The organism is Streptomyces sp. SKN60 (genome assembly GCF_026236535.1).
Taxonomy (GTDB): domain Bacteria; phylum Actinomycetota; class Actinomycetes; order Streptomycetales; family Streptomycetaceae; genus Streptomyces.
In genome coordinates this window covers 1-55,537 of record NZ_JAHTMW010000003.1, presented here as the reverse complement: position 1 = coordinate 55,537, position 55,537 = coordinate 1, and the positions used below count along the sequence as shown (strand labels likewise).

Genomic DNA, 55,537 nt, shown 5'->3' with positions numbered 1-55,537 from the left:
GGCGTCGAGCAGCCCGCGGACGGCGGCGACCTCCTCCTCGGAGGCCGAGCTGGCGAGCACGACCCGCCATCCGCGTGCGGCCACCGCGCGCAGCAGCTCCGTCGCGCCCTCGAAGGGACGGAGATTCTCGTACCACACGGCGTACAACGTCCCGTGCGCGTCGGCGATCGCACTGTCCTCGGAGCGCTGGCGCCGCTCCCCGAGGACCGCGTCGAGGAGGCGGTCGGCGCCCATGCCGACAGCGCGGTGGATGCGGGACATCGGTATGTCATGACCGTGCCGGCGCAGTGCCTGCCACCAGGTGAGGGTGTGGAGGTAGTTGGTGTCCACCAGGGTCCCGTCGACGTCGAACAGGGCAGCGCCCCGGGACGCTCGTGCCGCACGCGAAGTCATGGTGTCCTCCTCACATCGAGCCCGCCGAGCGGAACCGGTTGATCGTGTGGTTCGGTCATGCCACTTCGCGGTCACGAGTGCCCTGTATCGCCGAGGGCATACGGACGGGGCTGCGGACCGCCCGGATCACCACCAACTCCTCGTCGGTGGTTCCGGGTGGCACAAGGCCCTGGCGCTCGAACCACGGGACCCGCGCCGTCATGACCGGTCCGAACGGCTGCATGCGCCGGGCGATGACCCGGGTCCACAGGCCCGACCGGCCCAGAGCGGCCAGGCTGGCGGCCACTCCGCTGAGCGAGGACTGCACGAGCAGCAGCACGCCGCGGGGCGCCAGCAGGACCGGAACGGCTCGGCAGATGCGGTCGAGCAGGAGACGCCCGTCCGGCCCGGCGTCCCAGGCGCGGCGCGACCCGGCTGCGGGCGCACCGGGCGCGGCGGCGGGCACATAGGGCGGATTGACCGTGACCAGGTCGAAGTGCTTGCCGAACACCGGTTCCGTGAGGTCGCCGTGCAGGACCCGGACCCGGCAGCGGTGGAGCACGGCGTTGAGGCGAGCTGCGGCGACGGCGATGCCGGAGATGTCGGCCGCGGTCGCCTCCGCCCCTCTGCGGGCCGCCGCGATCGCGAGGATCCCCGTCCCCGTACACAGGTCGAGCGTGCGGAGGCCGGGCTCCAGCCGTTCGCGGGCGAGGCTCTCCAGGAGCAGGGACGTGTCGCCCTGCGGGGCGTACACCCCGGGCGGTCTGAGCAGCCTCATCGTCGTGGTCGTAGCCGTGGCCGACTCGGAAGCCGTGGTCGTTCTGGTCGTCGTGGTCATTTTCCGCGAGTACCCGGGGCAGGCCCGGACACTCGTCGTGCCGGCCTTCCCCGCTGCGGTCACTCCGCGGCCGGGACGGGGTGCCGGCCTCGCGACTGCCCGGCCGTGGTCTTCCCACCCGCGCCAAGGCGCGCTGAGGCCGGCAGTCAGGAGCTTGATCATGATCCGGACGTCCGAGGCCCGTGCCTTCGGGGCGTGCTCGCGCTGTGGGGACAGCCGATGGGACGACTTGGGCGGCGTTCAGCGCGGGCTCCGGGCGAGCGGGAGGCCGGCCCGGGATCCGGCTATCAGGCGGGCGGCGGCCCGGTCCGAGAGGGCCATGATCGTGAGGGCCGGGTTGGCGGCGCCCTGGGTCGGCAGGACGCTGCCGTCGGTCACGAGCAGATTGGGTACGGCGAAGGTGCGCAGGTCGGCGTCGACGACCCCGTGTTCGGGCCGGTCGGCCATCCGGCAGCCGCCGACCAGATGGGCGTAGCGCTCGACGGCGACGAGTTCGCGGGCGCCGGCGGCGGTGAGGATGTCGGCCATGGTGCGGGTGGCGGCCTCGGTCACGAGCCGGTCGTTGGCGCAGCGGCCGTGGGTGAAGCGGGCGACGGGCAGTCCGTACGCATCGGTCTCGGCGTCCAGGGTGACCCGGTTGGCGGCCTGCGGCAGGTACTCGCACAGCGCGCCGAGGGTGGCCCAGTACGGGTAGCCGCGCATCCGTTCGCGCAGTTCGGCACCCCAGTGGCCGGCTTCGGCGAGGTGCCGGGCGAAGACGACCGGCAGCGGGGAGACGGTCTGCACCGAGAAGCCGCGCCGGTACGGGCGGGCCGGGTCCGTCTCGTAGAACTGCTCGCTCGTCACCTCGGGAGGCGGCGCCTTGTACATCCGGATCTCGTCGTCGAACCGGCCCGCGACCTGGGGCGCGCCCTGCACCATCACATAGCGGCCGACCTGGTCGTGTTCGTTGCACAGGCCGGAGTTGAGGAGGAGCCGCGGGGACTCGATCGCGTAGCAGGCGAGGGCCACGGCCCGGGCGCGCTGGAGGTGTTCGCGGCCGTCGCGCACGTACCGTATCCCGGTGGCCCGGCCGCGGTCGGTGACGACCTCGGTGGCCATGGCGTCGGCGCGGATCTCGGCGCCGTGCGCGAGGGCGTCGGGGACGTGGGTGTTGAGCGGGCTCGCCTTGGCGCCGACGGTGCAGCCCTGGAGGCAGAAGCCGCGGTAGACGCAGTGCGGGCGGGCGCCGAAGCGCCCGTTGACGATGCCGACGGGGCCGACTCGCGCCTCGATGCCGAGCGCGGCGCAGCCCTCCAGCATGACCTGGCCGTTGCCGCCGACCGGGTGCGGGGCGTGCGGGTAGGGGTGCGGGGCGCCCCAGGGCCAGTACTGGCCGGCGACGGGCAGTTCCTGTTCGAGGCGGGCGTACCCCGGGGCCAGGTCGGCGTAGTCGAGGGGCCAGTCGGCGCCGACCCCGTCGGCGGTGCGGGTACACAGGTCGGAGGGGTGCAGCCGAGGTGCGTAGCCGGCGAAGTGGACCATGGAACCGCCCACGCCCCGACCGGAGTTGTTGGCGCCGAGCGGCACCGGGTCGGGTCCGTCCACGACCCTCGGCCCGGTCCAGTGCAGCCCGCGGGAGCCCTCTTCATCGCTCACCCAGTCCCGCCCCGGGTCCCAGAACGGCCCGGCCTCCAGGCACACCACCCGCCAGCCGGCCCGCGCCAGGCGCTGAGTGAGCACGGCCCCGCCGGCGCCGCAGCCGACGACGACGAGGTCCACCTCGTCGGTGTCGGCGAACCGGCGCATCGCTGGCAGGAGTTCGTGCGCGGGCGGCAGCCAGGCGGAGGCGTTGCGGGCGCGCAGTGCGCCCTGGGGGCGCAGGGTCTCCCGGAGGGTGCCCGCGGCTGCGTCCCAGGCGGCGCGGAGACCGGTGGGGCGACCGACGGGGGCGCCGGGCCGCCGGATCACGGCGGGGACTCCGTCGGCGTGGTCGGCGCCGGGTGCGGCGCCTCCCAGACCTCGCGTGTGCCGCGGCCGAGGCGGACATAGCCGCGGGGGGAGGCGGGTCCGCCGAATCCGGTCTCGTCCCAGGCGAGCGGATGGGAGTAGTAGGCGGCGCAGGCGTGGCGCATCCACAGCTCCCAGACGTGGCGGAGGGGCAGGCCGTGCCAGGGCGGAGCGGGCAGGGTGCTGCGGGCCCGGGTGCACAGCACGTGCAACAGCCGGTAGCGGTCACCGGTCGTGAGGCCGGCGAACCCCGTGCCGCGGTGGCGGAGTCGCGCCTCGGCATCGAGGGCGCCCAGCGACAGCCGCCAGGCGAGGGCGTCCTCGGGGAGGTCGGCGTGGCGCCAGCCGTCGGCGGGGCCTTCGGCGAGCCGCCGGTCGAGGAGAGCGAGCAGGGGGACTCGGCCGGGGGTGTGTGCCTGCCCGGTGAGCAGGTCGAGGAGCGGCCCGGCGATGGCCTGTTCGGCCGGGGTGAGGAAGCGGCAGGACGGCGGGGCCAGCCGGGCCTGAACAACCGCCCGCGTGTGCGGGTCCCAGGCGTGCGCCTGCCGCATCGCGCGCGGTCGAGGGCGCCGGGGGTTCATCGCTCCCTCCGGGACACCGCGGCGAGCAGGCCGAGCGCGCCCACTCCGCTGACCATGAGCGGAGCGAAGAGCGGCGGGCCGAGCTCCAGGTTGTAGCGGGCCATGCGCCAGCCGCCGGGTTTGGCGGCGATCCCGCGGATGTGCAGCCAGGTGCCCTGCAGCCCGTTGAGGACGAGCGCGGCGGAGACGGCGGGCAGGACGGTACGGGCCGCCCGCGGGTCGGCCCAGCCGGCGATTCCGGCGGCGAGTCCGAGCGGGCCGAGCCAGACCGGCCACCACATGACGCGGTTGCCGAAGGAGGCCCGGTCGTGTTCCAGGAAGATCTCGGCGCCGCTGACCGCGGCGCCGAGGCCCGTGGCGAGGGAGAGGACACGCTGCACCCGCCCTTCGCGCACCGTTTCGAGCAGCTCGCGCACGACGTGTCACCGCCCGCCGGGACGATGCGGCAACAGCTCCTGCGCCTTGGCCTTGAGGCCCTGCAGCACCACGTGACCGCGGTGGCCGTCGCCGCGGGCCAGGGAGGCGAGGGTGGCCTCGATCTGCTCCCAGGTCGCGTGCGGCGGGATGGGCGGCACGGCCGGGTCGGTGCGGAAGTCCAGGACGGTGGGCCCGTCAGCCGTCAGGGCCTGCCGCCAGGCGTCCTCGACGTCGCCGGGATCGGTGATGCGGAGGCCCGTCATGCCGAGGGAGCGGGCGAAGGCGGCGTAGGGCACGTCGGGGATGGACTGGGAGGCCGCGAAGGGAGGCATTCCCTCCATGGCCCGCAGTTCCCAGCTGACCTGATTGAGGTCCTGGTTGTTCCAGACGGCCACCACGAGCCGGGGATCGGCCCACTCAAGTGCGTACTTGGCCGCCGTGATCAGCTCCGCCATCCCGTTCATCTGCATGGCGCCGTCGCCGACGAGAGCGATCGCCGGCCGGTCCGGGTGGGCGAACTTGGCACCGATCGCGTACGGGACGCCGCTGCCCATGGTGGCGAGGGTGCCCGACAGCGAGCCACGCATGCCCAGGCGCATCGTGACGTGGCGCGCGTACCAGTTGGCGACGGAGCCCGCGTCCGCGGTGATCATCGAGTCGTCCGGCAGGAGCGGGGCGAGCGCGTGGGCCACGTACTCGGGGTTGACCGGGTCCGCCGAGAGGGCGGCTCGGCGGTCCATGACCTTCTTCCAGCGGCGCACACCGGCGGTCACGGTCCGTTGCCAGCCGCGGTCGTCGTTGCGCAGGAGCAGGGGAAGCAGCCGGCGCAGGGTGGCTGCCGCGTCCCCGACCAGGTTGACCTCGTAGGGATAGCGCAGTCCGACCATGTGCGCGTCGATGTCGATCTGGACGGCGCGAGCCTGCCCGTACGGCGGCAGGAACTCCGAGTAGGGGAAGTTGGAGCCGATCGTGAGCAGGGTGTCGCAGTCCCGCATCAGCTTGTACGACGGGCGGGTGCCGAGCAGCCCGATCGCGCCCGTCACATACGGTAGTTCGTCGCTCAGGGCGTCCTTGCCGAGCAGGGCCTTCGCCACGCCCGCGCCGAGCAGCTCGGCGATCCCCTCGACCTCGCGGGCCGCGCCCGCCGCGCCCTGGCCGATCAGCACGGCCACCCGGGTGCCCGCGTTCAGGACGTCGGCGGCGCGAGCGAGAGCCGCATCGTCGGGAACGGGCGCCCAGCCGCTGGCGTCGAGGCTGGAGGGCACCATCTTGTGGGCGTGCTCCGGGGCGGAGTACGGCAGTTCCTGGACGTCCGCCGGAATGATCACGGCGGTCGGGGCGCGGCGGGCGTACGCGGTCCGGACGGCCCGGTCGAGGACGTTGGGGAGCTGTTCAGGGACGGTGACGGTCTCCAGATAGGCGCTCGCCACGTCCTTGAACAGCGTGTGCAGATCGACCTCCTGCTGGTACGAGCCGCCCATGGCACTGCGGTCGGTCTGGCCGACGAGGGCCACGACAGGAACGTGGTCGAGCTTCGCGTCGTACAGACCATTGAGGAGATGGACGGCACCAGGGCCGGAGGTCGCCGCACACACCCCGAGACGCCCGGAGAACTTGGCGTAGCCGACCGCTTCGAAAGCCGCCATCTCCTCGTGCCGGGCCTGGATGAACAAGGGGTCGTCACCGGCCTTCGCCCAGGCCATGAGCAGGCCGCTGATGCCGTCGCCGGGGTAGCCGAAGACATGGCTCACGTCCCAGGCGCGGAGCCTGTCGAGCAGCTGGTCTCCGACGGTCTGTTTCGTCACGGCTGCTCACCTCCGTCGGCGCCGTCGAGGTTCCAGTGTCCAGTGGTCCCAGTAGTTGGGCTCTTGTCGGCGCCGGCCAGCAGCGGGAGCACCTCTTTGCGGTAGAAGTCGAAGAACCCGCGCTGCTCGGGGCCGATCTGGCCGATGTGAACCCGGTCGAAGCCGGCGTCCACGTATTCCTGCAGGTGGCGAGCGTGTTCCTCCGGGTCGGGGCCGCAGGGTACGGCCGCGCCGACGGCCTGCTCGGTCACCAGTTCAGAGGCCTGCTCGAAGTGGCGTGGGGTGGGAAGGATCTGGCCCAGTTCCCCTGGGAGGTGTTCGATCGCCCAGAGCCGGTGAGCCGTGCGGACCGCTGTTTCACGGGTTTCGGCCCAGCACACCTTGGTCGACGCGTACGCGGGCCGCTCGGGGGCGCGTGCCCGGAACCGGGAGACCAGACCGGCGTCCGGCGCGGTGCTGACGAAGCCGTCGGCTATCCGGGAGGCGACGTCGGCCGCCTTCGGTCCGAAGGCGGAGACATCGATGGGGGGCGGAGTCGCGGGGAGCGTGTAGAGGCGGGCGTTCTCGACCGTGTAGTGCGGGCCGTGGTGGGCGACCTCCTCCCCGGTGAACAGCTGTCGGATCACCGCGACGGCCTCTTCCAGCATCTCCAGGCGCACATCCGCGGGCGGCCAGCGGTCCCCGAGGATGTGCTCGTTGAGCGCCTCACCACTGCCGAGCCCGAGCCGGAACCGCCCGTCGAGCATGATCTGTGAGGTCGCGGCCGCCTGAGCCACCAGCGCGGGGTGGATGCGTACGGTCGGGCAGGTCACGGCGGTCTCGACAGGCAGCCCGCTCACCTGGGAGAGCGCCCCGATCACCGACCAGACGAAGGGGCTCTCGCCCTGCTCGTCGTTCCACGGGTGGAAATGGTCCGAGATCCATAGCGAGCGGAAGCCCGCGTCCTCCGCCATTCGGGCCTGCTCGACGAGGTCGCCCGGCCCGAACTCCTCACAGGAGAGAAAGTAGCCGAACTCGGTCATGACGCCTCCATGAGTGCGGGTCGCCGCTCCATTCCCTGAGTTCCGTCGGTGCGGCTGCCCGGGTGACCGAGAGGGAAACCTGGGGCCGCGGTGTGGTTCAGGGCATGATCCGGACGCGGGCCTGGACGCGACGCCACCTGCATGAAGACCGGTGGAAGGGGCAGCAGCGAAAGGAAGACTTTGCCGCCCGGACAGGGCCTGTCGGGAAGGAGCAGGACATGCCTCGTGGATCAAGCGCCAAGCGGGAACGGCAGTACGAGCACATCAAGCAGAGCGCCCTGGACCGGGGCGAGAGCGAGAAGCGCGCGAAGGAGATCGCCTCCCGCACCGTGAACAAGGAACGCGCCCGCTCGGGTGAGTCCAAGACTGCGAGCAAGAGCTCCACACAGGACATGTCGTCCTCGCGCCGTGGTGGCAAGCGCTCCCACAGCGGCTCCGAGGGACCCACCTACGACCAGCTGTACTCGGAGGCCCAGCGGCGCAATCTGCACGGACGGTCCCAGATGAACAAGGCGGAACTCAAGCGGAAGCTCGGCCATTAGGGGCCAGACATGGATGATCGCGAGCCTCGGAACGGCCTGCGGAGGACGACGAACAGGACAGCGCGTGAGCGACGCGACGGGGAGAGACAGAGCACGGCGGACAACGGTGAGTCCCATGGCGACGGCGGCCACGCGCTCAAACGCCAGCGACCAGGTATCGGACGCGAGGAGCAGTTCCGCCGACACCCGCCGCCGGACGACCGTCCTGGAGAACCGTCCTGAGCGGTGCCCGGGACGAGCTGGAGGGACAGCACGGTGAAGGCACGTCGTGCGGCCTGCGGGCCGGGTGTCTTCATGGCTGAAGGGCATGCATGGGCGTGGCGCGGGAAGTTGCGCGGTGGGCGACCCGGCATAGCGGGGGACACGACACGGGCGGGGACCCGAGGAGGTTTCGTCATGATTCCGCTTCTGCTCGTACTGCTTCTCATTCTGGTGCTCTTCGGAGCCGGCTTCGCCGTCGACGTGCTGTGGTACATCGCCCTCGCCGTGCTGGTGCTCTGGGTGCTGGGCTTCTTCGTCCATGGTGCGCAGGGCCGCTGGTATCGCTGGTGACGCGCAACCCACACCGCCTGGGTCCCGGCACGCGCCTTCCTGCGCGTGCCGGGACGCCTTGGCGTCGTATGGGTGGCGAAGCCCTCCACACCGAGGGGGTCCGAGCCGTCGAGGAGCGGCAGGATGTCGTCCACCCAGGGCCGGACGTTGGCCTGGCCCGTACGGAGTTGGATCTGCTTGTCGAACATCGTGAGCAGGGGCATGGGGTCGATCGCCCCGCCGTAGACACCCGAGACGGATACGGTGCCGCCCCGGCGGACGATGTCGATCGCGCGTGCAGGGCGTCGAGGCGGTCGATGCCCGCGTGGCCGACGGGGCCGAGGACGGTGGCGGAGCCGCCAGGCGGTATGTCGGCGTCCTTCACCGCCTGCCAGGCCGTGGGCAGCACGTCGGAGAGGTGGACGTGACGCTCGTCGGGCGGGCCTTGGGGACCTTCACGGGCAGCGTGTCGCCGAACGGCCCCCGCAGGTACTCGGCCTGCCCGTCGGCACCTGGCCGTAGAGCTTGGTGTAGCCGAGGGCCACGAAGCGCCTGCCCCTGCCCTGACCGCCTCGTCGCGTTCGCCGAGCGCTCTCAGTTCCGGGCGCGCCGGGGAGCGGAGCGGTCTGCCTCGGCCTGAGGTTCGACGAGGCGCCGCAGGAGGCCGGCGATCTCATGGCCGGCTTCGGCAGGGTGGCGGAAGGGAGAGCCGGAAGCGATCGTGTAGCGGTTCCGGCGCGCGTCCTCGGCCCGGCTGCGCGTGAGGGTTGCCTGTAGCGATGCGCACCTGCAGGCATCGGTCTCCGCCTTGAGGTCACGTCCCTTCGTCGAGGCGGAACGGTGGGCGGAGCGTCTGATCCGCGTACGCGCGAGACATTCGCGAGGTATCGGTATCACCGATCTGGAACGGGAGTCCCGTCTCACCTCCGCCCAGGTGGAGGAGGCCGCGCTGTGGGCAGGGCGACGCCGTGTGCCCGCCCGGGGGAAGGGTGTTGACACCTCCGAGCCGACACCGACCGGCCCGCATGGGATCTCGGAGGCAGGGCAGTCGCCGTAGTGAGCAGGAGGTGCGTCATGACATCCGGCGAGGAGCGGACCGCATACCCCGAAACCGAGAGCCGTGTCCCTCACTCATTCGTCGTGTGGGTGAGCGGAGACTTGGACCTCGACCACTCGGCCGAGCTGCGGCCCTTGCTTCTCGACGGTGTCGCGCTGGCCCCCCGGGGCACTGAAATCGTCGTCGACCTCCAGAACTCGTCGTTCTGTGATTCGACTGGTCTCAATCTGCTGTTGGCCGCCAGGGAATCGGCACTCGAATCGGGGAGCCGTGTCACCCTGGCCGCTCCCAGCCACCAGATGGTGCGGCTGCTCGAAATGACGGGTTCCGTCGATCTCTTCGACCTCGGCCCGGCCGAGCAGAGGTGGCCTCGGTGATCGCCAGGGGCGCGCACGTCGGAGAGCGTCAGGAGACCTGCGACGAACGAGCCGACCGGTTGGGGCAGACCGATCGGCTCGTTTATGTCGGCTGTGTCGTCCTGGGAGCGGCAGCGACCGGCACGCTGAGCGCTCCTGTGTGTCTGCACCGGCTCGTCACCGGCCTCGGCGTGAAGCCGGAAGCCGTCGTCCGGCCCTCGAGGTTGACGTCCACGGGCTTGATGCTGTTCCTCGGGACTATTGCGCTCGCCCTGCTCGTCGTCCTGCGCACGGTCGTCAGCCCGCCCGCGGCCTTGATCATCGATGCCGCCCTGCTGATCTGGTTCGCCATCTGCTGGCTGATTCCCGCCTTGGTCCTGCGCCGGGCCGTCTCGTCCCGGCCTCAGATACTGTGCGGCGGAGCAGAGCTCACGGTGTCGGCCGGTCGGCGGGCGACGCCCGTCCGGCCGATTCGGGCGGAGTCGTGGCCGAAGACCTGCAACTCGTAGAACGCGAACGCCCGGTAGATGACCGGCTGGGCGACATTGTGCACGCGGACCCCGCCGGCCGTCATGCCGTGCTCTGTCCCGAGGTGGGTGCGCGTGGCCGTGGACAGCGAGGTCCGCGCCCACGGAGTCGATCGCCTCGGCGAGCAGGTAGCTGCCGAGGAACGGATAGATCTCGACGGGCTCACCGGCCAGCGTGTCGGGGACAGGCGCGAAGTGGGTCAGTGCGATGCGGACATCACAATGATCCGAGGCCAACTCCTTGAGCGCCGAGGCCAGTCGCTCGGCGCCGATGTGCGCCACTCGAACCCAGGCTCTCATCTCCGGTCGCCGAAAGCTCCCGCGCTGCGGCCTGCGAACCCGCCGCAGAACCCCTTCGTGCAGGCCACGCCGACCACGTGGCCTGCGACGGTGAAGACGGTCGACTCTCCCTCCAGGACGCCGACACCCGCGGAGACGAGCGTACGCGTGGCCTCGCCCTCTTCGTCTGAGGGGTAGTCGTGGTTGCCCGGTACGGCGACGACCGGGACACCGATGTCCCGGACCTCCTCGGTCACCACCAGCGCTTCGTGGACGGTGCCGTGGCGGGTCAGATCACCGGCGAGCAGGAGCACATCGGCGCACTCGGGGAGTGTCAGGAATGCGGGACGCAGCAGTCCCGCGCATTCCGAACCCAGGTGGATGTCACCGACCGCCGCCACTCGAACGACGAAGTCGCTGCCTCGCGCGGCCGCCGACGATGCCTGCGTCATGGCAGCCGCTCCACGTGGTCGGGGGCGTCAGCGGAGGGGGTGGTGAGGTCCGTGCGTACGACGAGCCCGGCCAACTCCTCCCGCGCCAGCCGCAGGATCTCCTCTCGCCGGCCGGCCGTAGGCAGCGCGCCGGTCAACAGGACTGTGTCGCCGCGTAGTTCGATCCGGACGCCGAGCTCGGCGACTTCGTCGCCGGCGAGGCGTTCGCGCAGCCGCGCGATCCGGTACTCGACTTCCTCGGAATCGTGTTCCGTCATCGGTCTCGCTCCTCCTGGAACAAGACGGCTACGTGACCAGGCCTGCGGAGGCACCCGTCGGGAAGGTGCTTCCCACGCGGCTCACGCCTCGCGGCCGACGAAGCCTCGAGAAGGCGAGCGCAGCCGTCCGGTCCGTCGAGGCCAGAATGCTGGCCGACCTGACCGAGACCGAGCAGTCAGACGCGTTCCGGATCCTGCAGAGCATGATCCATTCCCTGCGCGGTGGCAACGAGGGTGCATAGCCCGTTCCGCGGCGCACGTCTCGTCGCGCTCGGACAGAAGTGCAGCCGAGCCTGAAATCCGTGTCGGCGACCTCGAAACCGACAGACCCCGACCACACCCTCTACTGCGATGAGCCCCACATCACCCTCGGCCGAGGCAGGAACGGTTCGACGGGCCAGCGGACGGGGCCGAGGCCATGGGCGAGGGGGACGTCGGTTTGGCCGGCACGGGATTCACTGTTGGGTGGCCGCGCCGATGCGAGCGATCCTGCGGCAACGGGCCCACATACACATGGGGAGAGGGATCGATGCCGCATCGTCGGGGTGACGGTGGTCACGAGGGATCTTGCAGCCAGAGCCCGCGAGGTGCGCAGCACTGTAGGGAGGTGCTGCGGGCCGTACCTGTATAGCCCGGACAGACAGGTCAACAGCGTGGTCTTCCCGGAACCGGACGGCCCCATGACTCCCACCATCTCCCCGTGGCGCACGAGGAGATCCAGGTCGAGCAGGGCCGTGACCTCGACGGAGGCCGTCCGGTAGATCTTGGTGACGCCGGTGGCGACGAGGAGCGCCCGGCCGGTGTTCATGCTCTCCATCCCAACCCCGGAAGAAACGGGAGGCTACGGCCACTCAGGCCCCGAAGAGGGGTCGAGGGGCCCAATTGACGCTGCCGCGATCAGACGTCCGCGGTCGTCCGGGCGCGTCTCCGGACAGCGGTGGCGGCCAGGGTGCCCGAGGCCGTCGAGGTGACGGCGAGGAGGACGAACCCCCACGTGTAGTCATGCGCGACGCTGTCGACCGCTCCCATCACGAGGGGTGGGAAGAAGCCGCCGAGACCGCCCGCCGCCCCGACCACTCCGGTCACTGAGCCGACCCGCTCGGCCGGAACCAGACGTGCGACGAGCGCGAAAACGGCCCCGGACCCGGCTCCCAGGCCGGCGGCCATGCCGAAGAAGGCCGCCGTTCCCACGGGAACCAGCGCCGCCTCGAACGCCGCGACCAGGGCGCACACCGAAACGAGCCCGTACGACACCGTCAGCACGGGTACGGGGTGGATCCGGTCCGACAGCCAGCCGCCCACGGGGCGCATGGCCACGGCGAGGACGACGAATCCTGCGGTCCTCAGCGCCGCGTCGGAGCGGCCGAGCTCATAGGCCCGGGTGAGGTACGTCGGGAGGTAGACGCTGAACGCGACGAACCCGCCGAAGGACACGGCGTACAGGAAGGCCAGCTGCCAGGTGGCCGGCGTCCGCACAGCCAGCGCCGTGCGCGACACCATCGACCCCGCCGCCGTCGCGCGTCCCGGACGGTCGCGGAGCAGGAACCAGGCCACCGCGGCGTACACGGCGAGGCAGCCGGCAACGAGGTCGAAGGGGAAGGCCCGTCCGACGGAGTCGGCGAGCTGGACGGTGGTGAACGCCGACAGGGCCGTGCCTCCGGTACCGATGCCGAAGACCCCGAGGGCGACGCCCCGCCGGGCCGGTGGGTACCAGGCGTTGACGAACGGCACGCCGACGGCGAAGGCCGTTCCCCCGAGCCCGAGAAGGAAACCGCCCGCCAGTACCTCGGGCAGCGAGTCGGCCAGGTGCCCCAGGTACAGCACGGGGAGGATCGTGAGCGCCGCGACGAGGGGGAAGACCCGGCGGGCGCCCCAGCGGTCCGTCAGCGCCCCCGCCGGGATCCGACCGAGCGAGCCCACCACCACGGGCACGGCGACCACCAGCGACTGCTCGAAGGAGCTGAGGCCGAGGTCGTCCCGCAGCCGCGGGCCAAGGGGGGCCAGCAGCGCCCACGCCCAGAAGCAGAGCGCGAACCCGATCGTGGCGAGGAGCAGCATCTGCCACGGCCGCGGTGCGTCCGCGACCGGCGGGCTCCCCGTGTTCCGGACCATGGTGGCCTCCCGGCAGTGATCCGCGTGGACGGCGTAAGCCGTGCTGTTCCCCACTCTCCGGCCGCCGGGTCCCAGCTCCCAAGGGCCATTCGTTCCGTTCCGTGACCGTGCGGCCCCACGGCATGGGCCGGTCGGCCCTGTGCGGGGCGTCCTGGGCCGCGCACGGTGGGAGTGACGGACTGGGCCGCAGGCAGGAGTGTCCGGCTGCTGCCCATCCGCCGTCGGGAGTGTGAGTGGCGATGATGTTCTGGTACGGCAACGGCATGAACGGATGGGGCTGGTTCGCCATGTCGGCCGGGATGGTGTTGTTCTGGGGGCTGCTCATCACCGTCGCGGTGATGCTCTTCCGCTCACTGGACCGCGCCGCGGGGCGGCCTCGGGGTTTCGGCCCCGCGGCGTCGGCCGAGCAGATCCTGGGCGAGCGGCTGGCGCGCGGTGAGATCGACGAGGAGGAGTACCGCCGGCGCCTGACCGCCTTGCGCAGCGCGGGACCGTGACCGGTCGGGATGCGGGCGCGGGTGCGGCCGCTCACCCTGGGACCATGGCCGGTCGGACGCCCGGGGAGCCGGGCAGACCGGAGTTCGCCACGCCCGGCGGGCGCGGGCACCTGTCGGCGGCCCCCTACCTGCCGCCCGGCGAGGAGCCGGACCAGGACTATCCGCTGGTGCTCGTCACGGGGCGCCGCTGGGCCCACTACAACTCCGGAAGCATGACCCGGCGCGGCGGCAACCTTCTTCTCGACGCGCACGAGCGCCTGGACCTGCATCCCGAGGACGCCGCACGCTACGGACTGCGGGACGGCACCCCTGTCACCGTCGAGAGCCGCCACGGACAGGCGCGACTCGTCGCCCGCGTCGGCACGGAACTCGCTCCGGGGGTCGGCACGGAACTCGCTCCGGGGCAGGTCTTCTGCGCCTTCCACTTCCCGGCCAGCGGCGTCAACTCCCTCACCTCGGAGCACGCCGACACCGTGACCTCGTGTCCGGAGTGCAAGGTCTCGGCTGGTACGGCTGCCGCCGACGGCACCCGAGGGCTGATCGGCACCGAGTTCAGGCATGGGCCACGACGGCCACGGGCACCGGGCTGTGGTGCAGCGCAGCGTGGGCCACGCTCCCGATGGGCGCGCCCAGCGCCGAATGGCGAGTACGCCGACCCACCACCACGAGCGCTGCGTCCCCGGCGGCCTCGACCAGTTTGAGGCCGGCCGATCCGACCACCACGCGGTCGACGGCCTCGACGTCCGGGTACTTCGCCCGCCAAGGCTCCAGCAGCTCTTCCAACGAACGCTCGATCTCCGGAGCCAGTGCAAGGCGGATGTCTGGCACCATGGCGGGTCCGAGTCCCGCGAACAGCGGAAGCTGCTCGGCATACACGACATGGATTTGGGAGTCATGCCGGGCGGCTTCCTCGAAGGCGAAGCCCAGCACGGCGTCCACGGGCTGCCGCACGTCGGTCCCCACCACGACCGGGCGTCTCGGATCGCTCGCCCCGCTGCCGGCCCGTACCAGCACGACAGGCCGTTCGACCGCGCCGGCGACCGTCAGGCCAACCGAGCCGAGCAGATAGCCGGCCACACTGCCGAGGGCCCGTGAGCCGAGAACGAGCAGCTCGCTCTCCTCGGCCGCGGCGACGAGGCCCGGCACGGGACCCGCGGGCAGCATTCGGGTGGTCACCGACAGGCCGGGACGGCGCTCGCGCAGGCGGGCGGCGGTGCGCGACAGCATCTCCTCGGCCCACGTCTCGTCGGACCCTCGTGGCATGAAGGACAGCACGCTCTCCGGTACCGGTTCCCTGGCGTACACCAGGTGCACGCCGGTGCCGCGCAGCAGCGCCTCCTCAGCCGCCCACTCCGCGGCAGCCTTCGCCTGTTCCGTGCCGTCCAGGCCGACCACGATGCTCCGCGTCATGACCGTGCACCTCCTCGTCAGGTGTCGTCGACGTCGTACAGAAGACGGGTGGAGGAAACTGAGACCACGCCGTCGACAGTCGCGCACATGCGCTCTACCGCTGGGATCATGCGCCGGAAGGGAAGGGTTCCGCTGAGCTCCACACGGCCGTCACGTACCTCGACGGTGAGCACGGCAGGTCCGAGACGCAGGGTGTCGCCGAGCACGTCCTCGACGATCTCCCGGCGGATGTCCTCGTCCTCGCGGAGGAAGATGCTCAGCAGATCGCGGCGGCTCACGATGCCCACCAGCCGGTCCTCGGCGTCGACGACGACGAGCCGCTTGACCCCTTGGACCTCCATCAGCCGCGCCGTCTCCGCCACGGTCCAGTCCGGGCGGGCGCACACGGCGGGTGCCGACATCAGCTCCTCGGCCCGTGTCCCCTCGGCCTTGGCCCGCTCCCATGCCTCCAGGTCCGGAACGGCCGACCGATCACCCGGTGCGGCTGCCTGGTCGGCGGTCTTGCGCAGCAGATCCCCCTCCGACACCACCCCGACCACCCTGCCCCCGCCGTTCAGCACGGGAACAGCGGTCACCCGGTGCTGCGAGAGCGTGCGGGCGACCTCCTTGAACGAGGCGTCGCCGCGGACACTCACCACTTCGCGCGTCATCAGCTCGCCGATCCTGCGGTGACGCATCACCCTCTCCTTTCTTGTGCGGGTGTACGTTCCTCGCCCAGCAGGCGAGCGGCGCAGCCGTCCCAGGTGTCGAGGGCCGGATAGTCGTCCTCGGTGAGTTCCGTCCCGCTGAGTTCGGCGAGCGCCTCGACGAACTCGAGGAAGTCCAGCGAATCCATCTCGAACGTGTCCCGCAGAGACACGCGGGGATCCAGCCCGGTGAACTCGGCGCCGGGGACTACACGCTGCACGGCTTGCCGAACGAACTCCTTGGCCTCGTCGTGGTTCACAGTTCCTCCGGTTGTTGCAGGAGCCGGTCCATGGTGGTCAGGAAACGCGCGCCCGTGGCACCGTCGGCGGCTCGGTGATCGGCGGACAGCGTCGCCGTCAGCACGGGATGCACTCCCAGCAGGCCGTTCACGGCCACCGGCTGCTCGACGATCCTGCCGAGGCCGATGAGCGCGACCTGCGGCGGGTAGACGACGCCGAACACCGCCTCGACGCCCTGGTCACCGAGGTTCGTGACGGTGAGACTGGGATCGGCGGTCTGCGACGCGCGGAGCCGACCGCCCCGTGCCCGTGCCACCAGATCCTTCAGCGCGGCCATCACCTCGGCCACGGAGAGCGTGTCGGCGTGTGCGAGGGCCGGGGCGACAAGACCACCGCCCCGCAAGGAAACGGCGACGCCCAGCCGTACCTCCTCCGCCGGGACGAAGCCGTCGTCGCCCCAGTGCCCGTTGAGCTCGGGCACCTTGCGCGCAGCCATCGCGACGGCCTTGAAGGTGAGCGCGGCGGGCACCAGACGGGCGGACAGGGGCAGTTCGCGGTTGCGCGCGTGCATCCACTCCAGTGCCGCTGCCATGTCCACGGTCGTGGAGAGGTAGAAGTGCGGGATCTCCCGCTTGGACCGGCTCATGAGCCGGGCGGTCGCCGCCCGTGCCGCATCCGGGACGGCCGGCCGCGGTGCGCCCTCGGCGGCTGCGGCGGAACGGACATCCTCGGCACGGACGGTGCCGCCCCGCCCCGTACCCGTCACCTCGGCGAGGTCGACGCCGAGTTCCCTGGCCAACCGCCGCGCGAGCGGTGAGGACTTCACCCGCGCCGGAGCTGGACGCTTCCCCGTCGAGTCGTCAGTGCGTACCGGCTTCGCCGGCTGTGGCGTCGGCGCGGCCTTGTCGCGCTCTGGTGCCGGCGCAGATTCCGGCTTCGGTTCCGCGTGCTCCACGTCCGCGCGTGTGATCCTGCCTCCCGGGCCCGAACCATGGACGGCGGTGAGGTCGACGTGTCGGTCCTCGGCGAGGCGGCGGACCAGGGGTGTCGACGGCGGCGAGCTGTCGACGCGCTGGCTTCGGGCGACGGGCTGTCTCTGGGTGATAGGCCGCCGTTCGGTGGGCCGGCTCTCGGCGGTCGTGCCGATACGTGCCAGCGGGGTGCCCACCGGAACGGTGGTGCCCTCGTCGACGAGGAGGGCCTCGACCGTGCCGGTGTCGAAACACTCCACCTCGATCGCGGACTTGGCGGTCTCGACCACGGCGATGACGTCGCCCCGCGTCACCTGGTCACCCGGGTGCACCAACCACTCGGAAAGCAGGCCCTCGTCCATGTCGGCGCCGAGCGACGGCATGGTGAACTCGGCCATCTCAGCTCACCACCCGGCGCGCCGCCGCCACGATTCCGGACGGCTGGGGGAGTGCCGCCTCCTCCAGCCGGCGGGCGTACGGAATGGGGACCTCCGCGCTGCAGACCCGTTCGACGGGCGCGTCGAGGTCGAAGAACGCCTGTTCGCAGATGCGCGACTCGATCTCGGCCGACAGACTGCCGCTGCGCCAGCCCTCGTCGACCACGACGGCCCGGTGGGTCCGCCGGACCGATCCGACTATCGTGGCGTCGTCCAGAGGCCGCAGCGTCCGCAGGTCGACGACCTCCGCGCTGATCCCCTCCCCGGCCATCGCCTCTGCGGCTTCGAGAGCCTTGGACACACAGCCGCCGTACGCGACGACCGTGACGTCGGTGCCCTCGCGGCGGACGGCCGCGCGGTCCAGGTCGACATCGTGGACCGCCGGATCGAGCATGCCGGCCGTGTTGTAGAGGCTGCCGTGTTCGAAGAGCAGGACCGGGTCGGGGTCGGCGAGCGCGGCCGCCAGCACATGGCGGGCGTCGTCGACCGTGGCCGGCGCCAGGACCCGGAGCCCGGGGATGTGCGCGTACCAGCCTTCGAGGCTGTGGGAGTGCTGGGCAGCCAGCTGCCGTCCCGCGCCCGTCGTCATACGGATCACCAGCGGCACACCGAGCTGTCCGCCGGACATGTGGCGCAGGGTGGCCGCGTTGTTGAGGATCTGGTCGAGGGCCAGCAGGCTGAAGTTGACCGTCATGATCTCGACGACGGGCCGCATCCCGGCCAGGGCGGCGCCGATGCCGGCTCCGACGAACGCGGACTCCGACAGAGGCGTGTCCCGGACGCGATCCGGTCCGAACTCCTCCAGGAGGCCGAGGCTCACGCCGAAGCAGCCGCCGTAACGGCCCACGTCCTCGCCCATGAGGAAGACCCTGTCATCCGAGGCCAGGGCCTCGCGCAGCCCCTCGCGCAGGGCCTCCCGGTAGGTGGTGGTGCCGTCGTCGGGATGCGCCCGCGATCGCGTACGCGTGCTCATGACGGAGCCTCCTCGTGTCGGCCGGTGACGTGGAGCAGCAGGTCCTCGGCCGGCTCCTCGGGAGCCTGTTCGGCCGCCCGGACGGCTCGGTCGATCTCCTCCATGACCTCGTGGTCCAGAGCCTCCAGCGCGGCGTTGTCGAGGAGACCGGTCGCGGTCATCCGGTCGGCGAGGCCCGTGACAGGGTCGTGCCGCTTCCACTCCTCGACCTCCTCCTTCGGCCGGTACCGGTCGGGGTCGTACATCGAATGTGCTCGGAAGCGATACGTCCGCATCTCCAGGAAGTGCGGTCCGTTGCCGGCGCGCATGGACTCGACAGCCCCGCGCGCCGCCTTCTCCACGGCATGTACGTCCATGCCGTCCACGGCCCAGGCAGCCATGCCGTACGACGCGGCCCGCAGGGCGAGGTCCGTCTGGGCGTGTTCGCGGGCGAGGGCCGTCCCCATCGCGTACAGGTTGTTCTCGCAGACGAAAAGCACGGGCAGCCCCCAGAGCGCGGCCAGGTTGGCGGTCTCGTGGAACTCGCCCTCGGCGAAGGCCCCATCACCGAAGAAGCAACAGGTCACCGGGGGATCGCCGCGCATTCGGTCGGCCAGCGCCAGACCGGCCGCGAGCGGCAGGCCGCCGCCCACGATGGCGTTGCCGCCGTAGAAGCGGCGGCCGGCGTCGAAGAGGTGCATGGAGCCGCCGCGGCCGTGGCTGCAGCCGGTGGCCTTCCCGTACATCTCCGCCATCACGGCCTCGGGCGGTACCCCACGGGCCAGCGCGTGGCCGTGTTCGCGGTACGTGGAGACGACCGCGTCCCGCTCGTCGAGCGCCTGGTGGACGCCGACCGCCACTGCCTCCTCGCCGATGTACAGGTGAACGAAGCCCCGTATCGCCGCCGCGCTGTACAGCTCGACGCACCGCTCCTCGAACCGCCGGATGACCAGCATCTGCCGCAGGAGGTCCAGGTCGTGGGATGCCGCAGGAGCGGGGGAAGGCGCCGCGGCTCTACGAGTGCGGCGGGGGCGCTTCGTCTGCGACGTCCTGGCGGACGTGTCGCCGTGTGCGGTGGCCATCACGGCTCCTTCCCGGACATGCCGGCCGTCCCGGCCGGTTCGGGTGTCTCCAGCGTGGACACATCGCCCTCGGGCAGGCCCAGTTCTCGGGCTCGGAGCAGGCGGCGCATCACTTTGCCGCTGCGGGTGTGGGGTAGGTCCTCGACGAACTCGATCTCCCGGGGAGCGACGGCCGGGCCGAGCCGCCGTCGGGCGAACGCCATGACGTCGCGCCGCAGTTCGTCGTCGGGCGGATACTCGGGGCGCGGCAGCACGAACGCCTTGACGATCGAACCGGCCAGCGGGTCCGGGCGCCCGATGACACCGGCCTCGGCGACGGCCGGATGCTCCATGAGCGCGCTCTCCACCTCGAACGGCCCGATGAGGTGCCCCGCGGACTTGATGACGTCATCGGCCCGGCCCACGAACCAGTACCAGCCGTCGGCGTCGCGGCTGACGAGGTCGCCCGTCAGGTACCACCCGTCCGCGAAGCACGCCTCGTAACGGCTCGGCTCGTGGAGGTAGCCGCGGAACATCGACGGCCAGCCCGCCCGCAGGGCGAGTTCGCCCTGGACACCCGGCTCCTGGAGGATCTGGACACGTCCGCCGGCGACCGCGGCCCGGCCGTCCTCGCCACACGCCAGTACGGCGGCTTCGACACCGGGAAGCGGTCGGCCCATCGAACCGGGCCGTAGGGGATCGGCGGCGAAGTTGGCGATCATGATGGCGCCCGTCTCGGTCTGCCACCAGGTGTCGTGGACCGGCAGCCCGAGCGCCTCCTGGCCCCAGTGCACGGCCTCGGGGTTGAGCGGTTCGCCGACGCTCGCGACGAAGCGGAGTGCGGAGAGATCGTGGCGCGCGGCAGGCGTCGGGTCGCCGCTGCGTGGTGCGGCCCGCATCAGCATGCGCAGCGCGGTCGGGGCCGTGTACCAGACGGTGACGTGCTGGTCGGCGAGGATCGCGTACCAGCGGGCGGGGGCGAAGTCCCCTTCGTCGACGACGGTCGTCACCCCATGGGTGAGCGGGGCGATGATGCCGTACGACATGCCGGTGACCCATCCGGGGTCGGCCGTGCACCAGAAGACGTCGCCCTCGTGCAGGTCCAGGGCGTAGGCGGCGGTGACGTGATGGGCGAGGACCGCCTCGTGCACGTGTATCGCGCCCTTGGGGCTGCCCGTCGTGCCGCTGGTGAAGTGCAGCAGTGCCGGCTCGGCCGGATCGGTCGGTCCCACGGTGTACTCGTCCGGCTCGGCGGACGTGAGAGCGGGGAAGGAGAGGGTGTCCCGGGGCGGGTCGGTGCCGGGGTCGAGGAGCAGGACGTGGCGCAGGTGCGGGAGACGGGACCGTACCGGAGCCACCTTGCGCTCGTACAGCTCCCGGGTCGTGACCAGAGCCCGGGCGTTGCCCAGCTCCATGCGCAGCGCGACGGGTTCGGGTCCGAAGGCGGTGAACAGGGGGCACAGGACGCGTCCGGCCCGCAGCGTGCCGAGGACGGTGCTGTACAGCTCGAACCGTCGGCCGAGCAGCGTGCACACCCGCTCGCCGCGTGCCAGGCCGAGCGTCTCCAGGACGTGCGCGAAGCGGGAGCTCTCGGCCGCGAGCCGGGAGAAGGTCACCGTCTGCGTCGATCCGTCGCGGGCGATGCAGCGCAGCGCGACGCGTTCGCCATGGCCCTCGCGCAGGTGCCGGTCGACCGCCTCGTACCCGATGTTGACGCCGCCGTCCGGCAGCCCGGCGAGCCGGGACCGCTCGCGGCGCCAGGAGAACGTCGCCCGGGCGCTGTCGTAGTCGGGCATGACCGGTGCCACCCAAAGGGCGTTCATCGCGGCGTCTCCACGTCGAGCGCGAGGTTGTCGTAGGAGTACTCGATCGATTCGTGCACGGCGACGACTCCGTCGACCGAGCGGCAGAGCCGCACGATCACGGGGATGTCGGCGCGCTCGTCGACCCGGCCCGTCAGCCTGACGACTCCGTCGTCGACCGTCACACGGATCGTGTCGGGGGCGAGGCGCAGTGTGTCGGACAGGACGTCGTGCTCGATCTCGTCGCGGATCGCGGTGTCACTGCGCAGGAAGGGGCGCAGCAGGTCGCTGCGGCTGATGATCCCGACGAGCCGACCGGTCTCGTCGGTGACGGGCAGCCGCTTGATCCCCTTGCGGTGCATCGTCCGGGCCGTCTCGACGAGATTCCAGTTCGGCTGGGCCGTGACAGCGGGCGAGGTCATCAGCTGGGCGGCCGTCTCCGCATCGGGCGGCCCTTTCCCCTGGGACAGCAATCGGACGCCCGTTGGGCGGCCCTCAAGATCAGGGAGCTCGGCTGTGGTCCGCAGCAGATCGGCCTCCGAGACCACGCCGAGCAGGCGTCGGTCCGGGTCGACGACCGGGACCGCCGAAACGCCGTTTTCGGCGAAGAGCCGGGCGATCTCCTTGAACGGGGTCTGCGGGGCGGCAGTGACCACGGAGTGGGTCATCACCTCGAAAACCGTACGGTGCTGCATGACGGTCCTCCTTCACGGGACGTGGCGGGCCCCGATAGATCTCACCCTGCTGCGCGAAGCCGACCCTCGGGCAGAGCCGAATGGTCCCCTTCTGGGACTGTTCGCCCCTATGGCGGTCGGCCGGCCAGGACGCACGGTGGAGGCGAGAGCACCGGTCTCGGGAGGGCCGCGGCCGGGCGTGCGGGGCCGGGAGGCGAGAGCGATGACTGCGACCGGAACACGGCAAGCCCAGGAGAGGCCACGCGCCGGGCTGTGGGCTCATGTCGGAGACCGGCTGATCGTGGGTGGTGCCACGGTCGGCGACGAGGGGCGTGACGGTGAGATCGTCGGGTTGCACCACACCGACGGAACTCCCCCCTTCGACGTCCGATGGTCGGACACGGGCCGGGTCACTCTGGTGTTCCCGGGGCCGGACGCGCGGGTCCAGCACTTTCCGACGCATGACGCGACGCATGACGCGAAGGCCGCTACGCGGTCGTGAACTCCGCGGCCGCGTCCACCACGCCGGGGACCGCCCGGGCGAGCCGCAGAGCCAGATCCGCGGATACGGACTCGGGCAGGCGCCCGGTGAGCGTCACCGCGCCGTCCGCGACCCGTACGGTGAGCGCGGTGTCGCCTTCCGGGATCAGGTGCGTGAGGAGTTCGTGCCTCACGTCCTCGGCGACTTCGGCATCGGAGCGCAGGTAGACCTTGAGCAGGTCGCCCCTGCTGACGACACCGACCGGGCGGCCTTCCTCGTCCACCACGGGGAGCCGCTTGAGACGCCCACGCCCCATCAGCCGCGCCGCCCCCGCGATCGTGGCGCCGCGCGGCACGGTGACGGCCGGCGCCGACATCAGGCTGCCCGCCGTCACCGATCCCACGCTGTCCCGGTCCTCTCCCGGAACCTTGCCGAGAATGTCCGCCTCGGACACGACGCCGACCACCCGCCCCTCGGCCGACAACACCGGAACCGCGCTCACACCCCAGCGCCGCATGGACCGGACGATCTCCTTGACCGGTGCGCCGAGCCTGGCGGAGACCACCGCATGGGTCATCACGTCGTCGACGGTACGTGGGTGCTTCATGACCGGCCTCCGGTACGTCTGCGCCCCGAATCCTGTTGCTGCGAGGGTGTCGCCGCCGGGCGGCGGGCGACAAGGGCCGAAAGGGGCACGGTCGTGACCTGGCCAGCCCTGGCCCGGACGGTCGGCCGGTGCTTTCCTGAAAGTGAGGAGGGGCCCGCCCCAGGGACGCGGGGAAGCGGCTTCGAGCCGCGCACCGCGCGATCAGGATCCGCGAGAAGCGGATGGGCCTCTCCTTCAGTCGTGTCTGAGGGTGCCACCTCCACGCGTGGTCCGGGCGGACCACGCCCGGGGCCGACCGGCCCTACCCAGCGCCCGCAGCCTGGTGCGAGCGTGGCAGCACGTCACCACCCGACCCGGAAGGCGGTGGGCACGATGGAGTCGCCCCTGGTGGTAGGAGTCGACGGGTCCGACGCCAGTCTCACGGCCTTGGACTGGGCCGTCGACGAAGCGGTACGGCACGGGCTTCCCCTACGGATCGTCCACGCCTCGCTGTGGGAGCGGTACGAAGGAGTCGTCCCGACCTGGGCCACGGACCGGCCCTCGGGCCAGGTCCTCGCCGAGAACATCGTCGGCATTGCGGCCGAACGCGCCCGGCGCCGTGCAGCCGACCTCCCCATCACCACGGATGTCCTCGCTGAAGACGCCTCTACCGGGCTGCTCGGGGAGGGGCGGGAGGGTTCGATCCTCGTCGTCGGGTCCCGAGGGCGCGGCGAGTTCGCCGACCTTCTGCTCGGATCCGTCAGCCTCATCGTGGCCGCCCGGGCCCACTGCCCGGTCGTCGTCGTCCGTGGGGACCGGCAGGCACTGGAGGCACGCCACGGGCGCGTTCTGCTCGGCGTCGGAGAACATGACGTCGACTCGCCGGCCGTGCGTTTCGCCTTCCGCGAGGCGGCGGCCCGGGACGCCGAACTCGACGTCGTCCGTGCCTGGCGACGACCGGCGCACGGACCGGCCGACCACCTGCTGATGAAGCGCGCCGGGGGAGCCTACTTCGCGGAGGAGTCCACCGAGCTGCTCGACAAGGCCCTAGAGGCCGCGGTGTCCGAACATCCCAAGGTCCGCCTGCGCAGGAGCTCGGTCGAAGGCCCCGCCCACACGGTACTGACCGAGCGCTCGGCCGCCGCCGACCTGCTGGTCGTCGGCGCGCGACGTACGGACAGGCTCGTCGGCCTGGAACTCGGCAGGGTCGCCCACCGCGCCCTGCACCACGCCTCGTGTCCGGTCGCCGTCGTACCCCAGCGGAATCCGGAGCCCATGGAAGGAGGCCGGTGATGAACATGGCCGATGACCGGCACGCGCCGCACGTCACGAGCGACCTGGGCCGTCGCGTCGCGGCACGGCGCATGCAGTTGGGTCTGTCCCGGGAGGAAGTGGCCGAACGAGCCGGCTCCGCACCAGGCTTCATCGCCTACGTCGAGGAGCGGGTGCCGACCCCGGGCATCGAATTCCTGGTCCGGCTCGCGAACGCCCTGGAGACCAACGTTCAGGACCTCACCGGGTACAGGGCGGACCTCGCGCCCGGCGGAGGCCACGCCGGGCACCGGGCACGGACGGAGGAGATCGGCGAGGCCGAATGCTGGGAGCTGCTCGCCGGCCACGGCGTCGGCCGGATCGCCGTCGAGGGAGGAGACGGCCTGGCGGTCTTCCCTGTGAACTACCGAGTCGTCGACGGGGAGATCGTCTTCATGACCGCCGCCGACTCGACCCTCGCGCGCGCTTCGGCGTCCGGCGCCGAAGCCGCCTTCGAGCAGGACCGCCTGGACGAAGCGTTCAGCCAGGGTTGGAGCGTACTCCTCGTCGGTCCGGTACGTACGGTGTCGGACGAGCCGTCGATACAGAGGATCACGGACGCCGGCCGCCCGGAGCCGTGGGCCGGCGAGGGGCGCGACACCATGGTGACGCTCTCGCCGCGCCGCGTGACCGGCCGCCGCATCCGGGTGCCGGGCGCGCCCGGCACGCCGTCCGGGTCTGCTGACCGGGCGTGATCGATGAGATCGCTGGAGAGTACCGGACCAGCTGGCCGTGGGTGGACCCACGACGAACGCGTCTACCGCGCCCTGCTCTCCGGGCTCGATGCCGCAGAGGACCTCGACTGGGTTCCGCGCCCAGCTGACGACCATGCAGAGAAGCGCTCGTCAGCACATGGCAAATGACCCCGGTCAGGGGCGGACGTGGCGTCAGTGCTCGCTGGTGGCGACGTAGGTGCCGTGCCAGGTGTGGTCCCACACGGCGCCGGTGGAGGCGTTGACCGACAGCATGCCGCTGATCTTCCCCGAGCGCAGTGTGTGCAGGGTGTAGTAGCCCGGGAACGCCTCGGCCTCGCCGACGGTCAGGTCACTGTCCCGGTCACGCAGCCACTTCTGGGCGCGGTCCTGGGCCTGGTCCCGGGAGATCCGGTTCGTGGCCTGGCCGCCGTGGTGCATGCCGTATTCGGTGTTCCACCTCATTGCGGGCCCGTACTCGATTCCGGTGTCACTGTCAGACGGATCGACGAGGATCTCCGTGGCCAGTTTCCCGTCAGGGGTTGCCAGTTCGGCGTAGTAGTTCTTCGAGAACTGCATGACCTCACCGACACGCAGGTTGAGCGGGGCGGCGAAGGTTTCGGCCCGCTGACGGGCCTGGCCCAGGGTCTTGACCGGGGTGCCGTCGCCGCGCTGCCAGTAGTGCCCATTCACCATGCCGGGACCCCAGGCGCAGTCATCGCGGCCCATCATGCCCGGCCCCATGCCGGGCTCCCACGACTTCCAGTCGTCCCAGTCGTCGCCCGACACACCCGGACCCCAGCAATCGCTGCCGGAGGGGCGCGGTTGGGCGACGGCTGGGCTGAGCGACGTGCCGCCGGTGCTGTTGCCGGCCGCGCATCCAGAGGCCAGCGTGCCGGACAGCACGAGGGCCGCCAGGACGCCGGCGATCCGCCTGTTCGGCCTGGGCATGATCGCCACCCTTCCGGGCCGTTCAGCCGCGGCCGCCGGACCGGCGCCCGCGGGAAATGTCTCCTCCAGCCTCTCTCCGGCCTCAAGGACCGCCTAGGGCCTTCCGGACCCGGCCGGTGTGCCGATTGGCCTGCTAATGCGACGGCCTGGGACACCTTTGGGGTCAGCGGGCACCGTTCAGGGTGAGCTGAGCGTGGTGGAAGTCGAAGTGCTGCGTCGGGTAGCGGTAGATGTCCGCGAGCGTCATGAAGTCCTTGAAGAAGGGATCCCATTGCATGGGGTAGTGCATGCCGCGGGCGAGGGCGGCCTCGGACTCCGCCGCGAGCTTGCGGTGGAGTGCGTCGATGAGGCGGTCGAACGCAGCGTCCATCCGGCGCCGCCCGTAGACCTTCACGGCCCCACACGGCCCGAGATAGTTGACGAGGTCGAACGGCACCGTCGCCGCATTCAGCACCCGGGCGAACCCCTTCCCCACGCCTGCGGGAAGTCGCCCGAAGAAGCGCACGAGGAATAGCAGCCGCACGGTGACCATGTAGCCGAAGAGCATGTGCCACAGCAGCTGCTCGTTGTTCCACCGGGTTCCGTCGGTAGCCCGGGCCAGCGCCGCCTCGGAGGCGGTATCGAGGAGACGATGGAAGGTCTGCCGGACGCGCTCGTAGTCGTCGTGCACCGCTTGCCGATCCATCGGATGCGTGTTCGTCATGGCTGCCGCTCTCCGTCGACACTGAAGTTGCGTCGGGACAGCGATGATGCGCCTATCCAGGCCCCGGCACCAGCGGCAGCGCGCGGGCGTGGCAAGACTTGCGACCGCAGTCCGTCACTCCGTGGCCTCCAGCGCGTCGAGGCGACTGCAGCAATCACCGTTGTCACGGAACTCACATGGACCTTGGGCCGGTGCAGGCGCGGCCGGATCCGCAGTGGTCATCGTGCTGCCGCTGCCGGTCCCCGCCCGTGACCGCTCTGGTCGCGCACGCCGCGCATCATGAAGCACATCATCGGCAGACAGGCCAGCACCAGGCCCGGATCGCCAGAGTGCTGGCTGGGACACGGAGGGCAAGGGCGCCGACGACGGCGATGGCCACGGCAACGGCGGACAGGCCCCATCGGTTCTGCTTCGTCACGGGCCTCCTCCTGCCCTCCTCTCATCGTCTCCCCGGCCAGCGGCCCGGAGCGGGGTCGGACGGTCCCCTTCTGCGGGTCCGGTCAGGCCCTGCCCGGCCGGGGTGGCCGACGTGGGTACTGAGCGGGAGGCTGGAACAGCAGGTGCGCGAGGAGGCGAGGGACGATGCCTATCGTGGACGTGATCGTCGTCGTGGTTGCCGTCGGCCTCATCGCCGTGCTGGGCTGGTACTTCTTCGGCCCGCGGAAGGCCGGCACGGCCCGCGTGGAGGGAGGCGTGCAGCGGGTTGACGTGACGGTGCGGGGCGGCTACAGCCCGAACCTGATCAAGGTCCGCCAGGGCATACCGGTCGAGCTCGTCTTCGACCGTCAGGAGGCCGGCGAATGCACCTCCCGCGTCGTGTTCCCCGATCTCAGGGTCGGGGCCGGCCTTCCCGCTCATACCCGTACGACCGTGCGGCTGAGCCCTGACCGGCCGGGCACGTACGGGTTCGCCTGCGGCATGAACATGATTCACGGGGCCCTCGTCGTCGAACCCGCCGACGGCGGAGCACCGGAACCGGGCGCGGTGTCAGGCGGGGAAGCGGCGCCCGGCACGGGGGCGACCTCGGCCGAGGACGCGGAGGCGGCCGACATCGCCGAGCGCCAGGCGGAGATCAAGGACCTGACCCGCCGCGTCGTGGTGGGCGCGGTGCTCACCGCGCCGGTGCTGTTCGCCGTCATGGCGCACGAGCTGTTCGACGCCGACTGGGTGCCCGGCTGGATGCTGAACCACTGGTTCCAGCTCGCACTGATCACACCGGTGATGTTCTACACCGGCTGGCCTGTGCACTTGACCGGCTGGCTTGCTCTGCGTCACCGGTCGGCGGACATGAACTCCCTGATCACCCTGGGCACGAGCGCCGCCTACGGATTCAGTCTGCTCGTCACCCTCACCCCGGGGCTGCTCCCCGAGGACGTACGGGAGGTGTACTTCGAAGCGGTCGGCGTCATCCTGACCCTGATCCTGCTGGGCCGTCTTCTGGAGGCACGCGCCAAGGCCGGCACGGGCGAGGCCATCCGCGCTCTGATCGGCCTGCAGGCACGCACCGCACGCGTCCTGCGCGACGGCGCCGAGACCGAGACACCCGTCGACGAGGTGGTCGTCGGGGACGAGGTCGTCATCCGCCCCGGGGAGAAGATCCCCGTCGACGCCGAGGTCCTGTCGGGCTCGTCGGCCGTGGACGAGTCGATGGTGACCGGTGAGCCGATACCCGTCACCAAGCAGGCGGGCGACGGCGTCATCGGCGCCACCGTCAACACCACGGGCTCGTTGCGGGTCCGCGCGGCCAAGGTCGGGGCCGACACGATGCTCGCCCAGATCGTCCGTCTCGTGCAGCAGGCGCAGGCGTCCAAGGCGCCCATCCAGCGTCTCGCCGACGCGATCTCCGCCTACTTCGTCCCGGCCGTGATCGCCGTCGCGATCGGCACCTTCGCCCTCTGGTACACGATCGGCCCCGCACCGGCCCTCACCATGGCCCTGGTCTCCGCCGTCGCCGTGCTGATCATCGCTTGCCCCTGCGCCCTCGGCCTGGCCACCCCGCTCTCGGTCATGGTCGGCACCGGCAAGGGAGCGCGGGCCGGCATTCTCATCCGCTCAGCCGAAGCTCTGGAGACCGCCCACAAGCTCGACACCATCGTCCTTGACAAGACGGGAACCGTCACCGAAGGCAGGCCGGTCCTCACCGACGTGGAGCCGGTCGGCGGCTTCAGCGAGGACGAGCTGCTCGCCCTCGCGGCGGGCGCCGAGAGCGACAGCGAGCACCCGCTCGCCCGGGCGGTCGTCGAGGGCGCCCGTGACCGCGGCTTGACCGTCCCCGGTGCCTCGGACTTCGACTCCGTCACCGGCAAGGGGGTCCGGGCCACTGTCGACGGTCGCGCCGTCCTCGTGGGAACGGTCCGTCTTCTCGCGGACTCCGGCGTCGACACTCCCGACGTGGCCGAGCGGGCAGGGCGGCTGTCCGAGCAGGGCAGGACGCCCGTGCTCGTCGCGGTCGACGGACGCGCCGTCGGCGCGCTGGCCGTCGCCGACACTGTCAAGGAAGATTCGGCCCGGGCCGTGGCCGCCCTGCGGCAGCTCGGTACCGACATCGTGATGCTCACCGGCGACAACGCCCGCACCGCCGCCGCGATCGCCGGCCAGGTCGGCATCCCCCGCGTCCTGGCGGAGGTGCTGCCTGAGCACAAGGCCGACGAGATCCGCCGACTTCAGGACGAGGGGCGCACGGTCGGCATGGTCGGCGACGGCATCAACGACGCCCCCGCGCTCGCCCAGGCCGACATCGGCCTCGCGATCGGCACCGGCACCGACGTCGCCATCGAAGCCGCCGACATCACCCTCATCTCCGGCTCCCTCGCCGGAGTCGTCACCGCCATCCGCCTCTCGAAGGCGACCATGCGCAACATCAAGCAGAACCTGTTCTTCGCCCTCGTCTACAACGCCGTCGGCATCCCGCTGGCAGCCGGTGCCCTCTATCCCCTCTGGGGCATCCGCCTCAGCCCGATCATCGCCGCGGCCGCCATGGCCCTGTCATCCCTGTCCGTCGTCACCAACGCCTCCCGCCTGCGCCGCTGGCGCCCAGCGCCACTGCCCGAAGCGGGCGGCACACCGACGCAACCCGAAGTCGAGACCGCGACCGACACCGCGCGGCGGCAGGACGGCCCGGACGGAAGCGACATGGCCGTCGACCCCGTCTGCGGCATGGAGGTCGACCCCAAGACCGCGCCCGAGCACCGGGACAGTCCCGCAGGCGCACTCCACTTCTGCTCCACCGACTGCGCCACCACGTACGACGCCGATCCGGACCGCTACACGCCCTCCCTGAGCCGCCGGCATCCGTAGAGATCACGGCAAAGGGACGACGGCGACCGGCGCGGGGCTGTGGTGGATGACCGCGTGGGCGACATGGCCGAGATGAGCGCCGAGGGGGACTTTCCGGCTCCGGCGTCCCACGATGACGAGCTGCGCGGTCTGTGACGCCTCGACCAGCTGGTACGCAGGCGAGCCCACCACCACACTGGCCGCCACGTCCACACCCGTGTACCGCTTCCGCCAGGGAGCCACCAGGTCGTCCAGACCGCCGAGGAGTTGGCCGCCCAGCTCCTCGCCGATCCCCGGGTCCATGACGGCCGCGTAGCCGTACGAGGCGGGAAGCGTCCAGCTGTGCAGGAACCTCAGCGGCGTGTTCCTGCGGGCGGCTTCGTTGAACGAGAACGCGAGCAGGGCTTCGCACGGGTGGTAGATGTCGACGCCCACCACGATGTCGCCCTCGGGAGCCACGGGGGCCGGCTCCGCTCGCACGAGGACGACGGGCCGACGCGCCGAGCCGACGACGGCGAGGGAGACCGAGCCGACGATGAAGCCCCGGACGCCACCGAGCCCACGTGATCCGAGCACCGTCAGATCCGCCTCGTTCGCGGCGGCCGTCAGCTCCTCGGCCGCCCGGCCCCGCGCACGCTCCGTGAGCACGTCGAGGCCGGGGTGGTCCTTCCGTACGCGGTCCGCCTCGTCCCGCAGGAGGCTCTCGGCCCGCTCGGCCAAGGTGCGGGCGTATGGCAGGGGCACCTCAGGGGTGTTCGGCCACTCCTCCACGTGCACCAGCCGGAGGGGCACTTCACGCAGCACCGCTGCCGTCGCCGCCCAGCCCACGGCGGCGAGGCTTTCCTTCGAGCCGTCCAGACCGACGGTGACCTGAGCAGTCATGGCATGCCTCCTCAGTCGTGTCCGCTCCGTTCCGTGCGTGGTCCGGATCGGAGAGGACGTCCCGAATTCCAGGCTGGTGGTCGCGCGCCTCCCGGCAGCAGGGCCGGGCAGGTCTCGATCGGGGCCGAACGGCCCATCCCGAGCATGCCCACCACGGTGTCAGCGTGGGAGGTGTCGCCCCTGGGAGGTGCCCCGAGCGAGGGGTGTACCTCGGAGGAGGAAGCCATGACCAGCGAGATCCCCGCTCGACCAGAGCTCGGCAACGTCGTCGTGGGAGTCGACGGGTCCTCCTCAGGGCGCACGGCGCTTCTCTGGGCCGCCGCCGAGGCGGACCGGCGGGGGCGGCCCTTGCATCTCGTCCACGCCGCCGACACCGACCGCCGGGCTCTCTTCGCCGATGCGGAGACGATCCAGGCGGTACGCGAAGCGGGCCGCGACCTGCTGAACGAGACCGCGAGCACGGTCCAGGAGCGCTTTCCTGACCTCACCCTCACAAAGGAACTGAGCCGCCAGGAGCCGGTCGCCGGTCTCCGGGCTGCCGCCGGTCACCGGGGCACGATTGTGGTGGGCAACCGGGGCCTCGGCGGATTCTCCGCGCTCATGCTCGGCTCCGTGGGTCTGGGCGTGGCAGCCCGTGCCGAGTCGCCCGTGATCGTCGTCCGTGGTGACAGCGACCGGCCCGAGTCGGGCTCGGTGACGGCAGCCGTGCACGGCGCCTCGGATCTCGGGTGGCTGCTCGTCGCGGCTGCCGAGGCGGATGCCCGCAAGGCGGTCTTGCGACTGGTGAGCGTCTGGAACGTGCTCACCCACGTCGGCACGGTCGCGACCATGCTGGACGACCTCGACGAGATCGCGCGGCAGCGCGTGCACGAGATCAAGGCGCTCGCCGACCGCGTGCGTGACTTCTATCCCGGGCTCATCGTCAGCCATCACGTCGAGACGGGCACGAGCACGCCCGGGATCCTGGTGGAGGCGAGTGCCCACACCGATCTGCTCGTGATGGGCAGAGAACACCGTGTTCTGGGCGCAGGCCCGTCCCTGGGGCGCGTCGCCCACGTGTTGCTCCACCACGCCCACTCACCGGTGGAGATCGTCCCACCCGCCTTCGCCACCCAGGTCGTGGAGACGTGAACGAGATACTGCTCGGAATCGACCCCCGGGAGCAGTCCATCCCCGCTCTCGTCTGGGCCGCCGACGAGGCCGTACGAAGAGGGCTGGCGCTCCGTCTGGTCGTCGCCGTACCGCCCGCCCACGACAGGCTCCGCTACGACGCATTTGCCCATCAGAGTGCCCTGCGACTCCGAGCGGAGTCGGCGATCGCCAACGCGGAGGACCTCGTACGGGAACTCCACGGCGGTCTGCGGACCGCGACGGAACTCGTGAACGGTGTGCCGGCGACCGTGCTCCAGGACCTGGCGGCGCACGCCGCACTCGTCGTCGTGGGCTCGCGCCGACTCGGCAGGGCGGCCGAAGCGTTCAGCGAGAGCTCCGTGGTCGTCCCGCTCACCGCGCGCGCCGCTTGCCCCGTCGTCGTGGTCCGCGAACCCGAACACAGCGCCGTGCACCCACCGACCCTCGTCGTCGGCGTGGACGGAAGTGAGTCCTCACAGGCCGCGGTCGCCTTCGCAGTCGAAGAGGCGAGCCTGCGCGAGGCACGACTGTGCGCCGTCTGGGTCTGGCCCCTGTCCCTGCTCGCCCACGACGATGTGGCCGAGGGCCTGACCGAACGCCGTCGGCTGCTGGCAGAGTCAGTGGCCGGGCGGGCGCGGAGGTATCCGGACGTCGCCATCTCCCAAGAGGTCGTTCGAGGACACCCGGTCGAGCAACTCGCCCTGGCGTCCCAGCAGTCCCTCGCCCTGGTCCTCGGCCGCAGAGGCCGCGGCGGCTACTCCGGCATGCGGCTGGGTTCGACGGTCCACGGCCTGCTGCACCGCGCCATGTGTCCCGTGATCACCGTCCCCTTCCCGTGGCGCGAGGGGCGGACCGGCGACCCGGCATGGGCCGACCGGTCCCGTTCCAGGACCGCCGACCGGCCCCCGCCCGCTGACCCGCTCGGCACTGGGGCGCTACGGCCTCCGCGCGGGACGGTGGGGCGAGAGGACGACCCCGGTCCGTCCGCCGGTTCCCCGGAGAGGTGAGCACCATGCAGCGCATCCGGATCAACCCCCGGCCCCGACAGCCCCGCAGGCCGAGCCCCCTCGATCTGCGCACCCCGTCTGGCCGACAGCTCCCGTACTGAGGACGCCCGAGACCACGGAGCACGGAGGATGTCATGGGACCGATGGGACGCGCCGTACGGTTCACGGAGTTGGGCCGCTCGGATGTCGGCCGGGTGGGAGGCAAGAACGCCTCGCTGGGAGAGATGACGAACCGGCTCGGCGCCGCAGGCATACGCGTACCGCCGGGCTTCGCCACCACCGCCGAGGCATACGAGGAACTTCTTGCGAGCCACGGATTGCGCGACTCTGTCGAGGAGCAGATCGGCCGCCTGCGCCAAGGGGCGCCGCTCGACGAGGTCGGGGCGGCCATCCGTTCGTCCTTCCTCGCGCGGCCACTGCCCGCGCCGCTGCGGGACGCCATTCTGACCGCGTACGAGACGCTGGCCGAGGAGAGCGGCCGGGAGGCACCCGAAGTGGCCGTGCGCAGCAGCGCGACGGCCGAGGACCTGCCCGAGGCCAGCTTCGCCGGACAGCAGGAGACCTATCTGAACGTACGCGGACCCGAGGCGCTTCTGGAGGCGTGCCGGCGCTGCTACGCCTCCCTGTTCACCGACCGGGCGATCGACTACCGCGAGCGGATGGGCTTCGACCACCTCGCCGTCGCCTTGTCCGTCGGCGTCCAGCTCATGGTCCGCTCCGACCTCGCCGGCGCCGGTGTCGCCTTCACGCTCGACCCGGAGAGCGGCTTCCCCGAGGTGATCGTGGTGAGCGCCGCCTGGGGTCTGGGCGAGACTGTCGTCAGCGGCCGGGTCGACCCCGACGAGTACACGGTGTTCAAGCCCAGCATGAAGGACCCCTCCCTCGACCCCGTGATCGATGTGCGGATCGGCACCAAGCGGCTGAAGTGCGTGTACGCGGACACCGGGCTGACGCGCACGGTCGACACCCCGGACGCCGAGCGGAACCAACGGGTCCTCACCGATGCGGAGATCCGCGATCTCGCCGCGTGGGCGGCCGCCGTCGAGGAGCACTACGGCTGCCCGATGGATCTGGAATGGGCCAAGGACGGCCTCACCGGCGAACTCTGGATCGTCCAGGCGCGCCCTGAGACCGTGCAGGCGCGTCGGCGGTCCACGACTCTGCGCCGCTGCCGGCTGACCGCCGTCCCCGGTGATGCCCTCGCGGAGGGCATCGCGGTCGGCGAGGCGATCGGCCAGGGCCCCGTCGTCGCCCTCGACGCCCCTGTCGACCTCGACCGCTTTCCGAAGGGCGGGGTTCTCGTCACCCGAGTCACCGACCCCGACTGGGAACCGGTCATGAAGAGGGCGTCGGCGATCGTCACCGACCACGGCGGACGCACCTCGCACGCCGCCATCGTCAGCCGCGAACTCGGCGTCCCCGCCGTCGTCGGCACCGGCAACGGCACCCAGGTTCTGCAGGAGGGCAGGCAGGTGACCGTGTCGTGTGCCGAGGGCGAGCGCGGACGGGTGCACGACGGCCTGCTCGCGTACGAGGAGATCCTGACCGACCTCGCGGAGCTGCCCGCCACGCGCACCCGGGTGATGCTCAACCTGGCCGACCCGTCGGCCGCGTTCCGCTGGTGGCGGCTCCCCGCCGATGGAGTGGGTCTCGCCCGTCTTGAGTTCATCGTCGCCCACCAGGTGAAGGTCCATCCGATGGCCCTGCTGCACCCGGAGCGGCTCGATCCTCATGACCGTCATGTCATCGACCGGCTCACCGAGGGGTACCTCGACCGTGGAGAGTACTTCGTCGAGCGCCTCGCCAACGGGATTGCCCGGATTGCCGCTTCCCGCTGGCCAACCCCAGTCGTCGTCCGGACCAGCGACTTCAAGACGAACGAGTACGCCAAGCTGCTCGGCGGCCGACCCTTCGAGCCGGACGAGGCCAATCCGATGATCGGCTGGCGCGGTGCGAGCCGCTATTACAGCGACGGCTACCGCGAGGGATTCGCCCTCGAATGCCGTGCGCTGCGCCGGGTCCGTGAGCGGATGGGACTGACGAACGTGGTCGTCATGATCCCCTTCTGCCGGACTCTCGCAGAGGCGGACCAGGTGCTCGCGGTGATGGCGCAGGAGGGACTCGTACGAAGTGAGAACGGCTTGCGCGTCTACGTCATGGCGGAGATTCCGGCCAACATCATCCTTGCCCAGGACTTCGCGGAACGCTTCGACGGGTTCTCGATCGGCAGCAACGACCTCACCCAGCTCACCCTCGGCGTCGACCGCGACTCCGAGGCCCTCGCCCACGTCTTCGACGAGCGGGACCCCGCCGTCGTCCGCAGCATCCAGACCCTCGCCTCCCGCGCCCACGCGGCCGGCCGCCCTGTCGGACTCTGCGGGCAGCGGCCCAGCGACGATCCGGCGTTCACCGCGATCCTGGTCGACGCGGGCCTCGACTCCATCTCCGTGGCGCCGGACAGCTTCGCAGCCGTCAAACGGCACGTGGCCCGCGCGGAAGCGACGCTTGAAAGGGGCACCGGAGGACGGGAGGAGTGACCATGCCCAGGAAGACACGGCACCGACTCGCCCAGGACGCCGGGCCGACGGCCAAGCCCGGTCGACCGGCGGCCACAGACACGCGCCGCGGTCACCTCGAGAAGCACCGGCCACCCGCAGAGGGAACGAACCGGCTTCCCCTGCGCCCGGTGCACACCATCAGGGTGTCGACGCTCTTCCTCTGAATGAACGGCGTATCGGCCGGATCACGAGTGAGGGGGGCCTGAAAGGAGGCTGCGGCCATGACGACCGCAAGGGAGATCATGCATACCGGTGCGAGCTGCGTGCAGGAGAACGAAACTCTGATGGACGCCGCGCGCCGCATGAGCGAATTGGATGTCGGCGCACTGCCCATCTGCGGGCCCGACAACCGGCTGCACGGCATCATCACCGACCGGGACATCGTGGTGAAGTGCCTCGCCAAGGGCAAGGACCCCCACCACATGACGGCCGGGCACCTCGCCCAGGGCAAGCCGATCACCGTCAACGTGGACGCCGACAGCGAGCAGGTGCTCCGCACGATGCAGGACCACCGCATCCGCCGCGTGCCCGTGATCGACGACCACCGCCTGGTCGGCATGATCAGCGAGGCGGACCTGGCCCGGCACCTGCCGGAGGAACGAGTGGGCCACTTCGTCGAGGAGATCTGCCGCTGAACGCACCGGAACCGTGGCGCAAGGGGTCGGTCGGTCCCGGTGTGGCCCGTTCGGCCCCGTCGGACAGCCCCCTTGGATGCTGCGCCACGTGACCTCGCGGGCGGACGATGGGGTTACGGAGTCGGACCGGCCCCGTAACCCGGTCCACGGCCCGTCCGTACCGACTCGGGTCCACGGTGACCACCCTGGGCCCCGGGAACGAGGAGCAGAACAATGGCCGGAGGCAAGGTGGAACGCAGGCACAGCCTCTTCCCCGACTTCAACGACTGGTTCAACCGGGAGTTTCCGGGGCTGCCCGGGTGGCGACCCGCGACGGCCGCGCACTCCATTCCGGTAGAGGTGTCCAGCGGCGCCGACGGGTACGTGCTGCGGGCCGAACTGCCGGGGATGGACCCCGACGACGTCACCATCACCGTCGACGACAACCTGATCACGGTGAGTGCGGAACACAGCGAGAGCGAGGAGGACAAAGAGCACTCGGAGTTCCGCTACGGATCGTTCCGCCGGACCGTGCGTCTCCCGGCCACCATCCCGGCCGACGACGTCGAGGCGTCGTACGAGGACGGCATCCTCACCATCCGCGTCCCGATGCCCGCGCAGGAGACCGGTGCCGCACGCACCATCCCGGTGAAGCGAGGCGGCACCCCGCCCGAAGCAGCCACGTCGTGAACCCCTGGCGAGTCCCGGTCGCCTGCGGCAGCAAGGCCGGCGGGACCGCCAGGATCACCCGGGAGACCGGCAACACGCTCCAGCACGACGGCTTCGACGCCGTCGTCCTGCCGGGCGGCGACTTCCGCAGTCCGGAACGGATCCGGGCATGGACCCACCACATCGGAACGGAACTGGACACCACCCCCTGAGCGGTGTCGCGGTCCTCATCCGGCCACACCCGACGGGAGGTGCGGCATGACTCACCAGGAGCCTTCGGGCAGTGGGTCCACCCCGCCTGTGGAAGGATCCCGCGGGCGTGCCGCCTTTGTCCTCGTCCTGATCATCGCCATGGTCTGCGGCGCTGTGGCCGGCGGAATGCTGTGGAACGCCGGAGCGAGGGTCGATCGTGAACTCACCGCCCACCGTCATCAGGTGCGGGCGACCACCACAGGGCCGGCCAAGGAAACACCCGCCGCCGGGTACGGCACGAAGCCGCAGGCCCTCGCACCGGCGGTGTGGGAACAGCCGGAGCACGTCCGCCGCTCCGGGACGATCCATGTCCCGCCGAGGACGCCCCCGGGCCGCATCGTGACGATCTGGGTGGACGACGCAGGGTTCCCCGCCCAACTCCCGGGCAGCGCTGCGGACCGGGCATTCACCTCCCTCTCGGGCGGTATCGCGGCAACGGGTGCCGTCGGGGTGGCGGGAGCCGGCGTGGTCTTCCTCGTACGGCGGCGGAGCGAAGGCCACCGGCTCGCCGCCTGGGAACGGGAGTGGGAGCAAGTGGAGCCCGTGTGGTCCGGCCGCCTGCACCGGGGCAGTGATGCCGGGGGCAACGATGACTGACCGCGCTGCCGGCCGAACCGCAGCGGATCCGAGCGCCACCCCTGCCCCGGCGCTGCCCTTCGACCCCAGCGAGCCTCTGCCCAGGTTGCGCCGGGAACTGGCCACCGGCCCGGATGGGCTGTCCGCTCGCGAGGCGGCCCGCCGACTCGCCGTTCACGGACCGAACGAGGTACGGCGCAAGGCCCGTTCCTCCTTCGCTCGGGAGCTCGTCGGACAGTTGATCCACCCGCTGGCCCTTCTGTTGTGGGCCGCTGCCGCGCTGGCCTTCGTCGCGGACCTCGGGGTGCTCGGCTGGGCGATCCTGGCGGTCATCGCCGTCAACGCGGCCTTCGCGCTGCTTCAGGAACGGCAGGCCGAGCGGGCGGTGGAGACCCTCGCGCGCTATCTGCCCGAGCACGCCCTCGTCGTACGCGACGGCCGGCCGCTCACCGTGGAGGCCCGCGACCTGGTCCCGGGCGACGTGATCCTCCTGGAGGAGGGCGACAAGGTCCCTGCCGACGCACGCGTCACCGAAGGCGGAGTGGAAGTCGATCTGTCGATGCTCACGGGGGAATCCGTGCCGGCCGAGCGCATGGCCGCGGCGGGGCTCCTCGGCGCTCCGTTGCTGGAGGAGCCGAACCTCGTCTTCAGCGGGACGACCTGCGTCGAGGGACAGGCTCGGGCCGTAGTGTTCGCCACCGGCAACCACACCGAGCTCGGCCGGATCGCCGCCCTCAGCCAGCGGACCCTGCGCGAGGCGAGCCCGTTGGAACGACAGGTCAAGAAGGTCGCCTGGCTCATCGCCGGCGTAGCCACCGGCATGGGGGCCCTGTTCCTGGTCCTGGGCGTGGCGGTCGGACTGCCGGTGACCGACTCCCTCATGTTCGCCATCGGGCTCCTCGTCGCCAACGTGCCCGAGGGGTTGCTTCCGACGATCACGCTGGCCCTGGCGGTCGGTGTTCGCGCACTGGCCCGCCAGGGCGCGTTGGTGAAGCGGCTCAGCGCGGTGGAGACGCTCGGCTCCACGAACGTCATCTGCACGGACAAGACCGGCACGCTGACGCGCAACCGCATGAGCCTGAGAGCGCTGTGGACCGCGGGGCACGGAACGGAACCCGGACCCTGGGCGCAGGAGCTGGTGCGGGCGAGCGCGCTGTGCACCACCGTCACCCGCGAGGAGGAGGGGGAGCTGCACGGCGATCCGACCGAGGCCGCCCTCGTCACAGGGGCTGCCGACCACGGAGCCCCGGTGGATCTCAGCCGGCGCGACGCGGCACGGCGCAGACTGTTCCGCTTCGATCCGCGGCTTCGGTTGATGTCGGTCGTGCAGGACGACGAGGTGACGGGTCGCCTGCGGATCGTCGCCAAGGGAGCGCCCGAGGCGGTCCTGGCCCGTGTCCGTCCGGGCCCTGCCACGGACGCCGCCCGATCGGCGGCGGATGAACTCGCCCGGGGTGGTATGCGGGTCCTGGCCGTCGCCGTACGCGACCTGCCGCGGGGCGCGGAGCCGCCGTCTCGCCGTCAGGACGCAGAGTCGGGACTGGCGCTGCTCGGGCTGGTCGGGCTGTACGACCCGCCGCGCCCCGAGGTGGCGGAGGCCGTCCGCCGCTGCCACGAGGCCGGGGTGCGCGTGCACATCGTGACGGGGGACAGCGGAGCCACCGCCGCCGCGGTCGCCCGGGAGGTCGGCATCGGAGTGCCAAGGCTCCAGGTGATCGCGGCTTCCGAGTCGCTGGGCGACGACGAGCTGGACCGGCTCCTGGTGGAGGGCGACGCCGAGATCGTCTTCGCCCGCTCCTCGCCCGAGACGAAGCTCAAGGTGGCGGACACGCTGCGGGCCCACGGCCGGATCGTCGCCATGACGGGTGACGGCGTCAACGACGCCCCCGCTCTGCACCGCGCGCACATCGGGGTGGCCATGGGACGCTCCGGCACCGACGTGGCCCGCGAGGCCGCCACCATGGTGCTCACCGACGACGACTTCGCCACCATCGTGACCGCCGTCGAATCCGGGCGACGCGTCTACGACAACGTCCGCAAGTTCATCGTCTACATCTTCGCCCACGCCACCCCGGAGATCGTGCCTTTCCTCGTCTTCGCGCTCTCCGCCGGGGCGGTCCCGCTGCCACTCACCGTGCTGCAGATCCTCGCCATCGACCTCGGCACCGAGACGCTGCCCGCCCTCGCCCTCGGCAGGGAACGCTCCGAGCCCGGCATCATGCAGCGGCCGCCCAGGCCACGGCACCAAGGCGTGATCTCCCGCGACATGCTCTTCCGTAGCTGGGGCTACCTGGGGCTGGTGTCGGCGGCCCTCGTCATGGCGGGCTACTTCTACGTGCTCTGGCGCGCGGGCTGGCAGCCGGGCGATCCCACAGGCACGGGCAGCACCTTGCACCACGCTTACGTGACGGCCACGACGGCCACCTTCGCCGGCATTGTCACCTGCCAGGTAGGCACCGCCTTCGCGGCCCGCACCGATCACGCCGCGCTGCGCGACATCGGGGTGTTCTCGAACCCGCTGCTCCTCGCCGGCATCGCCTTCGAGCTCGCGTTCACCGCGGCGCTCGTCTACGCGCCACCGCTCCAGCACCTCTTCGGCACGGCAGCCCTCCCCCTGGACGTCATCCTGCTCATCGCGACGTTCCCGGTCCTGGTGTGGGGCACGGACGAGCTCCGGCGCGCCAGGCGGCGCCGTCGTCAGCGCGCGGCACCCACGGCCGGCTCGTGACCGCCCTGGTCGAGGCGGAAGGGCGGGTAGGTGTCGGTCATGAGGCTCGCGTAGGCGGCGACGCGCAGGACCCAGCGGTTCAGGCCGACGATCAGGGCGAACAGGTCGCGCGGATACCGGTCGGTGAAGGCCACGGCGAAGCCCGCGATGAGTGTGAGGAGCGTGATCAGGCCGCCGCTCCACCAGTGCACCTCCATCCCGCCGGTGAAGAAGGCGATCACCAGATAGTGCGGGATGGCGAGCAGCCACCACTTGACCAGCACCTGCGAGCGGGAGAGCCGCTCCGGGTAGGCGATGTCGAGCCGGGCGGGGTAGTCGCGTTCGGGGCCCAGGCTGAAGGGTGGGTAGCGGTCGGTGCCGAGGGCACCGTACGAGTAGTACGACACGCGCCAGGACCAGCGGAGGACGCCGAGGTTGAAGTCGAACAGGCCCCGGGGGAAGTGCTCGGTGAACAGGATGGAGAAGAACGCGATCACCGTCACGACGAAGAAGGCGATCCAGAGGAAGAACAGCACGATCCAGTGGGGGATCACCAGGATCCATTTCACCAGCCACAGCCAGCGGGAGAGCTGGCTGTCGAGTTCGGCCGTCACCGTCACGGGAGCGTGCGGGGCGCTCGCAGTGTCCATGATCGTCACGTCCTCGTCAGGTCGTCGTGTTCGTACGTGAGCCGGTCGACGACCCCCACGACACCGTCGACGCTGTTGCAGAGTCGGAGAACCACCGGAACCAGGCTGCGGCGGTGGACCATGCCGCTGAGGGTGACCCTGCCGTCCGTGACCTCCACCGAGAGGGCTGACGGGCTCAGTCCCAGGGTGTGGGTGATCACGTCCTCGATGATCTCCTCCTGGATCGCCCGGTCCCTCCGCAGATACAGCTGGACGAGGTCGCTGCGGCTGAGCACGCCGACGAGCTGCCCGTCGTCGTCGACCACGGGCAGGCGCTTGACGCCGGCCCGGTCCATCACTCGTGCGGCGCGCACCACGCTCCACTCGGGTCGGGCGACAACGGCGGGACTCGACATGAGCGCGCCCGCGGTGTCGACCCCGGCCCCGGCGGCACGGCGGCGTACCAGGTCAGCTTCCGAGACCACACCAAGCGGCCGGTTCGCCTCGTCCACCACGCACACCGCGGTGATGTCGAACTCGTCCAGGAGCCGCGCGATCTCCTTGAACGTCGAGTCCGGCACGACACTGACCGCCGTGGGCGTCATCAGATCCGCGACGCTGCGGTGCCTCATTTCTCGTCACCTCCTGCGTCCTGGGCGATGAGCTCGCACCGTACGTCCACCACGCCTTCGACAGCCCGTGCCAGGCGTTCCGCGAGCGGGATGCGCGTGCTGTCGCGGACCTCGCCGGAAAGGGTCACGACACCGCCGTCGACATGGACGTCGACCCGGCGGCGGGAGAGGGGGAACAGGTGCTCGATGACGTCGTGGCGCACCTCGGCGGCGAGGTCGTCGTCCGGGCGGAGGAAGACCTTGAGGAGGTCGGCGCGGCTCACGATCCCCTGGATCACGCCGCTTGCGTCGACGACCGGCAGCCGCTTGACGCGATGGGCGGCCATGAGCCGCGCTGCCTGAGGAAGTGACGCCTCGGGGGCGACGGTGACAGCGGGCGAGGTCATCAGGTCCTTGGCCCGGCGGGAGCCGGCCTTGGCGGTGGCGTCCAGGCGTCGCATCTGCTCGATGAGACCGAGGCGATGGTCGTGGAACTCCTCCTTGAGGAGCAGATCCGCCTCGGAGACCACTCCGACGACGCGGCCCTCGCCCTCGACCACGGGCACGGCGGTCACCTTCCACCGCTCCATGCTGGTGACGATCTCCTTGAACTCCGCGCCGGGCAGGACGGCGAGGACCTTCTTGGTCATCACGTCGGCGACGGTGAACGGCTGGGTGGTCATGACTCTCTCCTCAGCGGGCGTACGCGAGGCTTTCCGCGCCGACGCGCGGCATGAGGTCGTCCAGAAGACGGCTGCGGGCGGAAAGGAGCCGACGTGCCATCGTCGCGGCGACGCAGGCGAACACGGCCTCGCCCACGGACAGGTCCTCCGCGCAGAGCTCCCTGACCGCACTCGCGTCGAACTCGAGGGCACGCACCTCGGTGGTCGCCGTGGCACCGAGGTGCCAGTGGTAAGGCGGGAACAACCACGAGCAGCCGAGGAGGGAGCCGGATGCGAGGGTATCCACGACGGCGTTGCGACGGCCTGGGACATGCATGTCCAGTTCGACGCGACCGCATTCGATGATCCAGAAGCGGTCGGCATGCTGGCGCTCGTGGAAGATGCGCGTGCCCGCGGGGAAGCGGACCGGGCGGGAGTGCTCCAGGAGCTGGTCACGTGCCTCGGGAGCGAGCTCGTTCAGCAGCGTCCGCGTGGTGCTCATGATGTCCTCCAGCCCTTCCCTCACAGGCTCCCGCGCGGCGTGCGGGCACGGGGAGGGCCGCGCAGGTCCACCTGGGGGACCGAAGGGCCCGCCTCAGCGGACCAGGACGGCCTCCCCGGAGCGGGGTACGACGGCCGTCCAGCCCAGTTTGTGGTCGATGCGGTCGCGCAGCGCCTCGGACGCGGCCGGTTCGCCGTGGACGAGGTAGGTGGTGTGCGGGGGAGGGGCGCCGCGCAGCCAGTCGATGATCTGGCCGGCGTCGGCGTGGGCCGAGAAGTGGGGGACGTCGGCGACCTCGGCCCGTACGGGCACGTACTCGCCGAACATCTTGAGCGTCCGCGCCCCGTCCACCAGGTCCCGCGCCCGGGTGCCGGCGGCGGCGAAGCCGACCACGACGACGGCGTTGCGAGGATCGGGGAGTAGCCGGTGGAGGTGGTGCAGGACGCGGCCGCCGGTCGCCATGCCGGCCGAGGAGACGATGACAGCGGGTCCGTGCGTGCTGTTGATGTCGATGGATTCCTGGACCGTCCGGGCGGCGAGGAACGGTTCGGGGCTCAGGGCGGCCTCTCCCTCGGCGAGGATCTCCGGCCGCAGCTCGGCGGACCGCTCGCGTACGGCGTCGCGGTAGACGTCGAGGGCGGCGAGTGCCATGGGGCTGTCCACGTACACGGGCACCGACCGGGGTAGGACGCCAGAGTCGCGCAGTCGGCCCAGTTCGTGCAGGACGACTTCGGTGCGGTCGATCGCGAAGGCGGGTATGACGACGCTGCCTCCGCGGGCGAGAGTCCGGGCGATCACGGAGGCGAACTCCGACCGGGCGGACTCCTGGTCGTGGCGCCTGTCGCCGTAAGTCGACTCCATCAGCAGCACGTCGGCGCCCGAGAACGGCTCGGGCGGCAGGAGCAGCGGGTGTCCGGGGCGCCCCAGGTCTCCGGAGACGGCCAGGGTATGGCCGTCCTCCAGGGTGAGGTGCGCCCAGGCCGACCCGAGGATGTGCCCGCCGTGGTGGAGCGTCAGCCGGTTGCCGGCCATGATCTCGACGCCCTCGTCGACCGAGACGGGGTCGAAGAACGCCAGCGTCTTCTCGACGTCGGAGTCGTCGTAGAGCGGCTTGGCCGGGCGGTGCTTGGACCAGCCGTGCTCGTCGGCGTGCCGTGCGGCCTCCATCTGGAGGCGGGCGCTGTCGCGCAGCACGATTCCGGCGAGCCGGGCGGTGTGGGCACTGGTGAGGATCGGCCCCCGGAAGCCCTGCCGGACCAGGCGCGGCAGGTAGCCGCAGTGGTCCAGGTGCGCATGGGTGACCACCACGGCATCGATGTCGGCTGCATCGCGGGCGAACCGCTCCCAGTTGCGGCGCCGCAGGGTCGCGAAACCCTGGAAGAGACCGCAGTCGACGAGGATCCGCGCATGGTCGCTCTCGACCAGGAACTTGCTGCCGGTGACCGTGCCCACCCCGCCCAGGAAGCTGAGCAGGGCCGGGCGCGGGGTGCTGGGAGCGGGATTCGGGGCTGCTTCGGACATGGCCAGCCCTCCTTCGCCGGGGGCCGGTCTCCACCCTCGCATCCGCCCGATCCGGTCCAGAGAGTCCAAGCGGGCCCCTTTCGGGGGCCGACCGGCTCATGCGCCGCAGGGAGGCTCCGCGGAGCCTGGTGCCGAGGACCGCCGCGACGCGCGACAGGAAGTGGGTGGACGCCGTGAAGGCACTCGTCTTCCGGGGACCGGGCCGTATGGACTGGCAGGATGTGCCCGACCCGGTCATCAAGGAGCCTGGCGACGCGATCGTGCGGGTCGACGTGGTCACCATCTGCGGCACGGACCTGCACATCCTGAAGGGGGACGTCCCGGAGGTGACGCCCGGCCGGGTCCTCGGCCACGAGGCGGTCGGTACCGTGGTCGAGACCGGAAGCGACGTCCGCACGGTACGACCGGGCGACCGCGTCCTGATCTCGTGCATCTCCGCCTGTGGCAGGTGCCGCTTCTGCCGTGAAGGCCGCTACGGGCAGTGCCGGGGCGGAGGTGGCTGGATCCTCGGCCACACCGTCGACGGCACCCAGGCCGAGTACGTCCGTGTGCCCTTCGCCGATCTGTCCGCCCACCCGCTGCCGGAAACGATCGACAGCTTCGACGCCGTCCTGCTCGCCGACATCTTCCCCACCGCCTACGAGGTCGGGGTTCTGAACGGCGCCGTGCGCCCCGCCGACACCGTGGTCGTCGTCGGCGCGGGCCCCATCGGTCTCGCCGCCGTCACCACCGCACGGTTCTACAGCCCGGGCCGGATCGTCGCCGTCGACTTGGCCGAGTCGCGGCTGGCCGCTGCCCGTACCCTCGGCGCGGACGCCACCGTGAACGCGGCCGAAGGCCCGGAACAGCTGGTCGCGGATCTGACCGACGGCCTCGGCGCCGACGTCGTCATGGAGGCGGTAGGCGTTCCGGAGGCGTTCGAGATGTGCACGCGGATGGTCCGGCCCGGCGGCAGGGTCGCCAACATCGGCGTCCACGGCAAGCCGGCGGCCCTCCACCTCGAAGACCTGTGGATCAAGGACGTCACCATCACGACCGGTCTTGTGGACACCTCGTCCACGCCCATGCTGCTGCGCATGATGGCCTGCGGACGGCTGCCGTCGGCAGATCTGGTCACCCACCGGTTCGAGCTGGGGGAGATGGAGGAGGCGTACGAGGTCTTCGGCAACGCGGCCGAGACCGGCGCCATCAAAGTAGCCCTGGGCGGCCCGCAGCACACGGCCGTGAGCCTCCCCGACACGCCGGTGGCCTGATGAACGGCCGAGGCCCGGGTTCTCGGCCGCCGGGCGGTGTCGTCCTCGACACCGACGGCGTACTGCTCGATTCCGCCGTCGTGTACGCGGCGGCATGGAAGGTCGCGTTCGACGCCTGCCTCGACCAGCTCGCGCCCGGCAGCGGGAGACAGCCGCCCGTCGACGCGGACGCCGAGTACGGTCGGCTCGTCGACGGCAGGTCCCGGTACGACGGCGCCGCGGCCTTCCTCACCGCCCGCGGCCTTCACCTCCCAGTGGGAGAGCAGCACGACGCGCGCGGCTGCGGCACTGTCCGGGGTCGCGGCACACAAGCAACAGGCGTTCGTCGCTCTGCTCCGTACGGGAGGCGTCACCGCCTTCGCCGACGCCCGGCCGGCCCTCGTGGCCCTGCGCACGGCGGGCGTCCCATGCGCCGCGGTGTCGGCCTCCCGGCACGCCCGGCAACTGATCCGTGCCGCGGGGCTCGCCGGTCTCCTCGCCGTGATCGTCGACGGCGAAGAAGCCGCTCGGCTCGGCCTCCCCGGAAAACCGGATCCCGGGCTCTTCCTGCGCGCGGCGGCCTCCTCGGCAGCCGTCCGCAGGAGACGGCTGCCGTCGAGGACGCACTCGCCGGGGTCGTGGCGGCGCGTCGCGGCGCCTTCGGTCTCGTCGTCGGTGTCGACTGCACGCCGCTGCCGCGCACCGCCGGCCTCCTGCGAGAGCAGGGGACCGACCTGGTGGTCCCGGATCACATGACGTTGGTCCGGAGAGTGTGGGGTGAGCGCGGATGACCGCGGGCTGGACATGGAGTTACGGCCGGTACGAGCCGGAACGCGGGCGTCTGGTGGAGATCCCCAGGTTCGCTTTCACCCTGTGCGTCGGCCGCCATCGAGGAGTGCGCCTGCGGATGCTTCCCGGTCGGCTGGCCGTCCGGGTACCCGCCTCGTCCGTGGGCCCGCTCGCCGTCTTCCTTCCGGGCGACCGGAGGGTCACCGTCGCACCCGGACAGGAGCGTTGGTTCCGGCTGTGAGGAGCGGATCCGTCCGTCCGAGGCGGTTCAGTCGAAGGCGAGCACCTCGGAGACCGGACGGCGCGGCGTGGCACGGACCCCGGGGCCGTAGCCCAGGCGGGTCACCATGTGGACGAAACCGCCGACCGCGCCGGGATCGCGGGCGTCGGAGCGGAGCTCGGGCCATTCCAGCGGCTGGGACATGAGGGGAGTCGCGAGACCGTCGAGAGTGGCCTGCAGAAGGACCCGCTGCAGGGCCTGACCTGCCTTCAGCCAGTCCTCCGGCGCGTCCCCCGGCGTGCCGAGCAGCGCGATCTGCGGCCTCTTCTCGAAGCGGGCCGCATCACGGCCGGGCACCCGCCGACGGGAGTCGAAGTCCCTGACGGGGAGGTCACGTCGTACTGCCGCGGGCCGAGGGCGTACGCGGGGATGCCCTCGGTGGCGGGGCCTTCCCCGGCCGCACCGGTGCGTGTCCAGGTCGCGATCTCTGCCCGTACGGCCTCGTCCGCTGCTTCGTACAGCGCGGAGGCGTGGACGAGACCCATGAGCATGACGGCACGCCACTCGCCCGGTACGACCAGTCTGCAGTCTTCGAGCAGAGCAGCCGCACGGAGTCCGTCGATCACCTTGCTGGGGATCCGCTCCTCCGCGAACGGGCAGCGGCTGGTATGCCGCCGCGCCAGGGCGGCATGGAGGCCGCCCCATCGCTGTTGGCGTCATCAGGGCCGGTGAGCCGCACGGCGACGAAGTGCCAGGGATCTCCGGGGAACGGCAGCAGCTGCACGACCGGATGCAGGCCCCGGGGACGCGGCGGCGACCCGCAGACCGAACAGGGCGGCGCCGCAGCCGAGGTGCAGGGCGCGGTGATCGGGGTCTCCGTGCGGCATGCCGCGCCGTGGATCACCGTGCAGCTCGATGACACCGGTGTCCGTCCTGGCGACGAACCTCCACGGCTGTGCGTTGTGCATCGAGGGGGCCGTGACGGCGTGTTCGATCAGCGAGGTCACGTGGGGTCGGGTCAGAGCGGTGGTAGACACGGTTCGTCCTGTCTGCGGTGAGTCACCAAGAGAAGTCGTGCGGAGTCCGGGTGGAGGACGTGAGACGTGTGTCGTCCTCATGGAAGGACAGCCGGTCCACGACCGCGACCACGCCGTCGACCCGCTCCGCGAGTTCGACGAGCATCTGGGCCTGGCTGCGTCGCCGGACACGACCGGCGAGCGTCACCACACCGTCGAGGACGTGCACGTCGACCGAGTCCCCGGACAGGTCCATGGCATCAGCGAGGACGTCCTCGCGGATGCGGCGCCGGATCTCCGCGTCCGGGCGGAGGTAGACGCAGAGCAGGTCACGGCGGGTCACGATGCCCACCAGTCGCTCCTCCACGTCGACCACGGGGAGGCGCTCGACTCCGCGACGCACCATCAGCCGCGCCGCGTCGGCCACCGTCTCCTCGGCGTGGACGGTGACGGCCGGCGACGTCATCAAATCCCGTGCGGTCAGCTCGTGGCGGGCCAGGAGGTCGCTCTCGGAGACGACTCCGACGACGTGGTCGTCCTCGTCCAGCACGGGGACCCCGGTGATGTCGTGCTCGGCGAGCAGTTTCGCGATCTCCCTGAACGACGTCGCGGGGACGGCGGAGACCACGTTGCTGGTCATGAGACCGCCGATCTTCATGTGCTTCATCGCGGCGCCTCCTGCCGGGGGTCCGGAAGGTGTGCTGTCCTGTGTGACCAGCCTCCAACGCACGCCTGGGGTCGGCGAGGGCCGAACGGTCCCAGGGCAGGACCGAACGGGCACGTCACTGCCCCTCCGTACTCCGACCGGCCCGGGTGGGGACCTTTGGTCCCGCCATTGGCCCCAGCGGCCCTCCGGCTGCCCGGCACCGACTGCCAGGGTGGAATCAAGTCCCCCGGACCGTGCGAGGAGGAACCATGGACGGAACCACGGCCCGTCCCGGCCTCGGCAGGGTCGTCGTCGGCATCGACGGATCACCGTCCGCAAGCACAGCGGCGATGTGGGCGGCGGAGGCAGCCCGGCGGGGCAGCACGCTCTGCCTCGTCCATGCGGCGGACACGGACGGGTCGGCTCCGTTCCTGCCCCAGACAGAGATTGTCAGGAGCCGGCAGGCGGGGCGGGAACTGCTCGACCAGACCGCCGAGGCGGTCACGGCGCGCCACCCCGAGCTGACCGTCGTCACAGAACTCACCGATGGCGCTGCCCCGGGCAGTCTGCGACGAGCCGTCGCGACCACGCCCGTGGTCGTGGTGCGCGGGGCCGAGCCAGCCGAGCCAACCGAGCCCGCCGAGGTAGGCGTCGTCCTGGCGGCGGTCCGGGACGAGGCCGACGTGGGCTGTGCCCGTGCGGCGGCTTGCGAGGCCCCGTTGCGTAAGGCGCCTGTACGACTCCTGCATATCTGGGGTATGGGGCTGTCCAGCGGGCCGCGGGCTCTGCTGCACAACGGTGGCGAGGAGGTCGCTCGCGATCACGTACGCGCGCTGTCCTCGGTGTCGGACACGGTCCGGGAAGAGTTTCCGGAGCTGACCGTGTACGCCGACGGCCAGAAAACCCACAGTGTGCCCGGAGCTCTCGTCGAGGCGTCGCGCCACGCGGACCTGCTCGTCGTCGGAGGCCGGCGGTCGCCCGGCTATCTCGGACCCACCATCGGACGGACCACGCTGAGCCTGCTGCAGCACGCCCACTGCCCCGTGGAGCTCATCCCTCGGCAAGGGCCCGGACACGGGAGCACGTCATGACACGCACCACGGCCCGACGCGACATCGCGATCGGCATCGACCCGGTCAAGAACTGGCACCTGGCCCTTGCCTGGGCGGTGGACGAGGCTCACCTGCGAGGTGTGGGACTGCGCCTGGTGGTCGCGGTATCACCGCAGCACGACGCCCAACACGTCGACGACACGCACCGTCACCTGGCACAGCGGCAGGCCGGTACCGAAGCCCTGCGTACCGCACTCGCCTGGGCTCAGGCCCGGCAGCCGGGCGTCGAGGCCACCTCCGCCCTTCTCGACGGGTTCCCGGCATCAGTTCTGGCCGGCCTTTCACAGGAGGCGGGCATGGTCGTGCTGGGCTCCCGGCACCTCAGCCGTACCGAGGAGTTCCTGAGCGCCGGCTCCCTGGTCGTCCCGGTCACCGCGAAGGCGCGCTGCCCGGTGGTCGTCGTGGGCGACGCGGAGCACGTCACGCAGGCGACGCCCTATCTCGTGGTCGGCGTCGACGGCAGCGAGTCCTCACGAGCAGCCCTGGCCTGGGCCTTCGAGGAAGCGGACCTCCGGCGCTGCGAGTTGCGCGCCATCGCCGTCTGGCAGCCCCCTGTCTTCTCCCTGCACAGCGGTGACACGCTGTTCCACGCCGAGCGCCGCCTGCTCTCGGAGACCACCGCGGGCTGGGCGGAGAAGTACCCCGGTGTCCGACTCGCCCACGAGGTGTCGATCGGTTCCCCCGTCGAGACGCTCGCGAACGCCGCCGAACATGCCCTGGCCGTCGTCGTGGGCCGTCGGGGCCGGGGTGGGTACACAGGGATGCGGGTCGGTTCCGTCGTCCACGGGCTGCTGCACCGCGCCCACTGCCCGGTGATCACCGTTCCCGCCGGGTGAGCAGGCCATGACCAGGGCAGCAGAGGACCGGGCGCCCGTACGGGTGCGGGAGACGACGGGACTCACCCAGGAGGAGGCCGCCCGCCGGTTCGCCGACACAGGCCCCAACGAGGTGACCGCGAGCAAGCCCCTCCGGCTGCACCAGCGGGTCCTGGCCCAGCTGACGGACCCACTGATCATGGTGCTCCTCGGGGCCGTCGTGCTGACCCTGGCGATCGGCGACCACCCCGACTCGATCGTCATCGGGGTGGTCGTCCTCGTGAACACGACCGTCGGGGTGGCGCAGGAGATCCGCGCCGACAACGCCGTCGCCGCACTCTCCGCCCTCACCGCCCCCCACGCGCGCGTACGGCGCGACGGCGCCGTCTGCGACCTCCCCGCCGCGTCGGTTGTCCCCGGTGACGTCCTCCTGGTCGGTGAGGGCGACATCGTCGCCGCCGACGCCGACCTCGCCGAGGCGTCATCCGTGCTGGTGGACGAGTCCATGCTGACGGGGGAGTCCGTGCCTGTCGACAAGGATCCGGGTGCGACGCTGAGCGCAGGAACCGTCGTCGTCCGAGGCCGAGGTGTGGCGGTGGTCACGGCGACTGGGGCGTCCAGCGCGCTCGGCCGCATCGCGGCTCTGCTCGACGAACGTCGTGAGCCGACCCCGCTGCAGCGCCGACTCGCCGCCCTGGGCCGCATCCTCGCGGCCGTGACGCTCGCCCTGTGCGTCCTGGTGTTCGCCCTTGGCCTGGTACGGGGGCTTCCGCTCGGCACGATGGCGGTCACGGCCATCAGCCTGGCCGTTGCGGCGGTTCCCGAGTCCCTCCCCGCCGTGGTCACCCTGGCTCTGGCTCTCGGGGCCAGGCGCATGGTCACCAGGAACGCCTTGGTGCGTCGGCTTCCCGCGGTGGAGACGCTCGGCTCCGTATCCGTCCTCGCCACGGACAAGACAGGCACCCTCACCGAGGGCCGCATGGTCGTCCAGCACGTCTGGACCCCGAGTGGGAGCGCCGAACTCTCCGGCGTGGGGTACGAACCCGTGGGCGAGGTCCTGGTCGCCGGGAGGCCGGCGGAGGCGGACGAGCTCGAGCCGCTGCGTGAGTTGTTGACGGTGACCGCCCTGTGCAACGACGCCACGCTGCGCCCGGCGGATGACGAGGCGACCGACGGCCGCTGGACGGCGTTGGGCGACCCGATGGAGGCCGCTCTGCTGACGGCAGCGGCCAAGACTGGCTGCCCGGATCCGACAGAACTGGCGCTTACCCGTCCCCGGATCGGAGAGGCGCCCTTCGACAGTCTCCGCAGACGCATGACCACACTCCACGAGACCGGTGGACACGGGGTGCTCGTCTGTCTGAAGGGCGCCCCCGAAGCCGTCCTCGACCCGGCCGTCCTGTTCGATCCTCCGGACGCGCTCGCGGAGGCTCGCCAAGAGGCCGCGCGCCTGGCTGGCCGGGGATACCGCGTGCTCGCCGTGGCATCGGGGATGCGGAACGACATTCCGCACCCGGTTGCCGCGGCGGAGTCGGGGCTCGCTCTCCTCGGCCTCGTCGCGCTGAGCGACCCGCCCAAACCGCATGCCGCAGGAACCCTCGCCTCTTGCCGGGCGGCCGGTATCACCCCCGTCCTCATCACCGGCGACCACCCCGCGACGGCTCGGGCGGTGGCGTCGCATGTCGCGCTCCTGGGCGACGGTGGCGAGCCGGAGGGCCGCGTCGTCACAGGGGCGGACGTGGCCGAGGGACGGGTCGCCGACCTCACTTCGGTACGGGTCTTCGCCCGTACGGACCCCCAGCAGAAGCTGGACATCGTCGAGGCGTGGCGCGCCAGGGGAGCGGTGACCGCGATGACCGGCGACGGGGTCAACGACGGCCCCGCCCTGCACCGCGCCGACATCGGCGTCGCCATGGGCGCGCGCGGCACGGAGGTCGCGCGGCAGGCCGCTGACCTTGTGCTCACCGACGACGAGCTGTCGACGGTCGTGGCGGCCGTCGACGAGGGACGGCGCGTTTACGACAACATCCGCCGCTTCCTCGTCTACGGGATGGCCGGCGGCGCGGCCGAGATCCTCGTCATGCTGATCGGCCCGCTGCTCGGGCTGCCGCTGCCCCTGCGAGCGGGCCAGATCCTGTGGATCAACCTCCTGACGCACGGCCTCACCGGCGTCGCCATGGGCGCCGAACCGGCCTCACCGGGAGCGATGCGACGACCGCCCCGCCCGCCGGACCAGCACATCCTGGGCGGCGGTGCCTGGCAGCGCCTGCTCGTCCTGGCCGCTGTCGTCACGGCGGTCTCGCTCGGCGCGGGACTCGGCGCCCGGGGACTCGGCCTCGCTTGGCAGAGTGTGCTCTTCCTCGCGCTGCTCGCCGCACAGCTGGGCGCCGTCCTGGGACTTCGCTCCCGGCTGTTCACCCGCAAGAACCCGTTCCTCCCGCTGTCCGTCCTCGCCTCCGCTCTCCTGGCCGTGGCGGCGCTGTATGTGCCCTTCCTGAGTTCAGTCCTGGAAACCGAACCGATCAGCTGGGCGGGCGTCTGGATCGCGTTGGCCGGTGCCCCTGCGGCTTTCTTTACCGCGCGACTCGTCCGCACCGCCTTCCGCGGGACGAATCCGGCTGGAGCGCCGGAGACACCGGAACTACCGTGAGTATGTGCTCGTCGGGCGAGGACTGTGCGCTCGACGTGGCCGGAGGTGGTGATGGAGCACGAGGGGTCGGTGCCGGCGGACAGCAGGCTTCCGCGCCTGCGACTCGACGAGCTGCTCGACGAGCTCCAGGCACGTATCGACGAGGTGAGGGGCACCAGGGACCGCCTCAATGGGCTGCTGGAAGCCGTCATGTCTGTGGGCAGGGAACTCGACCTGCCTCAGGTGCTGAAGGGCATCGTGGAGGCGGCCGTCACCCTCGTGGACGCCGAATACGGTGCCCTGGGTGTCATCGGGGACGACAGGAAGCTCTCGGAGTTCCTCCCCGTCGGCATCGGGGACGACCTGCGGGCGCAGATCGGCGACCTGCCCTCCGGGCACGGCCTGCTCGGTGAGCTGATTCGCAATCCCGAACCGCTGCGGCTCTCCGAGTTGTCCGAGCATCCCGTCTCGTACGGCTTCCCGCCCCACCACCCGCCGATGCACACCTTCCTCGGCGTGCCCATCCGGGTCCGCGATGAGGTCTTCGGCAACCTCTACCTCACCGAGAAGCGCGGAGGCGCTGACTTCGACGCCGAGGACGAGGCGGTCGTCACGACCCTGGCCGTCGCGGCCGGCATCGCCATCGAGAACGCCCGCCTGTACGGGGAGGGCCGCCTCCGGCAGCGGTGGCTCGCCGCAAGCTCCGATCTCACCAGCGCCCTCTTGTCCGGCGAAGAGGAGACCGAGGTCCTCGACGAGATGCTGGAGCAGGCGGTGGACATCGCGGCCGCCGACATGGGGGTCTTCCACCTGGTTGGCGCCGACGGTGAACTGCGCGGCTCGCTCGCCCGCGGCGAGGGTGCCGAAGAGCACCGGGGCATCGTCCTGCCCTCCAGTGAAGGAACGCTGGCCGAGGCTGCCCTTGCTCAGGAGGGCCTGGTCATGGTCGCCGACGTCGAGAACGATCCGCGCATCAGGGTTCAGCCCGAACGGTGGGAGGGTTTCGGGCCGGCCGTGGCGGTCACGGTCGGCACCAAAGAGCGGCTGAGCGGGGTGCTGATCCTCGCGCGGCGGCACGGACGGCCCCCGTTCACCGGCTCGGAGAGCACCGCTCTCCCAGGGTTCGCGGGACAGGCGGCCCTGGCGCTCGAACTGGCCGACCGCCGGCGGGACGCCGAGCAGGTGAGTCTCCTGGAGGACCACGACCGGATCGCCCGTGACCTGCACGACTTGGCGATTCAGCGCCTGTTCGCCACCGGGATGACGCTCCAGAGCGCCCGCCGGTTCGTCGAGCACCCGGAGGCCACGGACCGGCTGGGGCGGGCGATCGACGATCTGGACGCCACCATCAAGATCATCCGGTCGACCATCTTCGGGCTCCGGGAACACGACACCCCCGGCGCCCTCCCGAAGCTGAGGAACAGGGTTGTGAAGGTGGTGGACGAGGCGGCGACCACGCTCGGATTCGCCCCCGCCCTGCGCATGGAGGGCCTCCTCGACACGGACGTGCCCTCCGAGGCGGCCGAACAAGTAGTCGCGGTCATCGGCGAAGCCCTGACCAACGTGGCCCGGCACTCTCGGGCTCGCCGAGCCGAGGTGTCTGTCGCCGCCGCCGACGGCGTCCTGGCGGTGACGGTGAGCGACGACGGCGTGGGCCTACCGAAGGGCGGCAGGCGCAGTGGCCCGCGGAACCTGTCCGAGCGGGCCGAGCGGCTGGGCGGCACCCTGTCGGTGCGCGCCAGGGCGGAGCCCGGCAGCGGCACAGTACTCGAGTGGCGGATCCCGCTGTCGACGGAACAGGACTGAGCTACGTCTCCTCGGCTTCGTGCTCGTGGGCCTGCGCGGCGATGACGGCTGCCTGTACGCGGCGTTCGACGCCGAGCTTGCCGAGCAGTCGGGAGATGTGGTTCTTGACGGTCTTCTCGGACAGGTAGAGCCGCTTGGCGATCTGCCGGTTGGTGAGCCCTTCGCCGATCAGTTCGAGTACGGACCGTTCCCGCTCGGACAGCACCGCGAGCCGCTCGTCCTCCGGCGGCTTCGCCGCCTCGGGATCCCGAAGCGAATGCATCAGCCGGGCGGTCGTAGCCGGATCCAGCATCGACTGCCCGGTGGCGACGGTCCGTACCGCCGATACGAGGTCGGACCCCTTGATCTGCTTCAGTACGTACCCGGCCGCGCCGGCCATGATCGCGTCGAGCAGGGCGTCCTCGTCGTCGAACGAGGTCAGCATCAGACAGGCAAGGTCGGGCATCCGGGAACGGAGTTCCCGGCAGACGGAGATCCCGTCGCCGTCCGGCAGCCGTACGTCGAGGACCGCGACATCCGGACGCAGCGCCGGCCCGCGCGCCAGGGCCTGTTCCGCCGTCGACGCCTCTCCGACCACCTCCAGGTCGGGCTCGTCGTCGAGCAGGTCACGAAGGCCCCGGCGGACGACCTCGTGATCGTCGACGAGGAAGACCCGTGTAGGTGCGGTGGCTGCCGGCAGATCGGTCATGGCGACCCCCATGGTCGGTCGGGTAGGTACCCGCCCCCCCACAAGGATTGTCCATCAACGGAGCGTCTCAAGGGGCACCGAGATCCATGCGGACGTCGACGACGCCCTCCACGGCCCGCACCGCGCGGGCGACCAGCGGCGCCATCGACCGGTCGGCGAGCGGCCCGCGGATCGTGGCGACACCGTCCGCGACCGTCACGTCCAGTCCCACGGTGGTGGCCGGCTCGCCGAGTACGGACTGGCGGATGTCCTCCTCGATCTCGGCGTCCGCACGCAGGAACACCTTCAGCAGATCGCTCCGGCTGACCACACCCTCCAGCATGCCCACGCTGTTGACCACGGGCAGGCGCTTCACCCTCCGCGTCGCCATGATCCGTGCCGCTTCGGCGAGCGTCG

51 protein-coding genes and 6 pseudogenes (1 of these 57 cut by a window edge) are annotated in these 55,537 nt (G+C 71.2%); 24 read left to right on the top strand and 33 right to left on the bottom strand.

The window, feature by feature from the left end; all coding sequences use genetic code 11:
* The 7 genes from KV205_RS06225 to KV205_RS06195 form a co-directional block, all read right to left on the bottom strand.
* Positions 1-393, bottom strand: partial view of an HAD family hydrolase gene (locus tag KV205_RS06225; RefSeq protein WP_265862833.1) — the 5' portion only. 300 nt of this gene lie to the left of the window's left edge; 393 of the gene's 693 nt are visible here — the first part of the coding sequence; the start codon lies at positions 391-393; its stop codon lies off the left edge, out of view.
* A gap of 55 nt (positions 394-448) precedes the next feature.
* Entirely contained in the window at positions 449-1,150 is a 702-nt protein-coding gene (locus KV205_RS06220; RefSeq protein WP_265862831.1) for a HemK2/MTQ2 family protein methyltransferase, read from the bottom strand.
* 300 nt (positions 1,151-1,450) lie between these two features.
* A complete protein-coding gene (locus tag KV205_RS06215) occupies positions 1,451-3,160 on the bottom strand; it encodes a GMC family oxidoreductase (RefSeq protein WP_265862830.1) in 1,710 nt (569 codons plus the stop codon).
* The gene (locus tag KV205_RS06210; protein ID WP_265862829.1) at positions 3,157-3,780 is read right to left on the bottom strand and encodes a gluconate 2-dehydrogenase subunit 3 family protein; all 624 of its coding nucleotides are present in this window, start codon (positions 3,778-3,780) and stop codon (positions 3,157-3,159) included. The genes KV205_RS06215 and KV205_RS06210 overlap by 4 nt, the downstream gene beginning before the upstream one ends.
* Positions 3,777-4,196 (bottom strand): hypothetical protein, encoded by a 420-nt coding sequence (locus tag KV205_RS06205; RefSeq protein ID WP_265862828.1) that lies wholly within the window; start codon positions 4,194-4,196, stop codon positions 3,777-3,779. The genes KV205_RS06210 and KV205_RS06205 overlap by 4 nt, the downstream gene beginning before the upstream one ends.
* A 6-nt stretch (positions 4,197-4,202) precedes the next feature.
* On the bottom strand, positions 4,203-6,002 hold the full coding sequence (locus KV205_RS06200) for a thiamine pyrophosphate-requiring protein (RefSeq protein WP_265862826.1): 1,800 nt from the start codon (positions 6,000-6,002) through the stop codon (positions 4,203-4,205).
* Entirely contained in the window at positions 5,999-7,024 is a 1,026-nt protein-coding gene (locus KV205_RS06195; RefSeq protein WP_265862824.1) for a TIGR03557 family F420-dependent LLM class oxidoreductase, read from the bottom strand. Before KV205_RS06195 ends, KV205_RS06200 begins: the two co-directional genes overlap by 4 nt.
* A gap of 218 nt (positions 7,025-7,242) precedes the next feature.
* On the opposite strand from KV205_RS06195, the gene KV205_RS06190 reads away from it, so the two are divergent.
* Complete coding sequence (locus KV205_RS06190) at positions 7,243-7,566, top strand: plasmid stabilization protein (RefSeq protein ID WP_265862822.1); 324 nt, start codon at positions 7,243-7,245, stop codon at positions 7,564-7,566.
* A 396-nt stretch (positions 7,567-7,962) separates the two neighbouring features.
* Complete coding sequence (locus KV205_RS06185; protein WP_265862821.1) at positions 7,963-8,118, top strand: hydrophobic protein; 156 nt, start codon at positions 7,963-7,965, stop codon at positions 8,116-8,118.
* Between the two features lie 59 nt (positions 8,119-8,177).
* On the opposite strand, the pseudogene KV205_RS06180 reads toward KV205_RS06185, so the two are convergent.
* Positions 8,178-8,657: pseudogene (locus tag KV205_RS06180) on the bottom strand (hypothetical protein); the annotation flags it as partial.
* A gap of 514 nt (positions 8,658-9,171) precedes the next feature.
* On the opposite strand from KV205_RS06180, the gene KV205_RS06175 reads away from it, so the two are divergent.
* Both KV205_RS06175 and KV205_RS06170 read left to right on the top strand, forming a co-directional pair.
* Positions 9,172-9,531, top strand: coding sequence for an STAS domain-containing protein (locus KV205_RS06175; protein ID WP_265862820.1), 360 nt, complete (start codon positions 9,172-9,174; stop codon positions 9,529-9,531).
* The gene (locus KV205_RS06170) at positions 9,528-10,019 is read left to right on the top strand and encodes a DUF6328 family protein (RefSeq protein WP_265862818.1); all 492 of its coding nucleotides are present in this window, start codon (positions 9,528-9,530) and stop codon (positions 10,017-10,019) included. Before KV205_RS06175 ends, KV205_RS06170 begins: the two co-directional genes overlap by 4 nt.
* Here KV205_RS06170 and KV205_RS06165 read toward each other — a convergent pair.
* A pseudogene (locus tag KV205_RS06165) lies at positions 9,914-10,768 on the bottom strand (metallophosphoesterase). The gene KV205_RS06170 and the pseudogene KV205_RS06165 overlap by 106 nt on opposite strands.
* Positions 10,765-11,025, bottom strand: a complete 261-nt coding sequence (locus KV205_RS06160; RefSeq protein ID WP_265862816.1) for a hypothetical protein — start codon at positions 11,023-11,025, stop codon at positions 10,765-10,767. The pseudogene KV205_RS06165 and the gene KV205_RS06160 overlap by 4 nt, the downstream one beginning before the upstream one ends.
* Before the next feature lie 14 nt (positions 11,026-11,039).
* Between KV205_RS06160 and KV205_RS06155 the strand changes: the two are divergent.
* Positions 11,040-11,267: pseudogene (locus KV205_RS06155) on the top strand (MarR family transcriptional regulator); the annotation flags it as partial.
* 101 nt (positions 11,268-11,368) lie between these two features.
* Here the strand turns inward: KV205_RS06155 and KV205_RS36510 are convergent.
* Positions 11,369-11,833: an ATP-binding cassette domain-containing protein gene (locus KV205_RS36510; protein WP_374214633.1), complete on the bottom strand. Its 465-nt coding sequence runs from the start codon at positions 11,831-11,833 to the stop codon at positions 11,369-11,371.
* An 89-nt stretch (positions 11,834-11,922) separates the two neighbouring features.
* Positions 11,923-13,137: a nitrate/nitrite transporter gene (locus KV205_RS06145; RefSeq protein ID WP_265862814.1), complete on the bottom strand. Its 1,215-nt coding sequence runs from the start codon at positions 13,135-13,137 to the stop codon at positions 11,923-11,925.
* A 239-nt stretch (positions 13,138-13,376) separates the two neighbouring features.
* On the opposite strand from KV205_RS06145, the gene KV205_RS06140 reads away from it, so the two are divergent.
* Positions 13,377-13,634, top strand: coding sequence for an SHOCT domain-containing protein (locus KV205_RS06140; protein ID WP_265863285.1), 258 nt, complete (start codon positions 13,377-13,379; stop codon positions 13,632-13,634).
* 44 nt (positions 13,635-13,678) lie between these two features.
* A pseudogene (locus KV205_RS06135) lies at positions 13,679-14,074 on the top strand (molybdopterin dinucleotide binding domain-containing protein); the annotation flags it as partial.
* A 112-nt stretch (positions 14,075-14,186) separates the two neighbouring features.
* On the opposite strand, the gene KV205_RS06130 reads toward KV205_RS06135, so the two are convergent.
* The 8 genes from KV205_RS06130 to KV205_RS06095 form a co-directional block, all read right to left on the bottom strand.
* On the bottom strand, positions 14,187-15,044 hold the full coding sequence (locus KV205_RS06130; protein WP_265862813.1) for a universal stress protein: 858 nt from the start codon (positions 15,042-15,044) through the stop codon (positions 14,187-14,189).
* A 17-nt stretch (positions 15,045-15,061) separates the two neighbouring features.
* Complete coding sequence (locus tag KV205_RS06125) at positions 15,062-15,721, bottom strand: CBS domain-containing protein (RefSeq protein ID WP_265862812.1); 660 nt, start codon at positions 15,719-15,721, stop codon at positions 15,062-15,064.
* Positions 15,721-15,990 carry a phosphopantetheine-binding protein gene (locus tag KV205_RS06120; RefSeq protein ID WP_265862811.1) on the bottom strand — a complete coding sequence of 90 codons (270 nt, stop codon included), beginning with the start codon at positions 15,988-15,990 and terminating at the stop codon, positions 15,721-15,723. The genes KV205_RS06125 and KV205_RS06120 overlap by 1 nt, the downstream gene beginning before the upstream one ends.
* On the bottom strand, positions 15,987-17,339 hold the full coding sequence (locus KV205_RS06115; RefSeq protein ID WP_265862809.1) for a 2-oxo acid dehydrogenase subunit E2: 1,353 nt from the start codon (positions 17,337-17,339) through the stop codon (positions 15,987-15,989). Before KV205_RS06115 ends, KV205_RS06120 begins: the two co-directional genes overlap by 4 nt.
* A 1-nt stretch (position 17,340) precedes the next feature.
* Entirely contained in the window at positions 17,341-18,351 is a 1,011-nt protein-coding gene (locus KV205_RS06110; protein ID WP_265862807.1) for an alpha-ketoacid dehydrogenase subunit beta, read from the bottom strand.
* The gene (gene pdhA, locus KV205_RS06105) at positions 18,348-19,286 is read right to left on the bottom strand and encodes a pyruvate dehydrogenase (acetyl-transferring) E1 component subunit alpha (RefSeq protein WP_265862805.1); all 939 of its coding nucleotides are present in this window, start codon (positions 19,284-19,286) and stop codon (positions 18,348-18,350) included. The genes KV205_RS06110 and pdhA overlap by 4 nt, the downstream gene beginning before the upstream one ends.
* 125 nt (positions 19,287-19,411) lie before the next feature.
* Positions 19,412-21,214: an acetate--CoA ligase gene (acsA, locus tag KV205_RS06100; RefSeq protein WP_265862804.1), complete on the bottom strand. Its 1,803-nt coding sequence runs from the start codon at positions 21,212-21,214 to the stop codon at positions 19,412-19,414.
* Positions 21,211-21,888 (bottom strand): CBS domain-containing protein, encoded by a 678-nt coding sequence (locus KV205_RS06095; protein WP_265862803.1) that lies wholly within the window; start codon positions 21,886-21,888, stop codon positions 21,211-21,213. The genes acsA and KV205_RS06095 overlap by 4 nt, the downstream gene beginning before the upstream one ends.
* Before the next feature lie 250 nt (positions 21,889-22,138).
* On the opposite strand from KV205_RS06095, the pseudogene KV205_RS06090 reads away from it, so the two are divergent.
* A pseudogene (locus KV205_RS06090) lies at positions 22,139-22,318 on the top strand (DUF1918 domain-containing protein); the annotation flags it as partial.
* 37 nt (positions 22,319-22,355) lie between these two features.
* Here KV205_RS06090 and KV205_RS06085 read toward each other — a convergent pair.
* Complete coding sequence (locus KV205_RS06085) at positions 22,356-22,955, bottom strand: CBS domain-containing protein (RefSeq protein WP_265862802.1); 600 nt, start codon at positions 22,953-22,955, stop codon at positions 22,356-22,358.
* Between the two features lie 372 nt (positions 22,956-23,327).
* Between KV205_RS06085 and KV205_RS06080 the strand changes: the two genes are divergently transcribed.
* Complete coding sequence (locus tag KV205_RS06080; RefSeq protein WP_265863283.1) at positions 23,328-24,227, top strand: universal stress protein; 900 nt, start codon at positions 23,328-23,330, stop codon at positions 24,225-24,227.
* Entirely contained in the window at positions 24,227-24,940 is a 714-nt protein-coding gene (locus KV205_RS06075; protein WP_306806260.1) for a pyridoxamine 5'-phosphate oxidase family protein, read from the top strand. Before KV205_RS06080 ends, KV205_RS06075 begins: the two co-directional genes overlap by 1 nt.
* A gap of 192 nt (positions 24,941-25,132) precedes the next feature.
* Here KV205_RS06075 and KV205_RS06070 read toward each other — a convergent pair whose 3' ends face one another.
* Together KV205_RS06070 and KV205_RS06065 are read right to left on the bottom strand one after the other, a co-directional pair.
* Entirely contained in the window at positions 25,133-25,888 is a 756-nt protein-coding gene (locus KV205_RS06070; RefSeq protein WP_265862801.1) for a hypothetical protein, read from the bottom strand.
* Between the two features lie 163 nt (positions 25,889-26,051).
* Entirely contained in the window at positions 26,052-26,591 is a 540-nt protein-coding gene (locus KV205_RS06065) for a DinB family protein (RefSeq protein WP_265862799.1), read from the bottom strand.
* Between the two features lie 582 nt (positions 26,592-27,173).
* Here KV205_RS06065 and KV205_RS06060 point away from each other — a divergent pair.
* A complete protein-coding gene (locus KV205_RS06060) occupies positions 27,174-29,888 on the top strand; it encodes a heavy metal translocating P-type ATPase (protein WP_265862798.1) in 2,715 nt (904 codons plus the stop codon).
* Positions 29,889-29,891: 3 nt separating this feature from the next.
* Here KV205_RS06060 and KV205_RS06055 read toward each other — a convergent pair whose 3' ends face one another.
* Positions 29,892-30,749 carry a universal stress protein gene (locus tag KV205_RS06055; protein ID WP_265862797.1) on the bottom strand — a complete coding sequence of 286 codons (858 nt, stop codon included), beginning with the start codon at positions 30,747-30,749 and terminating at the stop codon, positions 29,892-29,894.
* A 225-nt stretch (positions 30,750-30,974) separates the two neighbouring features.
* On the opposite strand from KV205_RS06055, the gene KV205_RS06050 reads away from it, so the two are divergent.
* The 8 genes from KV205_RS06050 (at position 30,975) to KV205_RS06015 (ending at position 40,284) form a co-directional block, all read left to right on the top strand.
* Positions 30,975-31,880: a universal stress protein gene (locus KV205_RS06050; protein WP_265862796.1), complete on the top strand. Its 906-nt coding sequence runs from the start codon at positions 30,975-30,977 to the stop codon at positions 31,878-31,880.
* Positions 31,877-32,887, top strand: a complete 1,011-nt coding sequence (locus tag KV205_RS06045) for a universal stress protein (RefSeq protein ID WP_308404063.1) — start codon at positions 31,877-31,879, stop codon at positions 32,885-32,887. Before KV205_RS06050 ends, KV205_RS06045 begins: the two co-directional genes overlap by 4 nt.
* A gap of 134 nt (positions 32,888-33,021) precedes the next feature.
* The gene (gene ppsA / locus KV205_RS06040) at positions 33,022-35,424 is read left to right on the top strand and encodes a phosphoenolpyruvate synthase (RefSeq protein WP_265862794.1); all 2,403 of its coding nucleotides are present in this window, start codon (positions 33,022-33,024) and stop codon (positions 35,422-35,424) included.
* A 242-nt stretch (positions 35,425-35,666) separates the two neighbouring features.
* Positions 35,667-36,080 (top strand): CBS domain-containing protein, encoded by a 414-nt coding sequence (locus KV205_RS06035; protein WP_265862792.1) that lies wholly within the window; start codon positions 35,667-35,669, stop codon positions 36,078-36,080.
* Positions 36,081-36,293: 213 nt separating this feature from the next.
* Positions 36,294-36,749 (top strand): Hsp20/alpha crystallin family protein, encoded by a 456-nt coding sequence (locus tag KV205_RS06030; protein ID WP_265862791.1) that lies wholly within the window; start codon positions 36,294-36,296, stop codon positions 36,747-36,749.
* A complete protein-coding gene (locus KV205_RS06025) occupies positions 36,746-36,940 on the top strand; it encodes a hypothetical protein (RefSeq protein WP_265862790.1) in 195 nt (64 codons plus the stop codon). The genes KV205_RS06030 and KV205_RS06025 overlap by 4 nt, the downstream gene beginning before the upstream one ends.
* A 46-nt stretch (positions 36,941-36,986) precedes the next feature.
* Positions 36,987-37,577, top strand: coding sequence for a hypothetical protein (locus KV205_RS06020; RefSeq protein ID WP_265862789.1), 591 nt, complete (start codon positions 36,987-36,989; stop codon positions 37,575-37,577).
* Positions 37,570-40,284 (top strand): cation-transporting P-type ATPase, encoded by a 2,715-nt coding sequence (locus KV205_RS06015; RefSeq protein ID WP_265862788.1) that lies wholly within the window; start codon positions 37,570-37,572, stop codon positions 40,282-40,284. Before KV205_RS06020 ends, KV205_RS06015 begins: the two co-directional genes overlap by 8 nt.
* Here the strand turns inward: KV205_RS06015 and KV205_RS06010 are convergent.
* The 5 genes from KV205_RS06010 to KV205_RS05990 all read right to left on the bottom strand — a co-directional run bounded on the left by KV205_RS06010 (position 40,254) and on the right by KV205_RS05990 (position 44,188).
* Entirely contained in the window at positions 40,254-40,913 is a 660-nt protein-coding gene (locus KV205_RS06010; protein WP_265862787.1) for a DUF4389 domain-containing protein, read from the bottom strand. The genes KV205_RS06015 and KV205_RS06010 overlap by 31 nt on opposite strands.
* Positions 40,914-40,918: 5 nt before the next feature.
* Entirely contained in the window at positions 40,919-41,524 is a 606-nt protein-coding gene (locus tag KV205_RS06005; protein WP_265862786.1) for a CBS domain-containing protein, read from the bottom strand.
* Complete coding sequence (locus KV205_RS06000) at positions 41,521-42,186, bottom strand: CBS domain-containing protein (protein ID WP_265862785.1); 666 nt, start codon at positions 42,184-42,186, stop codon at positions 41,521-41,523. Before KV205_RS06000 ends, KV205_RS06005 begins: the two co-directional genes overlap by 4 nt.
* Before the next feature lie 10 nt (positions 42,187-42,196).
* Positions 42,197-42,667 (bottom strand): cyclic nucleotide-binding domain-containing protein, encoded by a 471-nt coding sequence (locus KV205_RS05995; protein ID WP_265862784.1) that lies wholly within the window; start codon positions 42,665-42,667, stop codon positions 42,197-42,199.
* Between the two features lie 93 nt (positions 42,668-42,760).
* On the bottom strand, positions 42,761-44,188 hold the full coding sequence (locus tag KV205_RS05990) for an MBL fold metallo-hydrolase RNA specificity domain-containing protein (protein ID WP_265862782.1): 1,428 nt from the start codon (positions 44,186-44,188) through the stop codon (positions 42,761-42,763).
* Between the two features lie 173 nt (positions 44,189-44,361).
* On the opposite strand from KV205_RS05990, the gene KV205_RS05985 reads away from it, so the two are divergent.
* Entirely contained in the window at positions 44,362-45,441 is a 1,080-nt protein-coding gene (locus KV205_RS05985; protein WP_265863281.1) for a zinc-dependent alcohol dehydrogenase family protein, read from the top strand.
* Positions 45,442-46,477: 1,036 nt separating this feature from the next.
* Here the strand turns inward: KV205_RS05985 and KV205_RS05975 are convergent.
* Together KV205_RS05975 and KV205_RS05970 are read right to left on the bottom strand one after the other, a co-directional pair.
* A pseudogene (locus KV205_RS05975) lies at positions 46,478-47,466 on the bottom strand (nitroreductase).
* A 22-nt stretch (positions 47,467-47,488) separates the two neighbouring features.
* The gene (locus tag KV205_RS05970; RefSeq protein WP_265862781.1) at positions 47,489-48,112 is read right to left on the bottom strand and encodes a CBS domain-containing protein; all 624 of its coding nucleotides are present in this window, start codon (positions 48,110-48,112) and stop codon (positions 47,489-47,491) included.
* Between the two features lie 248 nt (positions 48,113-48,360).
* Here KV205_RS05970 and KV205_RS05965 point away from each other — a divergent pair, with 248 nt between their 5' ends.
* From KV205_RS05965 to KV205_RS05950, 4 genes are read left to right on the top strand one after another with little or no spacing between them, the layout of a single operon-like run.
* The gene (locus KV205_RS05965; RefSeq protein ID WP_265862780.1) at positions 48,361-49,182 is read left to right on the top strand and encodes a universal stress protein; all 822 of its coding nucleotides are present in this window, start codon (positions 48,361-48,363) and stop codon (positions 49,180-49,182) included.
* Positions 49,179-50,039: a universal stress protein gene (locus tag KV205_RS05960; RefSeq protein WP_265862778.1), complete on the top strand. Its 861-nt coding sequence runs from the start codon at positions 49,179-49,181 to the stop codon at positions 50,037-50,039. Before KV205_RS05965 ends, KV205_RS05960 begins: the two co-directional genes overlap by 4 nt.
* A gap of 7 nt (positions 50,040-50,046) precedes the next feature.
* Positions 50,047-52,668, top strand: coding sequence for a cation-translocating P-type ATPase (locus KV205_RS05955; RefSeq protein WP_265862777.1), 2,622 nt, complete (start codon positions 50,047-50,049; stop codon positions 52,666-52,668).
* A 51-nt stretch (positions 52,669-52,719) separates the two neighbouring features.
* On the top strand, positions 52,720-54,453 hold the full coding sequence (locus KV205_RS05950) for a GAF domain-containing protein (RefSeq protein WP_265862776.1): 1,734 nt from the start codon (positions 52,720-52,722) through the stop codon (positions 54,451-54,453).
* A 1-nt stretch (position 54,454) separates the two neighbouring features.
* On the opposite strand, the gene KV205_RS05945 is transcribed toward KV205_RS05950, so the two are convergent.
* A complete protein-coding gene (locus KV205_RS05945; RefSeq protein WP_265862775.1) occupies positions 54,455-55,141 on the bottom strand; it encodes a response regulator transcription factor in 687 nt (228 codons plus the stop codon).
* 67 nt (positions 55,142-55,208) lie between these two features.
* Positions 55,209-55,537, bottom strand: a 329-nt coding sequence (locus KV205_RS05940) for a CBS domain-containing protein (RefSeq protein ID WP_265862773.1), incomplete at its 5' end; no start/stop codon positions are given.

Excerpts from the sequence above, each read along its gene's own strand:
- KV205_RS06220 (WP_265862831.1), bottom strand. The coding sequence starts at position 1,150 with ATGAGGCTGCTCAGACCGCCCGGGGTGTACGCCCCGCAGGGCGACACG.
- KV205_RS06210 (WP_265862829.1), bottom strand. The coding sequence starts at position 3,780 with ATGAACCCCCGGCGCCCTCGACCGCGCGCGATGCGGCAGGCGCACGCC.
- KV205_RS06195 (WP_265862824.1), bottom strand. The coding sequence starts at position 7,024 with ATGACCGAGTTCGGCTACTTTCTCTCCTGTGAGGAGTTCGGGCCGGGC.
- KV205_RS06190 (WP_265862822.1), top strand. The coding sequence starts at position 7,243 with ATGCCTCGTGGATCAAGCGCCAAGCGGGAACGGCAGTACGAGCACATC.
- KV205_RS06185 (WP_265862821.1), top strand. The coding sequence starts at position 7,963 with ATGATTCCGCTTCTGCTCGTACTGCTTCTCATTCTGGTGCTCTTCGGA.
- KV205_RS06175 (WP_265862820.1), top strand. The coding sequence starts at position 9,172 with ATGACATCCGGCGAGGAGCGGACCGCATACCCCGAAACCGAGAGCCGT.
- KV205_RS06160 (WP_265862816.1), bottom strand. The coding sequence starts at position 11,025 with ATGACGGAACACGATTCCGAGGAAGTCGAGTACCGGATCGCGCGGCTG.
- KV205_RS36510 (WP_374214633.1), bottom strand. The coding sequence starts at position 11,833 with ATGAACACCGGCCGGGCGCTCCTCGTCGCCACCGGCGTCACCAAGATC.
- KV205_RS06145 (WP_265862814.1), bottom strand. The coding sequence starts at position 13,137 with ATGGTCCGGAACACGGGGAGCCCGCCGGTCGCGGACGCACCGCGGCCG.
- KV205_RS06140 (WP_265863285.1), top strand. The coding sequence starts at position 13,377 with ATGATGTTCTGGTACGGCAACGGCATGAACGGATGGGGCTGGTTCGCC.
- KV205_RS06130 (WP_265862813.1), bottom strand. The coding sequence starts at position 15,044 with ATGACGCGGAGCATCGTGGTCGGCCTGGACGGCACGGAACAGGCGAAG.
- KV205_RS06125 (WP_265862812.1), bottom strand. The coding sequence starts at position 15,721 with ATGCGTCACCGCAGGATCGGCGAGCTGATGACGCGCGAAGTGGTGAGT.
- KV205_RS06115 (WP_265862809.1), bottom strand. The coding sequence starts at position 17,339 with ATGGCCGAGTTCACCATGCCGTCGCTCGGCGCCGACATGGACGAGGGC.
- KV205_RS06110 (WP_265862807.1), bottom strand. The coding sequence starts at position 18,351 with ATGAGCACGCGTACGCGATCGCGGGCGCATCCCGACGACGGCACCACC.
- pdhA (WP_265862805.1), bottom strand. The coding sequence starts at position 19,286 with ATGCTGGTCATCCGGCGGTTCGAGGAGCGGTGCGTCGAGCTGTACAGC.
- acsA (WP_265862804.1), bottom strand. The coding sequence starts at position 21,214 with ATGAACGCCCTTTGGGTGGCACCGGTCATGCCCGACTACGACAGCGCC.
- KV205_RS06095 (WP_265862803.1), bottom strand. The coding sequence starts at position 21,888 with ATGCAGCACCGTACGGTTTTCGAGGTGATGACCCACTCCGTGGTCACT.
- KV205_RS06085 (WP_265862802.1), bottom strand. The coding sequence starts at position 22,955 with ATGAAGCACCCACGTACCGTCGACGACGTGATGACCCATGCGGTGGTC.
- KV205_RS06080 (WP_265863283.1), top strand. The coding sequence starts at position 23,328 with ATGGAGTCGCCCCTGGTGGTAGGAGTCGACGGGTCCGACGCCAGTCTC.
- KV205_RS06075 (WP_306806260.1), top strand. The coding sequence starts at position 24,227 with ATGAACATGGCCGATGACCGGCACGCGCCGCACGTCACGAGCGACCTG.
- KV205_RS06070 (WP_265862801.1), bottom strand. The coding sequence starts at position 25,888 with ATGCCCAGGCCGAACAGGCGGATCGCCGGCGTCCTGGCGGCCCTCGTG.
- KV205_RS06065 (WP_265862799.1), bottom strand. The coding sequence starts at position 26,591 with ATGACGAACACGCATCCGATGGATCGGCAAGCGGTGCACGACGACTAC.
- KV205_RS06060 (WP_265862798.1), top strand. The coding sequence starts at position 27,174 with ATGCCTATCGTGGACGTGATCGTCGTCGTGGTTGCCGTCGGCCTCATC.
- KV205_RS06055 (WP_265862797.1), bottom strand. The coding sequence starts at position 30,749 with ATGACTGCTCAGGTCACCGTCGGTCTGGACGGCTCGAAGGAAAGCCTC.
- KV205_RS06050 (WP_265862796.1), top strand. The coding sequence starts at position 30,975 with ATGACCAGCGAGATCCCCGCTCGACCAGAGCTCGGCAACGTCGTCGTG.
- ppsA (WP_265862794.1), top strand. The coding sequence starts at position 33,022 with ATGGGACCGATGGGACGCGCCGTACGGTTCACGGAGTTGGGCCGCTCG.
- KV205_RS06035 (WP_265862792.1), top strand. The coding sequence starts at position 35,667 with ATGACGACCGCAAGGGAGATCATGCATACCGGTGCGAGCTGCGTGCAG.
- KV205_RS06030 (WP_265862791.1), top strand. The coding sequence starts at position 36,294 with ATGGCCGGAGGCAAGGTGGAACGCAGGCACAGCCTCTTCCCCGACTTC.
- KV205_RS06020 (WP_265862789.1), top strand. The coding sequence starts at position 36,987 with ATGACTCACCAGGAGCCTTCGGGCAGTGGGTCCACCCCGCCTGTGGAA.
- KV205_RS06015 (WP_265862788.1), top strand. The coding sequence starts at position 37,570 with ATGACTGACCGCGCTGCCGGCCGAACCGCAGCGGATCCGAGCGCCACC.
- KV205_RS06010 (WP_265862787.1), bottom strand. The coding sequence starts at position 40,913 with ATGGACACTGCGAGCGCCCCGCACGCTCCCGTGACGGTGACGGCCGAA.
- KV205_RS06005 (WP_265862786.1), bottom strand. The coding sequence starts at position 41,524 with ATGAGGCACCGCAGCGTCGCGGATCTGATGACGCCCACGGCGGTCAGT.
- KV205_RS06000 (WP_265862785.1), bottom strand. The coding sequence starts at position 42,186 with ATGACCACCCAGCCGTTCACCGTCGCCGACGTGATGACCAAGAAGGTC.
- KV205_RS05995 (WP_265862784.1), bottom strand. The coding sequence starts at position 42,667 with ATGAGCACCACGCGGACGCTGCTGAACGAGCTCGCTCCCGAGGCACGT.
- KV205_RS05990 (WP_265862782.1), bottom strand. The coding sequence starts at position 44,188 with ATGTCCGAAGCAGCCCCGAATCCCGCTCCCAGCACCCCGCGCCCGGCC.
- KV205_RS05970 (WP_265862781.1), bottom strand. The coding sequence starts at position 48,112 with ATGAAGCACATGAAGATCGGCGGTCTCATGACCAGCAACGTGGTCTCC.
- KV205_RS05965 (WP_265862780.1), top strand. The coding sequence starts at position 48,361 with ATGGACGGAACCACGGCCCGTCCCGGCCTCGGCAGGGTCGTCGTCGGC.
- KV205_RS05960 (WP_265862778.1), top strand. The coding sequence starts at position 49,179 with ATGACACGCACCACGGCCCGACGCGACATCGCGATCGGCATCGACCCG.
- KV205_RS05955 (WP_265862777.1), top strand. The coding sequence starts at position 50,047 with ATGACCAGGGCAGCAGAGGACCGGGCGCCCGTACGGGTGCGGGAGACG.
- KV205_RS05950 (WP_265862776.1), top strand. The coding sequence starts at position 52,720 with ATGGAGCACGAGGGGTCGGTGCCGGCGGACAGCAGGCTTCCGCGCCTG.
- KV205_RS05945 (WP_265862775.1), bottom strand. The coding sequence starts at position 55,141 with ATGACCGATCTGCCGGCAGCCACCGCACCTACACGGGTCTTCCTCGTC.